The following is a 55,895-nucleotide window of genomic DNA, read 5'->3' as shown; positions in this document are numbered from 1 at the left end:
CCCGGCCGCCCAGGGCTTCATTCAGATGCTCGGGGTGTTTCTCGATACGCTGGTGATCTGCACCGCAACCGCGGCGATCATCATCATGTCCGGCCCTGAGCTGCTCTCGGGGAGCGAAACCAACGGCATTCAGCTCACCCAACTGGCGCTTTCGTCTCAGGTTGGCGAGTGGGGCGCGATGTTCGTCGCCGTGGCGATTCTGCTGTTCGCTTTCACCTCGGTGATCGCTAACTACTCCTACGGCGAGTCCAACATCGAGTACCTGGCCGGTCGGCGCGCGCCGGTGGCAATCCTGCTCTATCGCCTGGCGGTGCTCACCATGATCATGGTGGGCTCGGTGGCGAGCCTCGGCGCGATCTGGAACTTCGCCGATCTCTCCATGGGCATGATGGCGATCATCAACCTGGTGGCGATTCTGCTGCTCTCGCCGATCGCGTTCGCGCTGTTCCGCGATTACGAAAAGCAGCTCAAGTCCGGCGTCGAGCCGGTGTTCAGGCCGCGCGAGTTTCCCAAGCTTGCGCCAAAGGTCGACCCCAACGCTTGGCCGGATCGCGATTGAAACCGCATTCGACTCGAACCAGACCCCGCCACGGCGGGGTTTTTTCGTTTTTATCGATTGGTTAGCGCGAAAGGTTGCGCTTTTAAATGAACGAAATCGATTTAAAATGGCGTCCATTACTCGTTCATTCGTTCATAAGGAATTTTTCATGAGCACTCGCGTTCTTCTCGTTACCTCCTCCATTCTGGGTGAAAATGGCCAGTCAAGCGCCCTGGCCAACCGCTTCAAGACGCAAAGCGAGGCGCGCGAAGGCGTCGAGGTTACCGTGCGTGACGTCGTCGCCAACCCGCTGCCGCACCTGGCACTCGACGAGCTCGGCGCCTGGCAAACCCCGGCCGATGAGCGCAGCGACGAGCAGAAGCGCCTGGCAGCCTACTCCGACGAGCTGCTGGCCGAGCTTCGCGCAAACGATGTGATCGTGATCGCCGTGCCGATGTACAACCTGGGCGTGCCGACCCAGCTCAAGGCGTGGTTCGACCGCGTACTGCGCGCCGGCGAAACCTTCCGCTACACTGAGAACGGCCCGGTAGGCCTGGTCGAAGGCAAGCGTGCCATCATCCTGGCCGCCCGCGGCGGTCAGTACGCTGGCACCGAGCTCGACAGCCAGACGCCGCACCTGAAGACCATGCTGGGGCTGATGGGTGTCACCGATGTCGAGACGGTCTTCGCCGAAGGCCTGAACATGGGCGACGCGCTGCGCGAAAGCGCTTTGAAGGAAGCGTTCCAGGCGATCGACCAGAAGGTCGCCGCGCTTTAATCGACCGCTAACCACCCGAGGTTTGCCATGCAATCGGCGCTGCTCGAGCAGATCTATACTATCGTGGCGCAGATTCCCGAAGGGCGGGTGACTACCTATGGGCGCATCGCCAAAATGACCGAGGGCGCTACGGCGCGCTCGGTCGGCTCCGCTATGCGCCATCTGCCCGATGGCCACGAGCTCCCCTGGCACCGTGTGATCTCGGCAAGCCTCACACTTGCCGACCACGGCGGCGCCGCCCGCCAGCACGAAAAGCTGCGCGCCGAAGGCGTCGCCTTCGATGAGAAGGGCCGGGTACCCCGCCATCTGGTGTGGCCGGAAGAGTGAAAGGTGAATGGTAAGTAGTGAATAGTGATTTGTAAGATATTGACTTTGAATAAAAAATGCCGCCCAGCCGGGCGGCATTTTCCATTCACCATTCACGAATCACTATTCACCAACGCTCAATCATCCAGATTCGCGCCGGACTTCCAGGACCAGTCGCGCCAGCGTAGATCGAACAGATCCTTGCGGCGGTCCTTCATGTTGGTGACCGAGCCTTCGGCGCGTACCACGGTCAGGCGGGTCAAATCGAGATCCGAGAAGAAGATCATCTCGGTATTGGGCGTGGTTTCCGCCAGCACCGCGTCATGGGGGAAGGCGAAGTCCGAAGGCGTGAACACCGCCGACTGGGCGTACTGGATGTCCAGGTTCTCGATCGAGGGCAGGTTGCCGACGCTTCCGCACAGCACCACGTAGCACTCGTTTTCGATGGCCCGGGCCTGGCCGCAGTGGCGCACGCGCAGGTAGCCGTTCTTGGTGTCGGTCCAGAAGGGCACGAACAGGATGTCCATGTCCTGGTCGGCGAGTAGCCGGCCAAGCTCCGGGAATTCGACGTCGTAGCAGATCAGGATGCCCACGCGCCCGGCGTCGGTGTCGAATACCTGCAGGTCGTCGCCGCCTTCGATCACCCAGTCGCGGCGCTCCTGGGGGGTGATATGAAGCTTCGCCTGGCGGTCGATTTCGCCGTCGCGGTGGAACAGGTAGGCGATGTTGTAGAGCTTGCCATCCTCGCCTTCCTCGATCATCGAGCCGCCGACGATGTTGATGTTGTAGGAGACCGCCATGCGCGAAAGCTCGCTCTTGAAGCGCTCGGTGAAGCCCGCCAGAAAGCGGATCGCGGCCATCTGATCCTGCTGGGCGGCGCGGTCCTGCAGCCCCATCAGGGGCGTGGTGAAAAGCTCCGGGAAGACGGCGAAGTCGCTTTGATAGTCTGAGAGCGCGTCGACGAAGTACTCGATCTGTTTGAGCGCGGCCTCGACCGAGGCGAATTCGCGCATCTGCCACTGCACCGCGCCGACCCGTACCTGGGTGGGGCGGGTATCGAGCACGCTTTCCGCGGGTTCGAACAGGATGTTGTTCCACTCTAAAAGCGTGGCGTAGCCACGGGACTGGGCGTCCTCCGGCAGGTACTTGCGCAGAAGCCGTTTGACCTGGAAGTCGTTGGCGAGCTGGAACGACAGGATCGGGTCGTAGATCTCCTTGCGCGAGACCTTGTCGATGTACTGGGCCGGGCTCAGCTCGTCGGCGTACTGGTGGTACTCGGGGATGCGCCCACCGGCGAGAATCGCGCGCAGATTGTGCGAGCGGCAAAGCTCCTTGCGCGCCTCATAAAGGCGCCGGCCCAGCCGGTAGCCGCGGTAGTCCGGGTGGATCAGCACGTCGAGGCCGTACATGGCGTCGCCGTTTTCGTCGTTGAGGATGACTTCACGGTGGCCGATCAGGTCGTCGTAGCGGTGGGGGTTGGAGAACTCGTCGTAATCCACTTGCACGGTCAGCGCCACGCCCACCAGCACGCCGTCGTCCTCGATCGCGATCTGGCCATCCGGGAAGGCCTGGATCAGTTTGTCGATGGTGTGCTTGGGCCAGGCGCCACCAATATCGTGATAGACCGCGTCCATCAGCGTCTTGAGCTGGTCGTAGTCGTCACTTGCCAGATTGCGAAGGTTAAGGTGCAGTTCTTCCAGAGACATGGTTTGGGCTACTCACCGTATAAAAAACGTGACCTAGTGTATCACTGCTGCGCGCTGCGGGCTTTTTTCCCGCCCATTCCGACCAGCGGCCGGGTAAGCGTTTGCGCCATGATCACCCCGGCAAGGATCAGAAGCCCGCCGTACAGGTGAAAGCTCGCGATCCGCTCATCCAGCAGCGCCATGGCAATCAGCGCGCTGAAAAGCGGCATCAGGTTGATGAAGATGCTCGCCTGGTTGGCGCCGATCTGGCGCACCGCGCGCATCCATAAAAAGGTAGTGATGATCGAGGCGGGGATGCCGGCGTACGCGATCAGCCAGACGTTCTGGCCATCGATCGGTGTCATCGGCCCCATCAGATAGGGCGGCAGCAGAAACAGTACCGCGAAGCAAACTTGGGCGTAGAGCATCACCCAGGGCGGCAGGTTCATCTGCCAGCGCTTGAGCATCACGCCATAAAGGGCGTAGCAGATCGCGGCGATCACCATCAGCGCATCGCCAAAGGCGACCTCGAGCGTCAAAAGCGAGAGCGGATTGCCCTGGCCGAGCAGAAGACTCACCCCCACGAAGGCCAATAGCCCACCGACCACGCCGCCGGTGGTGGGCGGCTCGCGCAGAATCAGCGCGCTCAGGAGCACCGTCAGAAGCGGCACCATGGCCGCGAGAATCCCCATGTTGGTGGCGGTGGTGGTTTCCGCCGCCACGTACCCAAGCCCTTGCCATAGCCCCATGCCTAAAAGCCCGAGCGCGGCGAGCTTCGGCCAGTGGCGGCGAATTTCCGGCAGGTGTTTGAGCGTGGCTGGCAGTACCAGCGGGGTCATCACTAAAAGCGCGAGAAACCAGCGCAGAAAGGCGATGCTGCTCGGCGCGATGGTGCCAACAGTAAGCTGGTTGATGGTCATGTTGCCCGACCAGATCAGCACCGTGGCCAGCGGCGCGAGAAAGTAAATCAACGGCATGGCAGGATCCTTGTTCGTTAGCCGGTTAATGTGACGCGCTTTGGAGCTGCGAGCAAGGGGGCAAGTGGCTCGAAGCGAACGCAGGCGCTGTACGCCGCCGTCTCGATGTCATACGCTTGTTTGAAAGTTGCTACCAGCCGTTCAACAGCCTTCGAACAAGACCGAGAGACCGTCATGACAAAGCCCGCTGCCTACCCGCATCTTTTCACGCCCATAACGCTTGGCCCACTGACGCTACCCAACCGCGTACTGATGGGCTCGATGCACACCAACCTGGAGGAGACGAAGAACGGCTTTACGCGTTTGGCCGCCTTCTACGCCGAGCGGGCGCGTCACGGGGTGAACCTGATCGTCACCGGCGGTATCGCCCCTAACCCGGAAGGCGCGGTGTTCGAAGGCGCCAGCGCTCTGATCGATGAGTCAGCGCTTGCCGATCACCGTCAGGTGGTGGAGGCGGTGCACGCCGAAGGCGGGCATCTGTGCATGCAGATTCTGCACGCCGGGCGCTACGCCTACTCGCCGAATCTCGTTGCGCCCTCGGCGCTGCAGGCGCCAATCAACCCGCATACGCCGCGGGCGCTCGACACCCACGAGGTCGAAAGCCAAATCGACGACTACGTGCGCTGCGCAAGGCTTGCGCAAAAGGCGGGCTACGACGGCGTCGAGGTGATGGGCTCCGAAGGGTACCTGATCAACCAGTTCATCTGCCGGCGCACCAACCAGCGTACCGATGAGTGGGGCGGCGACTTCGCCGCGCGCATCCGTTTTCCAGTGGAGATCGTGACGCGCATTCGCCAGGCAGTGGGCGAGCGCTTTTTGATCATCTTTCGGCTTTCCATGATCGACCTGGTCGAGGAGGGCAGCAGCTGGGAGGAGGTGGTGGAACTTGGCCGCGCCATCGAGGCGGCCGGCGCCGATGTGATCAATACCGGCATCGGCTGGCACGAGGCGCGGGTGCCCACCATTGTCACCAGCGTGCCGCGCGCTGCCTTCACCGAGGTGACCCGGCGGATGAAAGCGGCGCTGTCGATTCCGCTGATCACCACTAACCGTATCAACATGCCCGAGGTCGCCGAGCGCGTGCTCGCCGAGGGCCACGCCGACATGGTGTCGATGGCGCGGCCGTTTCTCGCCGACCCGGCCTGGGTGGAGAAGGCCGCCGCCGGTCGATCTGATGAGATCAATACCTGCATCGCCTGCAACCAGGCGTGTCTGGATCACACCTTCGCCGGCAAGCTGACGTCGTGTCTGGTCAACCCGCGCGCTTGCCATGAAACCGAGTTCAGCCTCGAGCCGGCCGCTTCTTTCCGGCGGGTCGCGGTGGTCGGTGGCGGCCCGGCGGGACTCGCCACGGCAGTCAGTACCGCTAGCCGCGGCCACGCGGTAACGCTATTCGAGCGCCGCGGCGAGCTGGGCGGGCAGTTCAACTATGCGCGCAAGATTCCCGGCAAGGAGGAGTTCGATGAAACCCTGCGCTACTTCCATGTGATGCTCGACAAGCACGGCGTAAAGGTGCGCTTGAACGTGGACGCCACCGCCGAAACGCTTGCCGAGTTCGACGCGGTGGTGCTCGCCACCGGGGTGACGCCGCGCACGCTCGATCTGCCCGGCGCCGATCACCCGAGCGTGTTGAGCTACGCCGAGGCGATCGAAAACCCCGAGCGGGTCGGGCGCGAGGTGGCGGTGATCGGCGCCGGTGGCATAGGCTTCGATGTGTCGGAGCTTTTGTCTCATCTCGACCACCCCGCGCTCGATCTCGATGCCTGGTGCCAGGAGTGGGGAGTAGATCTGACGGTCAGCGAGCGCGGCGGGCTCACCGCGCCCAACCCGCCAGCGCCTGCCCGGCGCATTATCATGCTCCAGCGCAAGAGTTCGAAGCCTGGCAAGGGGCTTGGCAAGACCACCGGCTGGGTGCACCGCGCCGCGCTCAAGGCGCGCGGAGTGAAAACTCTCAGCGGCTGCGAGTACTTGGGGATCGACGACGCCGGGCTGCATATCCGCCAGAACGACGAAGAGCGCGTGCTGGCGGTGGACAACGTGGTGGTGTGCGCGGGCCAGGAGTCGGTGCGCGATCTCGTAGTGCCTCTTGAGCGCGCCGGGCGCGAGGTGCACGTAATCGGCGGCGCCGATGAAGCTGCCGAGCTCGACGCCAAGCGGGCGATCGACCAGGGAATGCGGCTGGCGGCCACGCTCTAGGCGTGAAGGGCGGCGGGTGACGGTCGCGTTCGATTAGCGCTAGACTAGTGCTTTTGGTTCGCGACGCCTACTTCGCCGCGAACCTTCGTTCGTCTTGCGCAGTGTCATCCTGCGTGGATTCGTCGCCCTGCAAGTGGCACTCAGCTTGCCGCGACGCCCTATCGTTATAAGGAAAACCCTCATGCCCACGGAGTGCACCCCCCGGTTTCTTGCCAGCGACAACACCTCGGGAATCTGCCCGGAAGCGATGCAGTACCTGATGAAGGCCAACCAGAGCGACGATCTGGCCTATGGCAACGACACCTGGACTGCCAGGGCGGCGGATCGCTTTCGCCAGATGTTCGACTTCGACTGCGATGTGTTCTTCGTCTTCAACGGTACCGCCGCCAACTCGCTGGCGCTTTCTGCCATGGGGCGCAGCTACCACAGCGTGATCTGCCACGAGCTTGCCCATATCGAAACCGACGAGTGCGGCGGCCCGGAGTTCTTCTCCAACGGCGCCAAGCTTTTGACCTCGCCGGGTGCCAACGGCAAGCTCACCCCGGAAGGCATAGAAGCGCTGGTTACCAAACGTTCCGATATCCACTACCCCAAGCCCAAAGTGGTCTCGCTCACCCAGGCGACCGAAGTGGGCACGCTCTATTCCCGCGAGGAGCTGCTGGCGATTCGCGCGGTGGCGGACAAGTACGATTTGCGCCTGCACATGGACGGCGCGCGCTTTGCCAACGCCTGCGCAAGCCTCGATGCCAGCCCGGCGGAGCTGACCTGGCAGGTGGGCGTGGACGCGCTCTGTTTTTCCGGCACCAAGAATGGGCTGGCCTTCGGCGAGGCGATCCTGTTCTTCAACCGCGAGCTCGCCGAGGACTTCTCCTACCGCTGCAAGCAGGCCGGCCAGCTCGCCTCCAAGATGCGCTACGTCTCCGCGCCCTGGCTTGGGCTTCTGGAAAGCGGCGCTTGGCTCACCAATGCTCGACACGCCAACGATATGGCGCGCTATCTTTCCGAGGGGCTCCAGCGCCTGCCCGGCGTATCGCTGATGTTTCCCACTCAGGCCAACAGCGTGTTCGTCGAGCTGCCGCCGTCTGTGGTCGAGGCGCTCAAGGCCCGCGGTTGGACGTTCTACACCTTCATCGGCGCTGGCGGCGCGCGCTTCGTCTGCGCCTGGAACACTACCGTCGAGCTTCTCGATCAGCTTTTGGCCGATATTGGCCAGGCGCTCGACGCGCGCTAAGGCTTGCCCAGAAACGCCCGCGCCGCACGTTCAAAGCGTGCGGCGCGGGTGTTTCAAGGGCGGGGTCAGGGCGAAATGCCGTTCAGTTAAGCACGGATAGCACTTGTGGGAGGGAGCTTCAGCTCGCGACGGGTGGTCAGGCCAAGGCACCTGACGGCGCCATTCGCCCGCTGAAGCGGCCTCCCACGGTAAATCAGCCAACCTCAATGGTTGTTGGATACCTTAACTGACTGGCATGGGGGTCAGGGCGAGATTTGCTGGCTCGCGTTGGTGAAGCCCATCAGCGACAGGTTCAAATCGAGACGCTCACCGTCCGGGGCGATAGCGCTGACCGTGGCGCGGTTGCCGCTGCGAAGCTGCTGCAGCATGCTCGGCTCCAGCGGAATGTCGGCGCGGCAGCCCTGCTCGAAGCAGAACTGGTAGGGAAAGCCCAGCGGCTCGTTATTATCCACCTGAAGCTGCATACCTGCCGCCAGGTTCACCCCCAGCGGCAGCACGAAGGCCATCACCGGTGTACCCTGGGCCTGGGGTGGGTAGCCCACCATCGCGCGCATCAGTGGGTCGTTGCTTTCCGGATTGTTGACGATCTGGTTCATGGTGCAGTTCTGCTGGCTGCCTGCGGGGCAGCGCACTTCCCAATCCTGAAAGCGCTGGGTGTCTATGTTGGCACTGCCCTGCTGCGCTTGAACCGTCGTGGCGGCGGTAGCGGCAACAAGGGGTAGCAGGGCGGTCATCAGCGCGCGACGAATCGGCATACGTTCATATCTCCGAAGTTGAAAAGGGCGGGCAGGCGCTGAGGTCAACGTCTGGCCAGTGCGCTCATTCGAACATGAGCGGTGCCTCGGGTTCCAGTATCGCCTTTACCGGCGCTGGAAAACACCCTGTTTTCAACCCGTAATTCACGCTTGCGTTGAAGTTTTTATCGCTCTTTTTTGATTAATGCTGTCTACGCTAGTAATGCGATACCTCGTTGGGTGCACCGCTTTCAAGGGGTGGTTGAGCGGTATACCTGAGGCTGGGCCACAGGAGAGTTCAATGAGCATCTTTGATCACGTTCAAGACCGGTTCGCACGTACACAGCAAGAGGAGATGACGCTCGAGGAGTACCTTTCCCTTTGTAAACGCGACCCGAAGGTTTATGCCAGCGCCGCTGAGCGTATGCTCGAAGCGATCGGTGAACCCGAGGTGATCGATACCGCCAAGGACCCGCGCCTGTCGCGCATCTTTTCCAACAAGGTGATCCGCCGCTACCCCGCGTTCGCCGAATTTCACGGTATGGAAGACGCCATCGAGCAGATCGTGGCTTACTTTCGCCACGCAGCCCAAGGGCTCGAGGAGCGCAAACAGATTCTTTACCTACTCGGGCCGGTCGGCGGCGGTAAGTCGTCGCTCGCCGAGCGCTTGAAACTCTTGATGGAGCGCATTCCCTTCTACGCCATCAAGGATTCGCCGGTGCACGAGTCGCCCCTGGGGCTTTTCTCGCCGGAGGAGGACGGTGAGCTGCTGGAGCAGGAGTACGGCATTTCGCGGCGCTATCTGAAAAGCGTGATGTCACCCTGGGCGGCCAAGCGTTTGAAAGAGAACGGCGGCGACATTTCACAGTTTCGCGTAGTGCGCCTCTATCCCTCGCGGCTCAACCAGATCGCGATCTCCAAGACCGAGCCGGGCGATGAGAACAACCAGGATATCTCCTCGCTGGTAGGCAAGGTCGATATCAGAAAGCTCGAACTCTTCTCCCAGGACGATCCGGACGCCTACAGCTTCTCCGGCGGGCTGTGTCGCGCCAACCAGGGGCTGATGGAGTTCGTCGAGATGTTCAAGGCGCCGATCAAGGTGCTCCACCCGCTTTTGACCGCGACCCAGGAGGGTAACTACAATCCCACCGAGGGCATGGGCGCGATTCCTTTTGATGGCGTGATCCTCGCCCACTCGAACGAGTCCGAGTGGCAGGCGTTTCGTAACAACCGCAACAACGAGGCGTTTCTCGACCGGGTTTATATCGTCAAGGTGCCGTACTGTCTGCGAGTCTCCGAGGAGGTCAGCATCTATCAGAAGCTGCTCGAGGAGTCCTCGCTCAACCAGGCGCCCTGCGCGCCGGACACGCTGCGCATGCTGGCGCAGTTCACCACGCTCTCGCGCCTCAAGGTGCCGGAAAACTCCAGCGTCTACTCCAAAATGCGCGTTTACGATGGCGAGAACCTGAAGGATACCGACCCGCGGGCGAAGTCGATTCAGGAGTACCGTGACAGCGCCGGAGTGGATGAGGGCATGCAGGGGCTCTCGACCCGTTTCGCCTTCAAGATCCTGTCGAAAGTGTTCAACTTCGACAGCACCGAGGTCGCCGCCAACCCGGTGCATCTGCTCTACGTGCTGGAGCAGGCCCTGGAGCGCGAGCAGCTGCCCGCCGAGGTGTTCGAGCGCTATATCGGCTACATCAAGGAGTTTCTGGCGCCGCGCTACGTCGAGTTCATCGGCAAGGAGATCCAGACTGCGTATCTTGAGTCCTACAGCGAGTACGGCCAGAACATTTTCGACCGCTACGTCATGTACGCGGATTTCTGGATTCAGGACCAGGAGTACCGCGATCCGGAAACCGGCGAGCTGTTGAACCGACAGTCGCTCAACGAGGAGCTCGAAAAGATCGAGAAGCCCGCGGGTATCTCCAACCCGAAGGATTTTCGTCACGAGGTGGTCAACTTCGTGCTCCGCGCTCGCGCTCAGAACAACGGCATGAACCCGAGCTGGCAATCCTACGAAAAGCTCAGAGGCGTGATCGAGCACAAGATGTTCGCCAACACCGAGGAGCTTTTACCGGTCATTTCCTTCAACGCCAAGGCGTCGAAGTCGGACCAGAAAAAGCACGAGGATTTCGTCGCGCGCATGGTGGAACGCGGCTATACCGAGAAACAGGTGCGCCTGCTCTCCGAGTGGTACCTGCGCGTACGTAAATCCCAGTAGCGCGCTGGTGTCGCTCGATTCACGTCGCCCTGGTTCAAGGAGGTCGCATGACCTACTTCATTGATCGCCGGCCCAACGCCAAGCACAAGAGCGCGGTCAACCGGCAGCGCTTTCTGGAGCGCTACCGGCACCACATCAAGCGCTCGGTGGAGGAGGCGGTCAACCGCCGCTCCATCACCGACATGCAGCGCGGTGAAAGCATCTCGATTCCCACCCGGGACATTTCGGAGCCCGTATTTCAGCACGGCCCGGGCGGGCGGCGCACCGTCGTTTCTCCGGGTAACAAGGAGTTCGTCGAAGGTGACCGTATTCGCCGCCCGCCGGGCGGTGGCGGCGGCGGTGGGGCGGGAGAAGGCAATGCCAGCAATCAAGGCCAGGGCGACGACGAGTTCGCCTTTACCCTGACCCGCGAGGAGTTTCTCGAGTTCGTCTTCGACGGCCTCGAGCTTCCTCACCTGCAGCGCAAGCCGCTCAAGACGATGGAGGAGATCAAGATGGTACGCGCCGGGCTCGCCCGGGACGGCGTGCCGTCGCGCATGAGCGTGACCCGCTCGATGCGCGAAGCCTACGCCCGGCGCATCGCCATGCGCGCACCGATCAAACGCGCGCTGATGGAAGCCGAGCTTTCGCTTGCCGAGGAGCTCGGCAAGGATTCGATTCTGCGAAACCCTTCGCGCATTAGCGAGCTCGAAGCCGAAATCGAGCGTCTCAAGAAGCGCATCGAGTCGGTGCCCTTCATCGATACCGTCGACTTGCGCTACCACCAGCTCGCCCCGGAGCCGCAGCCCTCGAGCCAGGCGGTGATCTTCTGCGTCATGGACGTGTCCGGTTCGATGACGCAGAACCACAAGGACATCGCCAAGCGTTTTTTCCTGCTGCTCTATCTGTTTCTGGAAAAACACTACGAGAAGGTGGAGCTCGTTTTCGTGCGCCACCACACAGCCGCCCGCGAGGTGAGCGAGGAGGAGTTCTTCTATTCGCGGGAAACAGGCGGCACGATCGTCTCGAGCGCCTTGAAACTGGTCAACGGCATCGTCGAAAAGCGCTACCCCACCAGCCAGTGGAATCTTTACGTTGCCCAGGCTTCCGACGGCGACAACTGGGACGACGACTCCTCGATCTGCCGCGATCTTTTGATCAAGGAGCTGATGCCAAGCCTTCAGTACTTTGCTTACGTCGAGATCACCCCGCACGAGCATCAGTCGCTCTGGCACGAGTACGAAACCGTGGCCAAGCGCTTTTCCGAGCGTTTCGCGATGCGCCAGATTTTCGAAGCCGGCGATATTTACCCGGTGTTTCGCGAGCTGTTCAAGCGCCGGCTGGCGAGATCGTCCTGATCCGGTCTGCACGACCGGTTTTAATCACAGGAGTACGCGATGCGAGTCTCTTCCGATGCCACCGCCAAGGGCCCGATTGCCTCGGGCTCGGACTGGAATTTCGAAATCCTCGAGCGCTTCGACGAGGTGCTGGCGGGCCTTGCCGACGAGTACCGCCTCGATACCTATCCCAACCAGATCGAGGTGATCACCACCGAGCAGATGATGGACGCTTACTCAAGCGTCGGGATGCCGGTGGGCTACCATCACTGGTCCTTTGGCAAGCAGTTTCTCGCCGTTCAGCAGGCCTACAAGCGCGGTCAGATGGGGCTCGCCTACGAGCTCGTGATCAACTCCGACCCCTGTATCGCGTATCTGATGGAGGAGAATACGCTGATGATGCAGGTACTGGTCATGGCCCACGCCTGCTATGGCCACAACTCGTTTTTCAAGGGCAACTACCTTTTTCGCACCTGGACCGAGGCGGACTCGATCGTCGACTACCTGGTCTTCGCGCGCAAATACATCGCCCGCTGCGAGGAGCGTCACGGCACCCACGCCGTCGAGCAGCTGCTCGACGCCTGCCACGCGCTGCAGAACTACGGCGTGGATCGCTACAAACGGCCCTCGAAAATCTCCGCCGCCCAGGAGGCCGCGCGCCAGCAGGAGCGCGAGGCGTACCTGCAGACCCAGGTCAACATGCTCTGGCGCACCATTCCAAGGCCAATGGAGAAAAGCGAGCCGCTGCCGGGCCATATTCTGGACGAGGACGATCCGCTGGGGCTGCACGAAGGCGGGCGCTATCCATCCGAGCCCCAGGAGAACCTGCTCTACTTCATCGAAAAGAACGCGCCGCTATTGGCGCCCTGGCAGCGCGAGATCGTGCGCATCGTGCGCAAGCTCGCCCAGTACTTCTACCCGCAGCGCCAGACCCAAGTGATGAACGAAGGCTGGGCCTGCTTCTGGCACTACACCCTGATGAACCGCCTGTTCGATGATGGCCATATCGATGAAGGCATCATGCTCGAGTTTTTGCAGTCCCACGCCGCGGTGATCAATCAGCCGGACTTCGACAGCCCCTATTACAGTGGTATCAACCCCTACGCGCTGGGCTTTGCGATCTTTCGTGACATCGAGCGGATCTGCCGGGCTCCTACCGACGAGGACCGCGCCTGGTTTCCCGATATCGCCGGTTCCCCCTGGCGGGAAACGCTGGAGTTCGCCATGCGCAACTTCAAGGATGAGTCGTTCATCCAGCAGTTTCTCTCACCGAAGGTGATTCGTGACTTGAAACTGTTCGTCATGATCGACGACGACCAGAGCGAGACGCTCAACATCGGCGCGATCCACAACGAGCAGGGGTATCGACGGGTACGCAACGCGCTATCGAGCCAGTACGCGCTGTCGCTACGCGAGCCCAACATTCAGGTGTTCGAAGCGGCGATTCGCGGTGATCGCTCGCTGACGCTTCACCACGTGCAGGACAGCCGCCGGCCGCTCGAGCGCACCGTGTACCCGGTCATGCGCCATCTGCAAAAGCTCTGGGGATTCCCGGTGCACCTGGCCTCGATGGACGAGGGGCGGGTGACCCACCGCTACCGCTGGCCGATCGAGGAGGGCGGAAGCGGCGAGGGGCACAACTGAGATGTAATGCCGTTCAGTTAGGCTTGGTTGGGATTGTGGGAGGGAGCTTCAGCTCGCGACGGGTGGCCAAGCCAAGGCACCTGACGGCGCCATTCGCCCGCTGAAGCGGCCTCCCACTTGAGCTTTATGGCCTCTCCTGGTACGTACATACCTTAACCGAACGGCATTACACTTGAGGCGCGGTTGCCTTACCAAACGAAAGACCCCGCCAGGCGGCGGGGTCGAGATTCAACCTTTCGAGGTCCAGGATTGACACCAGCCCTCCGGGGCGACGCTGTTTTCCGGGAACAGCTGGCAGCCCTGGTCGCCTTCGGTGTAGAACATGCAGTTGGAGCAGAGCTCGCCTTCGCTGAAGGCGGGGTGGTCGCTCGCCTCTTTTGCCTGCTCAACGTAGTTGAGCGCCTGGGCGGCGGGGGCGCTGGGGTCGAGCCGGGGCAGCGACTGGGCGAAAGCGGTCTTCGACAGGACTCCCATACCCAGCGGCAGGGCGGCAAGGCCCAGAACGCTTTCACGCATGAACTTACGTCGGCTTTGGTCGGCCATGGTCTCTCCCTGAATCGTGCTAACGAAGGTATCGATAAACGGGTGTCACGAGCCTAGCGTCACGGGCTGGCAGCAGGCGAGGCGCTCGAGCGCTCTTTGATCGCCGTATGATAAAACATTCATCGCTTGAGTATCTTAACCCATGCAGGCAATCGCCCCTAGTTGCTTTGGCGCTGCGCGGCAATCGGCCGCGTTAGGTGGCGGCGTTTGGTGCATCCTCTGCGGCTGGTATACTCGCGGCGTTAGACACCCGCCACTTCATTACGTTGACCAACGAGGATGCCATGCAAAACGCTGTCATTTTAATCAATACCGAAAAGGGCCAGGTCAAGGGCGTGGCCGAGCGGCTGGCGGAAGTCGAGGGCATCAGCGAGGTGTACTCCACCTGCGGGCGCTATGACCTGGTCGCGATCGCTCGCACGCGGGACTTCGAAAGCCTGGCGGAGCTGGTCACCGAGCGCCTCAACGCGGTAGAGGGCATTCGCGAAACCGAAACCCTGAACGCCATGCAGGTACACTCGCGCCACGACCTGGAAACCATGTTCTCGCTGGGCTGGTAAGTTCGGCTTGAAGGCCGGCAGGAAACGATCATAAAAGCAGGTGGGGAGAGGGGCGTTGGGGAAATCGCTGTTACGCTTTCGTCGCGGCGGACGACGCTTTGCCGTCGCACTGCTGTTCGTCGTGGTGGGCGGGGGGCTCTGGGAGTTTCAGGAGCGCCGCGAGCTGCAAAATGTCGTCTGGATGGGCGCACCCACCTGGGAGACGCTGGGGCCGACGAGTTTTTATCGCGTGCTGCGCAACGACGGCTACATCGTGGGCTGGTCGGATGTGCGTATCAACCCGCTCTGGGTGAGCTACCAGGTGCGCGCGGTGCCCGACGACACCCGCATCGGCTCGCGACCGGGCTTTCGCCCGGACTGGCGCACGCTCTGGCCGGTTGGCACCGACAGCTACTCGGGCAGCGGCTATGATCGCGGCCACATGGCGCCCAACTACGCGATCGCCGCGGTGCACGGGCGCAGCGCCCAGATCGATACCTTTCTGATGAGCAACATGAGCCCCCAGCGCCCCAACCTGAACCGACAGCTATGGCAGCGTCTGGAGGAGTCGGTCATGGACCACTTCGCCCCCCGCTTCGAGTATCTTCAGGTAATTACCGGGCCGGTCTTTCCCGAGCGCTTCATGGATAACGTCTTTAACCGGGTCGGTCTGGTCGAAGTGCCCGAAGCGTTCTACAAGATCATCGTCGCCCCGCACGCCGATGCCCCGCTGGCGCTGGCGTTCATCATGCCCCAGGACGTGCGCGGCAACGAACCGCTGGCGGATTATCTGGTGACCATCGACGAGATCGAGGCCCGCACCGGGCTCAACTTCTTCCCCCGCCTCTCGCCGGAGCTCGAAACGGTACTCGAAGGCGAGCTCAACACTCAGGGCTGGGCGCTCGAAGAGGTATCAAAGCGCCCGGGGCGGTTTCGGTAGGCGGCACGATAAAAAAACCGTGGCGTGCGCAAGGCGTGCGTGTGCCACGGCTATCGCGCGCCTTGAACACAGCCTGGATAGCGGCGATGGATAAAACGGGAATATAGGAAAAGCTGATAAAACAGAAGGGGAGTAACCGGGAAAGAATAGCCGGGAAGATGTAGCGCTTGAGACAATGATGCGGACGACACCTCGATGGTGCCCAGGAGAGGACTTGAACCTCCACGTCCATACGGACACTAGCACCTGAAGCTAGCGCGTCTACCAATTCCGCCACCTGGGCGCATCATGTGCTCGTATTCGATTGGTGCCCGGGAGAGGACTTGAACCTCCACGACCATACGGTCACTAGCACCTGAAGCTAGCGCGTCTACCAATTCCGCCACCCGGGCGAATACGAACCGCTTGTTTTACACCGCTCAACGTCGTGAAAAGGGGATAACACGATGTTGATTGGTGCCCAGAAGAGGACTTGAACCTCCACGACCATACGGTCACTAGCACCTGAAGCTAGCGCGTCTACCAATTCCGCCATCTGGGCAAGTGGCGCGTATGATACCGAGCCCTTGGCTAAATGCAAGTGTTTGGGCATGTTTTCGATATAAAAAATCGAGGATTGCCGTCGCCGACGGTTGGGCGATTGAAGCGGCGGCGCTATACTGCACCGATGACCAAACAGACCATGAATCATTTCGACGCGTTTTGCCTTCGCAACGCGTTCGACCACTTAGGCAGGGCGTGTCATCGCACGGCCCTTTTTTCCTGCCTCTCTTCATCCTGCCTTTCGCAAACGCTATCAGGGACGACGAACGCATGAAGTACTGGACGTTAAGTGATGACCCGCACGCCGAGCGCGAGGCGAATAAATACGACAATCCGGCGCCGAGTCGTGAGTATCTTCTGGCCGCGCTCGAAAGCTACGGCAAGCCGATCACCCACGAGAACATGAGCCGCATGCTCGGTATCGAGGATGAGGACCACCTCGAGGCGGTGCGCCGGCGGCTGGCGGCCATGGAGCGTGACGGCCAGGTGCTGCGCGACCGCCGCGGCGCCTATGCGCTGATCAACAAGCTCGACCTGATCAAGGGCAAGGTGCAGGGGCATCGCGACGGCTTCGGTTTCGTACTGCGCGACGACGGCAAAAAGCCGGACATCCTCTTGCCCGCGCGCCAGATGCGCCGGGTGTTTCACGGCGATCACGTGCTGGTGCGTATCAGCGGGCGCGACCGCCGGGGCCGCGACGAAGGCACCATCGCCGAAGTGATCGGCCGTAATACCGAAAGCCTGGTAGGCGTGTATCGCAGCAATACGCCGGAGTTCGGCATTCTGATCCCGGAGAATCCGCGCATCACCCAGGAAGTGTTGATTCCGCATACCGCCAGCGGCGGCGCCAAGGATGGTCAGGTGGTTTCGGCCAAAATCACCCAGCAGCCCGCCACCCGCGTGCAGCCGGTGGGCGAGGTGGTCGAGGTGCTCGGCGAGCGCATGGACCCGGGCATGGAAATCGACATCGCGATTCGCAGCTACGATATTCCCGCGGAGTTTCCACCGGAAGTGCTCGATCAGACCAGCACGATCTCCGCCGAGGTGCTCGAGGAGGACAAGAAGCACCGCGTCGACCTGCGCGATTTGCCGCTGGTGACCATCGACGACGAGTCCGCCAAGGACTTCGACGACGCGGTTTACGCCTGGAAGACCAAGTCCGGCAGCTGGAAGCTGATCGTCGCGATCGCCGATGTTTCCCACTACGTGCGTCCGGGGTCGGCGTTGGACGACGAGGCGCGCACCCGCGGTACCTCGGTCTACTTCCCCGGCCAGGTCGTACCCATGCTGCCGGAGCTTCTCTCCAACGGGCTCTGCTCGCTCAATCCGCACGTGGATCGTCTGGTCATGGTGTGCGAGATGAATATCTCGAAAACCGGCGCGATCAGCCGCTACTCGTTCTATGAGGCGGTGATGAACTCCCACGCGCGGCTGACCTACAACAAGGTCGCGGCGATGCTCGAGCCGGAAAGCGAGCAGGGCCAAGCGCTTCGCGAGGAGCACAAGGCGCTGGTCAAACCGATTGAGCATCTGTACGAGCTTTATGGCCTGCTGCGCGAAGCGCGGGAGGCGCGCGGCGCGATCGACTTCGATACCACCGAAACCGCGATCGTGTTCAACGACGAGCGCAAGATTCAGGAGATCGTGCCGCGTAGCCGCAACGATGCTCACAAGCTGATCGAGGAGTGCATGCTCGCGGCCAACGTCGCCACCGCGCGTTTTCTCGACAAGCACGACCTGCCGGCGCTCTACCGTATTCACGAGCGCCCGACGCCGGAGCGTCTTGATAAGCTGCGCCTTTTCCTGAGCGAGCTGGGGCTCTCCGTGGGCGGCGGCGATGAGCCCACGCCCCAGGATTACCAGGCGCTGAGAGAGGCCATTGCCGACCGGCCGGACGCCGATATCATCCAGACCGTGATGCTGCGTTCGATGAATCAGGCGGTGTACTCGCCGCAGAACGAGGGCCACTTCGGTCTTGCCTACCAGGCCTACGCCCACTTCACCTCGCCGATTCGCCGCTACCCGGACCTGCTGGTCCACCGCGCGATTCGCTCGGTGATTCGCGGGCCGCGTCAGACCAATACCGTGGTGCGCGTCGAAGGCGTTCCGGTCGAGCCGCCGAGCAAGTGGTGCCCGTACACCTTCGAGCAGATGGTCGAGCTTGGCGAGCACTGCTCGATGACCGAGCGCCGCGCCGACGATGCCACCCGCGATGTCGAAAGCTGGCTCAAGTGCGAGTTCATGTCCGACAAACTCGGCGAAACCTTCGAGGGTACCATCGCGTCGGTCACCCAGTTCGGCCTCTTCGTGCGCCTGGATACCTTCTTCGTCGAAGGGCTGGTGCACGTGACCTCGCTGCCGTCGGACTACTACCACTATGAAGCCGAAAAGCATCGCCTGAAGGGCGAGCGCACCGGCACGACCTACCGCCTGGGCGACGGCCTGACGGTGCAGGTGGCGCGCGTCGATATGGACGATCGCAAGATCGATTTCGAGCTGGCCGACGAGAAGCCGCGCCCGCGCCGCCAGCCGCGCAAGAAGCCGAGTCGCGAGCGCGACGAGGCGCCGCAGCCGCGCCGGCAAAGCAGCGAGCGCAGCCGTTCGCCCAACAAACCCGATACCAGCGCCGAGCAGCCGTCGACACGGCGCGGGCCGCGGCGCACGCGCAAGTCGCCGAAAAAACCGCCGCTGAATAAAGGATGAGCATGAAGCCAGGTTCCAAGCGCGGCGGTTCGCGCAGCACCGTCAAGGCGCCGGAAGGCCTCGAGCAGGTCTACGGCGTCCATGCCCTCGAAAGCCTGCTGGCGCGTGGCGATGCCCCGCGCGAGCTGTGGGTGCAGCAGGGCGCCGGTCGGCGGCTGAATCTTCTGATCGAGCGCGCCCGCGCTCAGGGCGCGCGCCTAAAAGAACAGCCCCGCGAAGTGCTCGACCAGCTGACGGGTGCCGCCGCCCATCAGGGCGTGGTGGCATTCTGCTCGCCGCTCACGCCGGAAGGGGAAGAGTCGCTGTGGCTCAGGCTCAACGCTTGGCAGGCGAGTGCGCCGCCGCTTTTGTTGATCCTCGACGGCGTGACCGACGTGCATAACTTCGGCGCCTGCCTGCGCAGCGCCGATGCCGCCGGTGCCCACGGCGTCATCGTGGCGAAGGACAACGCCGCGCCGCTCAACGCCACGGTGAGAAAGGTCGCCTGCGGCGCCGCCGAGGTGGTGCCGGTCTATCAGGTCACCAACCTTTCCCGTACGCTTGCCAAACTCAAGGAGTTCAACGTCTGGATTACCGGCACCGCCGGCGAAGCCGACGCCTCACTTTATGCGCTCGATTTTACCGGCCCGACGGCGCTGGTGATGGGCGCCGAAGGCAAGGGCATGCGAAGGCTCACCCGGGAAGGGTGCGATCATCTGGCGAAACTGCCCATGGCGGGAGAGGTGTCGAGCTTGAACGTCTCTGTGGCCGCCGGTATTTGTCTGTTCGAGGCGGTCCGCCAGCGCCAGCTTGCAAGTTGACCCCAACGCTTCTAAAATGCGCTCGCCCGTTTATTTGCTACGGGCGAGTCGAGGCCCAGCGGCGTTGAAACGCCGGCACCTCTCATACGAAGTTCTACTCGATGTCCTGCTCTTCGCCGCCTTCAGGCGTCAATCAACGCCGCGAAAACGGCGCGACAGGTCATTGCGTTAACTCCTTGCTTCCCTGCTACGCCCCAGGCGCGCTCCGGAAGCTGTCAAACCGCAAGGAGATTCCATGCGTCATTATGAAATCGTGTTCATGGTCCATCCGGATCAGAGCGAGCAAGTGCCGGCTATGGTCGAGCGCTACACCAGCATCGTGACCGAGAACTCGGGCACCGTGCATCGCCTTGAAGATTGGGGCCGCCGCCACCTGGCTTACCCGATCAACAAGATCCACAAGGCTCACTACGTGCTGATGAACGTCGAGTGCAGCGGTGAAACCCTGGAAGAGATCGAGAACATCTTCCGTTTCAACGATGCCATCATCCGTAGCCTCGTGGTCCGCTGCAAGGAAGCGGTCACCGAAGCGTCGCCGATGATGAAGCCGGCAGAAGAGAAGCGCCCGCGTCGCGAAGAGAAGCCGCGTAGCGAAGCGAACTCCGAATCAGAAACCGAAGAAACTGCCTGAGTTTTTTCACGCACGTATTAAAGGAGCTACTCCATGGCACGTTTTTTCCGTCGCCGTAAGTTTTGCCGCTTCACCGCTGAAGGCGTCAAGCAGATCGACTACAAGGATCTGGACACCCTGAAGGCGTACATCACCGAAACCGGCAAGATCGTTCCGAGCCGTATCACCGGTACTAAAGCACGCTACCAGCGCCAGCTGGCGACCGCGATCAAGCGTTCGCGCTACCTGGCACTACTGCCCTATTCCGATAGCCACCAGTAAGCGCTTGATGTGATGCTGGCACTGGCACGATGGCTGATGCAAAAGACGCCCTACGCCATTGGCGTAGCGGCACTGGCCACGCTCGTGCCCTGGCTTTTCTGGCTGGGCGCCGCCGTCAGCGCTCTAGTGACGCTTCGTCGCGGCTTCGCGCCGGCGCTGCCGGTGACTCTGGCCGCCGCCATTCCCGCCGGATTCTGGTGGGCCCAGGGCGATGTGATTCCGCTGGCAAGCGTACTGCTGGTCACGCTGATGGCCGTCGTACTGCGCGAGCGGATGCGCTGGAGCGAGGCGCTGATCGTCGGCACCCTGGCGTGCGCCTTCATGGTGCAACTTGGGGTGTTCAGCCCGCCCGGCGGCTCCGAGCTCATGCTCGAGCAGCTCAGAGAAAGCTCCGTTGAGGTGGATAACATGCTCAACGAGTTTGCCCGCCAGGGGTACGACACCGAGGCGCTGGCCGCGTCGGTGGTCGGCGGGGTCACCGGGCTCATCGTGCTATTGGCGGCGGTGGCTTGCCTGGCCCTGGGGCGCAGTTGGCAGGCCGGGCTCTATAACCCGGGCGGCTTTCGTGAGGAGTTTCACGCGCTGCGCTTGAGCCCCAAGGAATTCGCGCTGTTGGCGGTTCTTGGCGTTCTAGGGCTTGTGCTTGGCGGCGAGGCGATCCTGATCGTTGGCTGGGTGCCGATGCTGGTGGCCGGTATTGCGTTAGTGCACGGATTTATTGGATTAAAGGGGATGAACGGGCTGTGGCTGGCGGTGTTTTACGTACTGCTGATCACAACCTTGCCCACGATTCTCATTGTGCTGCTGTTGGGGCTGATTGATACGTTCGCAAACGTTCGCGCACGCCTTACCCGCAGCAATTGACTAGAGGTTTACGAGATGGAAGTCATTCTGCTCGACAAGATTGGTAAGCTGGGTGGCCTGGGTGACAAGGTCACCGTCAAGCCCGGTTACGGCCGTAACTACCTGGTACCGTACGGCCTGGCCGTACCGGCGACCAAAGAGAACGTGGAAGCGTTCGAAGCACAGCGCGCTGAGCTCGAAGCTCAGGCCGCCGAGCGCAAGGCAGAAGCCGAAGCGCGCGCAGAGCAGCTCAACGACATCGAACTGTCGCTGGTCTCCAAAGCGGGCGACGAAGGAAAGCTGTTTGGCTCGATCGGTCCGCGCGATCTGGCCGATGCGATCTCCTCTGCCGGCATCGATGTCGCCAAGAGCGAAGTGCGCATGCCCGAAGGTCCGATTCGTCAAACCGGCGAGTACGACATCGCGCTGCACCTGCACGCTGAAGTGGAAGCAACCGTTCGCGTTGTGGTCGTAGCCGAATAAGCTGCCGCCAACTGACGCTGAAAAGGGCGCGGGTCTTCCCGCGCCCTTTGTTTTTTTATACTGTTTCCCCCCGGTTCTGGTAACCGCTTTTGTACTCATGGATGACGGCGAAGTGGGGCGACGGGGTATGAAGACCCGCTCGTGAATGAACGCTTTCGCAAGGTGCTATTCTTGCGAAAGCGTTTTTTTGCCTTGCGCGCTATTGATAGGAGTTCCGATGGAAGAGTCCTCCACGGATCAGGAAACGGCGGCGCTGAAGCTGCCGCCGCACTCGCTCGAGGCCGAGCAGTCGGTGCTGGGCGGGTTGATGCTCGACAACCAGGCCTGGGACAACGTGTCCGAGCGGCTGACGGCGGACGACTTCTACCGCTACGAGCACCGGCTGGTGTTCAACGTCATGATCCATCTGGCGGAGTCCGGCCAGCCCCTGGACGTGGTGACGCTCTCGGAGGCGCTGGAAGCCCGCGACCAGCTCGACAGCGTCGGGGGGCTCGGCTTTCTGGCCGAGCTTGCGCGCAATACGCCGTCGGCGAGTAACATTCGCGCCTACGCGGATATCGTGCGCGAGCGGGCGACCCTGCGCAAACTGATTCGCGCGGCCAATCAGATCGCCGACGGCGCCTTCTCGCCTCAGGGCCGCCCGGCGGACGAGCTCTTGAACGAAGCCGAGCGGCTGGTGTTCCAGATCGCCGAGGAGCGGCCCAAGACCGGCGGGCCGATCGGCATGAGCGAGCTTCTCACCAAGGCCGTTGACCGCATCGACGAGCTTTTCAACATGAAAGGCGAGATGACCGGGCTTTCGTCCGGGTTTCGCGATCTCGACGAGATGACCTCGGGCTGGCAGCCCTCGGATCTGGTGATCATCGCCGGGCGTCCGTCGATGGGCAAGACCACCTTCGCCATGAACCTGGTCGAGCACGCGGTGATCTCGAGCGACAAGCCGGTGATGGTGTTCTCGATGGAGATGCCCGCGGAATCCTTGATGCTGCGGATGCTTTCGTCGCTTGGGCGCATCGATCAGACCCGGGTACGCTCGGGCCAGCTCGAGGACGAGGATTGGCCGCGGCTCACTTCGGCGGTCAACCTTCTCAAGGACAAGCAGCTGTTCATCGACGATACCGCCGCACTTTCGCCCAACGAGATGCGCTCGCGGATTCGCCGCGTCGTGCGCGAGCACGGCAACATGGCCCTGATCATGATCGACTACCTTCAACTGATGCAGATCCCCGGCTTCTCCGAGAACCGTACCGGCGAGATTTCCGAGATCTCGCGCTCGCTCAAGGGCCTGGCGAAGGAGTTCGGCTGCCCGGTGGTGGCGCTTTCCCAGCTCAACCGCTCGCTGGAGCAGCGCCCCAACAAGCGCCCGGTGATGTCGGATCTGCGGGAATCCGGCGCCATCGAGCAGGACGCCGACGTCATCGCCTTCGTCTACCGCGACGAGGTCTATAACCCGGATAATCCGGACAACCAGGGGCTCGCCGAGCTGATCATCGGCAAGCAGCGTAACGGCCCGATCGGCACCGTGCACATGGCGTTCATCGGCAAGTACACCCGGTTCGAGGATCTGGCGCCGGACAGCTACGGTGAAGCGTTCGGCGAATGACTTGAGCCACGGGGCGAGGCCCGTATAATGCCGCCCCTTTACTTTAATGCCGACGCGGCCAAGTGCGGCGCGGCGATCACGCGTGGTTCTGGCCACGTTCAATCAACAGGAGCAGCACATGGCGGGCGGTGGTTTCAGACGGGGCAACAAGAAGCGTCTTCCCAAACTCGAAGGGCGCGGCGAGCTCGAGTCGCTGGAGCGCGAAGGGCCGTTCAAGGAGTGGCTGGGGATGCCGGATCTCTACCGCTACCATCTGGTGGTCAACGGCGACGCCTTCAGCTATCAGACCGAGGATTCGGAGCTGCCCGTGGTGGTGGGCGACAAGGTCGTGTTTCGCTACAAGGAGACCAAAGGCGGCAACTGGATAGACCGCAATTCGCTCGGCAAGGCGATCGACCCTTCCGAGTATCAGTAAGCGCCCACGGCGGGCCGGGTGCTGGCTGGTAGAGAGTCCCTGTTATCGGCGTGTTCGAGCGCCTTAGTGAAGCGCTCGCTTTTGCGCTAATGTTGTGTTGAGGGAGTCACACAATTGTCATGGGTAAGCGTCACGCTGTGCCCATGACCACTGATAGCAGGAGTAATCCATGGAACTGAAACACCTCAAGGCCTTCGTCGAAGGCTCCAGCAATTTCGAGATACGGGTGATTACCCACTCCGGTAGCCGCTTCTACCAGGTCGAACTCGAGGACGTCGAAGGCAGCCGCCACATGCTCACCCAGCGTGGCAAGCCGATGCTGTTTCGTTCGCTGGACGATGTTTATCTCGAGCTCAAGCGCGCCGATATCCATCGGGCCTACCTGGTGCAGCACGTGCCCCACGACGAGATGATCGGCCGTGCCGCGCACTACAGCGAACCGCTGACCTCACGCATGCCGCTGGTTTTTTAACTTACCCGGCGTTCATGAAGCGCTTTCGTCATTCGCCAGGCGTCGCTCGGCGCTTTTCCACCCACCGCCCCAGCCGTACCCGGTAGCGGGCAAACACACGGTAGCCTGCATTCATTACACCCCGCAGGCCCGGCAAGCAGGATAGCCATACCCATCGCCGGTAGCCCAACACTGCATACAGGGCCCGGCTCGCGTCCATGCCGATATACCACTTCCCATTTTGATCCTTGACGTGCAGCTTGCCCATCAGGTCCTCGAAAGGGCGCTCTGAAGTGCTGGGGTCAAACGTGCTGGCCTGGATATCGATGAGTTCGATGCGCGCTCGGCGAGGGTGCTTTTCGAGCCACGCCACCTCTTTCATGCAAAACGGGCAGTGACCGTCGTAATAGAGCGTGACCGGCGCGCGGGCGTCGAGAGTTGCAAAGCGTTGGCTGTTCACGTTAATGGCTCTTGTATCCTTGGGTGTGATGTTTCTGACCGTAGCCCTGGCTTTTCGAGAGCGTGCGCAAAAAGCTTTCGGCCTGCTGGCGGATGGCGTCGCGCTTGTCGTCGCTCATCTTGTTGAGCGAGCCGTAAATCAGCTTCATACGCGGGTTCTGACTCAGGCGCTTCTCGTTTTGCTCGAGAAAGTGCCAGTAGAGGCTGTTGAACGGGCAGGCGTGGGTGCCGGTCATCTGCTTTGGCGAGTAGCGGCAATTGGCGCAGTGATCCGACATGCGATCAATGTACTTGCCCGAAGCGCAGTAGGGCTTCGACCCCATCAAGCCCCCGTCGGCGTGCAGCACCATACCCAGCGTGTTGGGAAGCTCCACCCACTCGCTGGCGTCAGCGTAAACCGCCAGGTACCAGTCGCACAGCGCCTCGGGCTTGACCCCGCACAGGAGCGCGAAGTTGCCGGTGACCATCAGCCGCTGGATGTGGTGGGCGTAGGCATTGTCGATAGTCATCTGAATGGCGCGGTTCATGCAACGCATGTCGGTCTGCGCGTCCCAGTAGAAATCCGGCAGCTCGCGGCGAAAATCGAGCCGGTTCTCGCGCTTGTAGCCGGGCATCTGCGTCCAGTAGAGCCCGCGCACGTATTCACGCCAGCCGAGTATCTGGCGGATGAAGCCCTCCACGGCGTTGATCGGCGCATTGCCTTCAAGATAATGCTGCTCGGCGGCCTCGCACACCTCCTGCGGCGAGAGCAAGCCGATGTTCATGGCTGCCGAGAGCCGCGAGTGATAGAGCAATGGGTCGCTGTCGCTGATCGCGTCCTGGTAGCGGCCGAAATCCGGCAACGCCTCGGTGATGAAGTGGCGCAGATCCGCCAGTGCCTGGCGGCGGGTGACCGGCAGGTTGAAGTTTTCGACGCTACCCATGTGCTCGCCGAAGTGGCGCTTGGCATCGATCAGCGCTGCTTTAGTGATCTCATCCTGACGGTGATGGGGCAGGGCAGGAAAGCTTTTCTGGCCCTTCAGCGGCTCGCGGTTGTCGTGGTCGAAGTTCCACTGGCCGCCGGCGGGCTCATTATTTTCCATCAAAAGCCCGGTGCGCCTTCGCTGCTCGCGGTAGAAGTACTCCATGCGCGGCTGCTTGCGCCCCCGCATCCAGTTGGCGAAGTCATCGGGCGTGGTGAAAAAGCGCGTATCCTCACCCAGGTGCCAGGGGATTTTCGCATTCTGGCGATCCTGCATCGCCTCCCACAGACGCCACTCGCCCGGGCGCAGGGCGTGAATTTCATCGCAGTCGTGTTTGCGAGCCAGCCGCTCGGCTTCCACGAGCAGCGACTGGGTATTGTCCTCGTCGTCCAGGCGGCTGTAAGCCACCTTGAATCCTTTCTCTTCGAGCGCCCTGGCGAAGTGGCGCATCGCTGCGAGAAACAGGCCGATCTTGTGGATATGATGAGGAACGTAGCGCGCCTCTTCCTTGACCTCGCAAAGCGCGACGACGGCGTTATCCGGCGCGTTTTGCAAAAGTGGAAGCGATAGCGACAGCTGATCGCCGAATATCAGCAAAAGCGGCTTGGACATGAGTTGACCCGTAGTTATACGAATAGTGCTGATAGTATAACTTCATGCCGCGAGTTTGCTGAAAAGTGGTAAGCTCGAGCGATTGAATCAGCAAGGAAACGCCATGAGTGACGCTATCTTGAAAGACGCTCCCGGAGAAGGGCGCTTGGCCCACGCGCCCGCCTCCCACCCGCCGGTTGCCCGTAAACGGGTGGGCGTGGTACTGGCCAATCTGGGCACGCCGGACGCCACCGACTACTGGTCGATGCGCCGCTACCTCAACGAGTTTCTGTCGGATCAGCGGGTGGTCGATTACGCCCGCTGGAAGTGGCAGCCGCTTTTGCAAACCATCATTCTGACCAAACGGCCCTTTTCGTCCGGCAAGGCGTACAGGAGCATCTGGAACACCGAGCGCGACGAAAGCCCGCTTTTGACCATCACCCGCGCTCAAACCGAAAAGCTCGCCGCGCGGCTGAAGGCGCTTTACGGCGACGCGGTCGAAGTCGACTTCTGCATGCGTTACGGCAACCCCTCGACCATCAGCGTGTTAGAGCAGATGCAGGCCAGAGGCTGTGAGCGCATCGTTTTCTTTCCGCTCTACCCGCAGTACGGCTCGCCGACCACGGCGACCGCCAACGACCAAGCGTTTCGCGCGTTGATGACGATGAAGTGGCAGCCGGCGATTCGCACCGTGCCGGCCTATTTCGAGCACCCGAGCTACCTGCGGGCACTGGCGAACTCGGTGGAAGAAGCGTACCGCGACCTGGCCACGCGCCCGAGCAAACTGGTGGCGAGCTATCACGGCGTCCCCGAGCGCTACCTGCTCGAAGGCGACCCCTACCACTGCCACTGCCAGAAGACCACGCGGCTTCTACGCGAGACGCTGGGCTTTGACGAAGAAGAGATCGACACCGCTTTTCAATCCAAATTCGGCCCGGAGAAGTGGGTCGGCCCTGCCACCGTCGAGCACGTGGCGGAACTCGCCCGCCAGGGGCACAAGCACATCGCCGTCATCTCGCCGGCCTTTGCGTCAGACTGTGTCGAAACCCTCGAGGAGATCGAGGAGGAGATTCGCGAAAGCTTCCTGCATGCCGGCGGCGAAACCTTCAGTTACATTCCCTGTTTGAACGACCGGGACGATCATGTTCACGCGCTTGTCGAGGTGCTCGAAAACGAGCTGGCCGGCTGGCTTTCAACGTCTCGGTGATTCAATAATACAAGCGAATTCATGGGCTAACGTTAATCGCTCGATCACGTGGGTTTTCGCTTCGACGCTCCAGCGTGTGGCAACGCCGGCGCTGCTGGTATAAGGTTGACGGCTTGAATCACAGTTATTCAACGCAGCGGTCAGGGATCCGGCGCTGCGGTGGTTGATCCGCGGATATGACTCAGGGAGACCGTGTTAGATGCAGCTCGCCATTCTATTAGGCTTCGTGCTGGCGGCTTCGGCGCCGCTTCTCAACCGCTGGTGGGGCCAACAAACGAGTTTCGTGCTGGCGCTGTTTCCCGCCACGCTGGCGGCGTGGCTCTTGAGTCAGGCAAGCGGCATCATCAATGACGGGCCGTTGCTGCTCGAGTGGGCCTGGGTGCCGTCGCTGGGGATCAGCCTCACCTTCATGATCGATGGGCTTTCGCTGCTGTTTGGCCTTCTGATTACCATCATCGGTACCTGCGTGCTGGTGTATGCCGGCGGGTATCTGCGCGGTAGCCCGGACATGGCGCGCTTTCACGTCGCCATGCTCGGCTTCATGATGTCGATGCTGGGCCTGGTCATGGCGGATGGTCTCTTGACCCTGTTCGTCTTCTGGGAGCTGACCAGCGTCACCTCGTATCTTCTGATCGGCTTCAACCACACCGACCTGAAGGCGCGTAACTCCGCCCGCCAGGGGCTGTTCGTGACCGTGGCCGGCGGGCTTGCGCTGATGGGCGGGCTGGTGCTTCTGGGGATTGCAAGCGGCTCCTGGTCGTTCTCCGAGATCCTCGCCGGTGGTGAGGATCTGCGCGCGCATCCGCTCTATACGCCGATGCTCGTTTGCCTGCTGTTGGGGGCTTTCACCAAGTCCGCTCAGTTTCCGTTTCACTTCTGGCTGCCCAACGCCATGGCAGCACCCTCGCCGGTGTCGGCGTATCTGCACTCCGCTACCATGGTCAAGGCGGGTATTTACCTGATGGCGAGGCTCCAGCCGGAGCTCGGCGGCACCGAGCTATGGGTATGGACGCTGTCGCTGGTGGGCGCCTTTACCATGTTCACCGGCGCGTTTCTGGCCATTCACCACACCAATATCAAGAAGCTTTTGGCCTACTCCACCATCATGGCGCTGGGCACGCTGACGATGCTGCTCGGTATCGGCAGCGACTACGCCATGAGGGCGTTCGTCACGTTCCTGCTGGCGCACTCGCTCTACAAGGGGGCGCTGTTCATGGTGGCGGGTATTCTCGACCATGAAACCGGCACCAAGGACGTGACCGAAATGGGCGGGCTGAGAAAAGTGATGCCGGTCACCGCGGCCATCGCCTTCGTCACTGCGCTGTCACTTTCCGGGGTGCCGCCGCTGTTTGGCTTCATCGGCAAGGAGCTGATGCTAGAAGCCGTGCTCGGCGCGGAGGGCTTCCAGGCGGTGCTGCTGGGGCTGGCCTTCGCCTCGGCGATTCTGACCATCGCGGTGGCCGCCATTGTGGCGCTGCGCCCGTTCTTCGGCCGCTATCGACCCACGCCTCAAGAGCCCCACGAGGCGCCGCCGAGCATGCTGGTAGGGCCGGCGCTGCTTGCGTTCGGGTCGCTGTTGTTTGGCCTGGCGCCGGCCTTTTTCGGCATCGATGCGCTTCTGACCGCGGCGGCGAGCGCGGTGGTGGGTCAGTCGCTTACGGTATCGCTGTCGCTCTGGTACGGCGTCAACGCCGCGCTGATTCTCTCGATCGTGAGTCTGGCGCTCGGGTTCTTGCTCTTCAAACGCTGGGACAGCGTGCGCGGGCGGCTGGGCGTGCTGGCACCGATTCAGCGCCGGGGCCCCGAGGCGGGCTTTGATGGTTTCATGAACGCGATTGCGCGCTTCTCCGAGTGGCAGACTCGGCTTTTACAAAACGGCTACATGCGTAACTACATTCTCGTGATGCTGGTAGTGCTGATCGCGCTGGTCGGCTATTCGCTGCTGGTACGCCACTCGCCGATTCTGAGCTTCGAGCTCGACGTGCGTTTCCACGAGCTGATCGTGGTGGCCACGATGGCGATGGGGGCGCTGTTCGCCACTCTTTCGCGCTCACGGCTCGGCGCGGTGGTGTCGGTCGGAATCATGGGCTTTTCGATCGCGCTGATCTTCATTCTCTTCAGCGCGCCGGATCTGGGCATTACGCAGCTGCTGGTCGAAACCCTGACCGTGATCCTGCTGGTACTGGTGCTGTTTCGCCTGCCGCGCTTTTCCAATCTTTCCACCAACCTGGAGCGCATTCGTGACGGCGCGGTCGCCGCGGCGATGGGCATTCTGATCTTTTTGCTGATCATGACGGCCTGGAGTATCGATCAGTTCGAGTCGATCTCGACCTACATGGTAGAGAACAGCGCGCCGCTGGCCTATGGCCGCAACATCGTCAACGTGATTCTGGTCGACTACCGGGCGCTGGATACGCTGGGTGAGATGTTCGTGCTGGCGCTGGCGGCGATCGGCGTGATTGCCATGCTGAAGCTGCGCCACGAAGCGCCCACCGGGTCGAACAGCGGCAAGAGCGCGCCGAAGGAGCCCTACGATGGTTAAGTCAGGCACGATCATTCTCAATACCGCGGCGCGTTTTTTGATGCCGCTGCAGCTGATGTTCTCGATCTTTTTGCTGCTGCGCGGCCACGATGAGCCCGGCGGCGGTTTCATCGCCGGGCTGGTGGCAGCGGGGGGCTTTACGCTCTACCTGTTCGCTTTCGGCGTCAGCGCCACCCGCGAGGTGCTGCGCATGCTCGACCCGCGGGATCTGATCGGCATTGGGCTCTTGCTCGGCATGATCTCCGTGGTGCCGGCCTGGTTCATGGATCAGCCGTTTCTGACCGCCCAGTGGTGGACCGTTCCGGTCATCGAGTTCAAGGCCTCGACGCCGCTGATCTTCGATGTCGGGGTGTATCTTGCCGTGCTTGGGTCGGTGGTCGGCATGGTGATGGCGCTGATGGAGGTCGACAAGGATGAACCTTAAGCAACGTAGAGGTGACGCATGGAACCCATAATGGCTCTGGGGATCGGGCTTTTATACGCCGCCGCCATTTTCATGATGCTCAGACGTTCGATCGTCAAACTGGTCATCGGGCTTTTACTGTTATCCAACGCCGCGAACCTTCTGATCTTTACCACCGCCGGCATGACCCGCGGTGCGCCGCCTCTGATTCCCGAAGGCATGTCCCAGCCGCTGGGCGCAGTGGCCGACCCGCTGCCCCAGGCGGTGGTACTGACCGCCATCGTCATCGCCTTTGGCGTGCTGGCGTTTGCCGTCGTGCTGATTCGCCGCGCCTATGAAATCGTCAAGGCGGACGACCTGGACAAGATGAAGGATACCGACACGTGAGCCCCGAAGTTGCACTGCCCGTTCTACTGCCGCTGCTCTCCGGGGCGCTGTCGCTTTTGTTCTGGCGCTCGCGGCCGATGCAGCGCTTTCTCGCCGTAGCGGGTAATTTGGCACTGCTGTTGGTCAGTTTGTGGCTTTTGGTATCGGTGTATCAGAATGGTTATGTGACGATTCAGATGGGCAGCTGGCCGGCGCCGTTCGGTATCACGCTGATCGCCGACATGCTCAGCGCGGTAATGATTCTGATGACCGGGCTGATCGGCCTGGCCATGGGCATTTACTCGCTGGCCTCGACCGGGCGCGGGCACGAGAAGTTCGGCTACTACCCGCTCATGCACCTGCTATTGGCCGGCGTTGCCGGGGCGTTTTTGACCGGCGATATCTTCAACCTGTACGTCTGGTTCGAAGTCATGCTGGTGGCCTCCTTTGCGCTCTTGATTCTGGGCGGCGAGCGCGCGCAGATGGAAGGCGCTATCAAGTACGTAACCCTCAATCTGCTCGCCTCGGTGATCTTTCTCACCGCGATCGGGCTGTTGTACGGCACCGTGGGCACGCTCAACATGGCGGATATCGCCGTGCGCATCGAGCAGATGGAGCACGCCGGCATGGTCGAGGTGCTGGCGGTGATGTTCATGATCGCCTTCGGTATCAAGGCCGCCGCGTTTCCGCTGTTCTTCTGGCTGCCTGCCTCCTACCACACGCCGCCGGTGGCGGTGTCGGCGCTGTTCGCCGGGCTCTTGACCAAGGTGGGGGTGTATTCGCTGTTTCGCGTATTCACGCTCATCTTCGATCAAACCATGGGCTATCTTCAGGACATCATGCTGTGGGGCGCGGTGTTCACCATGGTGACCGGGGTGCTGGGGGCGGCGGCGCAGTACGAGTTCCGCCGTATTTTGTCGTTTCATATCGTAAGCCAGATCGGCTACATGATTCTCGGGCTTGCGATCTATACGCCGCTGGCGATCGCCGGTGGCGTGTTTGCGATCGTGCACAACATCGTGGTCAAGACCAATCTGTTTCTGATCAGCGGGATCACCCACCGCCTTCAGGGCACCTACCAGCTCAAGAAGATGGGCGGGCTGTATCGCCGCTCGCCGGGGCTCGCCGTGGCGTTTTTCGTCTCGGCGTTTTCGCTTGCCGGCATCCCGCCGCTTTCCGGTTTTTTTGCCAAGTTCGTGCTGATTCGCGCCGGTCTCGAGGCCGAGGCCTACGTTGCCACGGGTATCGCGCTGGCGGTGGGGCTGATGACGCTCTACTCGATGGTCAAGATCTGGAATGAGGTGTTCTGGAAGGCGAGACCCGAGGAGAGCACGGCTGATGCCGCCCCGTTGCCGGTCGGTGACGATGATCGACTGCTCAAGCCGGGACTCTGGATGATGTATCTACCGGTGGCCGTACTGGCGCTGTGTTCGCTTTTGATCGGCGTTTTCGCTGAGCCGATCATGCAGACGATGACGCTGATCGGTGACCAGCTGTTCGATTCATCGGGCTATATCGAGGCGGTGCTGGGCGCACCGGTCGAAGCCGAGTCGACGATCGTCGAGCCGCTGGAGCTCGAGGCTGATCGGGTCGAAGCGCCCGGGGAGGAGTTGCCATGACCGGCGCGATCTGGAATTTGATTCTCGGCCTTGCCTGGGTGCTGTTGAGCGGCGATTTTACCGGGCTCAATCTACTGGTGGGGATGATTTTTGGCTATATCGCGCTGGTGCTGATCGAGCACCAGGTGGATGCGCTGAAGGGCTACCCGGCGCGCATCCCGCGTCTCATCCGCTTTCTTGGCTTTTTCATCAAGGAGCTCGTTCAGGCCAACCTGCGCGTCGGCTTCGATATTCTCACCCCACCCTGGCACATGAAGCCTGGCGTGATCGCCATGCCGCTCTCCGCGCGTACCGAAATGGAGATCACCATGGTGGCGAACCTTATTTCGCTGACCCCGGGAACGCTGAGTCTGGACGTTTCCGACGACCGTCGGGTGCTGTATATCCACGCCATGTTCCTGGACGATGAGGACGAGCTGAGGCGCAGTCTCAAGGAGATGGAGCACCGTGCACTGGAGCTATTTCGTTAATGAGTACCGTCATTCTGATCTGTCAGGTGATCATGGGGCTGGCCCTGATTCTCACCTTCGTTCGCGTGGTCCGAGGCCCGAGCCTGCCGGACCGAGTGGTCGCGCTGGAGCTTTTTTCCACTACGGTCGTCGGGCTGGTGGGCGTTTATGCCGTGCAGTCCGGGGTGGCGAGCTTTCTCGATGCCGCGATCGTCATCGCCCTGATGGGCTTTCTAGCGGCGATCGGCTTCGCCCGGTTTCTGGAGCGGGGAGGGCCGCGGGATGATTGAGTTCATCAAGGGGGCGCTGCTACTCGTCGGCTCACTGTTCATTCTTCTGGCGGCCATTGGCCTCTTGCGCCTGCCGGATTTGCTGACCCGGATGCACGCCACAACCAAGGCAGCCGCGCTCGGCGTCATTTTGATCATGCTCGCCTCGGCCATGCACTTTGCCGAGGTAGGCGTGGTCGCGCGCTCCTTCGCCATCATTCTTTTCATTCTAATGACCGCCCCGGTGGCCGCCCACGTAATTGGGCGGGCCGGCTACTTCGTTGGCTCCAAACTCTGGAGCGGTACGGTCAAGGATGAGCTGAAACCCAACTACGACCCGCTCACCCACGAGCTCAAGAGTGGACTGGAAACCGAGGAAAACGCCAGGCGCTCACCGCGCAGTGGTGATTCATCCTGAAGGGATTGCTGTACATGAAGCTATTCAACCTCATGAAATAGCTAATTTTATTAACCTGTGTTATTAAAAAACCGCCTTATTCAAGGCGGTTTTTTTGTGGTTGGAGATAAAAGAGGTTGGTAAAACCGGGTATGTTATATGTACAATAATTGTATTGTATAAGATGAAATGTTTACCTATTGCCGCGGGCGAGCTCCATAACCGTTCGAGTTCGGGCGCGATTTGAAAGCCTGATATGGCTTGAAGAGTCCGTGCTTGAGGCAAATTCGAACGGCTGCGTTCAATACGTAGTGCGTCAGACGCAGCGCTGAAACGGAGTGCCCGGCGGGGATCGATCCCGCCCCAGCAAACCCGGAAAGCGAGGTACGCCAGGAGGTTATTGATGCAATTGAATACCGATATTGTTTTCTTGAACAATAGCTTGCGTGTGTCTGACAACCCGCTTTTGCACTTCGAGTCGCGCCCGGATCAACTCATATGCCTCTATGTGCTCGATCAGCGCTGGCTCGAACCCGGCCTACCCGGTGAGAAGACGCCGCGATTGGGTTCCGCGCGGCTGCGTTTTCTTTGGCAAAGCCTGATGGCGCTACGCGGCGAGCTGCTACAGCGCGGTAGCGATTTATTAGTGCGGATCGGTGATCCGGCCTCAATAGTTGTACACCTGGCAGAGCAGTACCACGCCCAGAGCGTTCGCGTGATGGAGCATTCCGGGGTTGAAGAGTCGCATACGCTCGAGCGTCTGGAGACCGAACTGCCCGAGCCAACCCATCTTGACCGTGTAGAGTGCGGCTACCTTTTCAATCGTGACGAGCTGCCTTTCGATATCCAGGACATGCCGGCAACCTTTACCGCCTTTCGTCATAAGGTCGAAAAGCAGTGGGCGTTCGGCGATGCGCTCGACGCCCCCTTTACGCTCCCCGGCTGGCCGGAAAACGCGTCGCGTGGATTTCCGCCGCTTAAACAGGTGAGTCACGAGAGCGCTTTCTGGCAGCCCGACGATCGCCAGGGGTTCAATTTTGTGGGCGGTGAGACCGCCGCCTTCGACCGGTTGAACGAATACCTCTGGGCGCAAAATGGCGCGGAGTCTTACAAGAAGACACGCAATGGCCTTTTGGGGTCCGCCTTCTCGACGCGCTTCTCGCCCTGGCTTGCTCAGGGGTGCCTTTCGGCCCGTCAGGTCTATGAAGCGGTAAAGGCGTGGGAGGAGACGCACGGCCGCAACGAGTCGAGTCAGTGGATCGTGTTCGAGCTCCTGTGGCGCGACTATTTCCATCGCAATGCCCAGGTCGAAGGGGCCAGGCTCTTCGGCAGTGAAGAGATGGAAGCACCCTGCGAGAAGTTCGATTTATGGCGCAACGCCTGTACGGGAGTGCCTTTCATCGACGCCGCCATGCATGAGCTCAAACATACCGGCTGGATATCGAGCCGTTCACGCCAGAACGTGGCGAGCTTTCTGGTTCGGGATCTGGGCGTCGATTGGCGTCTCGGTGCGCAGTGGTTCGAGCACTGCCTGATCGATTACGACGCCGCCAACAACTGGGGCAACTGGAGCCATATTGCCGGCACCGGGCGCGACGGGCGCAAGGATCGCTACTTCAACGTCCTGAAACAGGCCAAACAGTACGACCCTAAGGGGCTTTATGTCGCCCACTGGCTGCCGGAACTCGAGGAGCTTGCGTTCGGGGTCGAGCGTCATCAGCCCTGGCGCAGCGCCCCTGAGGCATTCAGCGAGCCTTGCGTCTCACCCGACGAGTGGGAGCGCTGGCTGATCGAGAAGCCGGCCTCCCAGGCACTTCGCGCCAGCGATCCGATCAAGGTCGATGTCGCCATGTCTGATCATCAAAAGCCCACGCCTTCTATCCGGCGCCCGCTGGCACCGTCAAGGCCGCCTGCACCCTCCCCACAATCGTCCATGCAGCTTCAGAGCAGCGTCGAGCTACAGCGCCAGGCCAGTGCCGAAAAGACCGAGGAAGTAGAGGAGTAGCAAGGCAAGTGGGGCGTTGGGTCAAGCCTTTTTGGGCGCTGGCATCCAACGACTTTTCGAGCCATTATCAATCTCTGCCAGGGATTGCCAGGAGATTGAGACGTGTCTTTCAAGATGAAAACTCTTTCAGATTACCGAGTGCTTACGCTGGGCGTAGCGCTTGGGTCGGCGCTGTGCGTTAGCCCGGCGCAGGCCAACCTTCAGCTGATGTCCGAAGTCGACGCGCGCGCTGCCGAGCAGTTTCAGGCGGCGAGCTTCAATCAGTGGCTCGGCGAGTTTCGCCGTTACGCGGCAAGCCAGGGGATCAGCGAAGCAACGCTCTCCCAGGCCGTGGATGGGCTGCGCTATCGCGAGCGGGTGATCGAGCTCGATCGCTATCAGCCGGAGTTCGTGCGCCCGATTTGGGAGTATCTGGACTCTGCGGTGTCCGATGCGCGGGTGCGTAACGGCCGCGAGAAGCTGGCCGAGCATCGTCAAACCGCCGCGCAAATGGAGCAGCGCTTCGGCGTGCCCGCCGAGGTCATCGTGGCGATATGGGGAATCGAGAGCAACTACGGCAGCAACTTCGGCGACTTCTCGACGCTGGAAGCGCTGGCCACGCTCGCCTACGATGGCCGGCGCCGCGATTTCGCCCGGGGTGAGCTGCTGGCGGCGCTGCGAATCATCGACGAAGGCGACATTTCCGCCGATCAGATGAAGGGCTCCTGGGCGGGCGCCATGGGGCATACCCAGTTCATTCCCTCGAGTTTCGAAGCCTACGCGGTCGACGGCGACGGTAACGGGCGCCGCGACATCTGGGGCAGCATTCCCGACGTGATGGCGTCCACCGCCAACTATCTGGCGAAGGCGAATTGGCGCGCCGGCGAACCCTGGGGGCGCGAGGTCACGCTACCCGGCGGCTTCGACTACGCCCAGACCGAGCGCCGCTCGACCCGCGAGTGGGCAAGCCAGGGCGTGCGCGCGGTGAGCGGTGAGCTTCCGCAATTCGATAGCGCAGCAATCATCGTTCCCGCCGGCGCCCAGGGGCCGGCCTTTCTGGTCGGCCCCAACTTCCGCTCGATTCTGCGCTACAACAACGCCACCAGCTACGCTCTGGCGGTCGGTACGCTCAGCGATGCCATCGCCGGACGCGACGGCGTGCAAAACGCCTGGCCGCGAAGCGAGGCACCTTTGACCCGAGACGATGTCAGAACGCTTCAGCAGCGGCTCAACGCCCGCGGCTACGCGGTCGGCACGCCGGATGGCATCATGGGGCCCAACACCCAGAGCGGACTGCGCGCCTTTCAGCGCGACCAGGGGCTCACGCCGGACGGCTTCGCCACTCAGTCGCTGCTCGAGCGCCTTCGTTAGCGCTTTTTTCGAGGCGGCTCGTTTCGCCAAGACTTTTTACTCAAGGATGAATATCAATGCGCAAGACGTTTTCTAATACAGCTGGATGGCTGGCGCTTTCCGGCGCACTACTCGCCAGTACCGCCGCTTTGGCCGAAGAGGAGCGCAAGGTGTACGGTTGGGTCGAGAACGCCGTGATCGATCACTGGGACATCACGGTGAAGGCGAAGCTCGACAGCGGGGCGCTGACCTCGTCGCTCGATGCGCGCGATATTGAGCTTTTTGATAAGGATGGCGAAGAGTGGGTGCGCTTTCGCCTGCAGCTCGAGGATCAGCAGAGCGGTGATACCTTCAGCGACGAGATCGAGCGCCCGCTGCATCGCGAGCAGACCGTACGTGGCGCCGGCGGCAGCGACGAGCGCCCGGTCGTACTGCTCGATGTCTGCATGGGCGACACCATCTACGAGGAGCAGTTCAGCCTGCGCGACCGCGAGGAGATGATCTATCCGATGCTGCTGGGTCGGCGCACCATCAGCCACCTGGGGCTGCTCGACGTGGAAAACACCTTCCTGCAGAGCCCGGAGTGCGGCGAGGATGCCGAGTACGTCGCCTTCGACCCTGAAGACGATCAGGAGTAAACCCGCCGTTAAAAAAGCTTCGACAGAAGCGCCGTGACCGCGGTTTCGACCCGCAAAATGCGAGGGCCCAAATGAATGCCCTCGCAGCCCGCCTCCAGCAGTTGTTCGACCTCCCAGTCAATGAACCCGCCTTCCGGCCCGACCAGTAAAAGCGTGGGCTCGGCCACATCGCGCGGGCAGGCGTTGGGCATGCCCGGGTGGGCAACGATCCCGCGGCGGTTGGCCAGAAGCGCCGGTAGCTGTTCTTGCATAAAGGGCCTGAACCCCTTGCACAGCGTGATCTCCGGCAGGATCGTATCTCGGGTTTGCTCGAGACCGAGTATGAAGTGCTGGCGAATCTTGTCGGCATTGAGCTCCGGCGACTGCCAGTAGCTCTTTTCAACGCGTTTGGTGTGCAAAAGCGTTAGCTCTTTCACGCCCAGGGCGGTGATGTGTTCCAGCGTACGCGCCAGCATGCGCGGGCGCGGCAGCGCCAGCACCAGGTGCACCGGCAGCGGCGGCGGCGGTGGGGCGCTTAGCTCATCGGTTTCGAATACTGCGCTGTGCTCGTCGAGCGCGAGCAGCGTGGCCCGGCCGACGCCGCCGCCGAGTACGCCCAGGGTGAAGGTGTCGCCGGGCGCTGCGCGGTGAACCCGCGCCAAGTGTTCCAGGCGCCGGGCATCGGTGAGGGTAGCGCGGCGGTCGGTGCCGAGCTCGTCGGGGGCAAGAAGTATCAGGTTCATGGGGCTCGCAAGGTGATGACGAAAACGGCGCTCTAACGGGCATTGTTCAACGCGGCTTGCATGCGCGCGCGGTGCAGGCACAATATCCGCAACGGCGACCCAAGCCTTTATCGTGTTCAAGGAGATGCGCTGTGCGCGTGATTCGCAAATATGCCAACCGGCGGCTGTACGATACCCAGCAGAGCCGCTACGTGACGCTGGAAGATTTGCGGCGTCTGATTATCGACGAAGAGCCCTTTCGCGTCGAGGATGCCAAGAGCGGCGAGGATCTGACGCGCACGATCCTGCTGTCGATCATCATCGAGCAGGAGCAGGCCGACAGCGATGCCGAGGTGTTCTCCAACGACCTTCTGGCGCAGTTGATCCGCGTGTACGACATGTCGTCACCCTTGCCGCTGGCGCGCTACCTGGAGCAGGGCACCCAGCTGATGCTGCAACAGCAAAAGCGCATGCAGAATCAGTGGCAGCAGGCGCTCAAGCACTCGCCCATGGAGCTGATGCGCGAGCTGGCCGAAGAGAACATGCGATTCTGGCAACGCGCGCTCAACAAGCCCAACCCGCCCAAAGACGATGACGACACCCCGCGCTCGTGAGCCCCTCTGGCGCGTTGCTGTGGCATAATGCGCCCGGATACGCATCGGTTTGAAAAGGAACGACATGAACGTTTTGATGATAGGTGGCGGCGGGCGCGAGCACGCTCTGGCGTGGAAGCTTGCGCAGTCGAGCCGGGTGGAGAAGGTGTTCGTCGCCCCGGGTAATGCCGGTACCGCGGCCGAACCCGGGCTCGAGAACGTGGCCATCGAGGCCACCGACATCGACGCGCTGGTGGCGTTTGCCCAGCGCGAGCACGTCGGCTTGACCGTGGTCGGTCCGGAAGCGCCGCTGGTGCTGGGCGTGGTCGACCGTTTCCAGAGCGCGGGGCTTGCGATCTTCGGGCCGAGCCAGGCCGCCGCCCAGCTCGAGGGCTCTAAATCCTTCACCAAGGATTTTCTGGCCCGCCACCAGATTCCCACCGCTGCCTATCAAACCTTCACCCGGGTCGACGAAGCGCTCGCCTATCTTGACGAGGTGGGCGCGCCCATCGTCATCAAGGCCGACGGCCTGGCCGCGGGCAAGGGCGTGATCGTGGCAATGAGCGAAGAAGAAGCGCGAAACGCGATTCGCGATATGCTCGAGGCCAATACCTTTGGCGACGCCGGTGCCCGCGTGGTGATCGAAGAGTTCCTCGACGGCGAAGAGGCGAGCTTCATCGTCATGGTCGATGGCGAGAACGTGGTACCGATGGCCACCAGCCAGGATCACAAGCGCGCGTTCGATGGCGACACCGGCCCCAATACCGGCGGTATGGGCGCCTACTCACCGGCGCCGGTGGTCACGCCGCAGGTAGACGCAAAGGTCATGGAGCAGGTGATTCTGCCCACGGTACGCGGCATGCGCGATGAAGGCACGCCTTACAGCGGTTTTCTCTACGCCGGGCTGATGATCGACGCGGCCGGCAACCCGAAAGTGATCGAGTACAACTGCCGTTTCGGCGATCCGGAAACCCAGCCGATCATGCTGCGCCTGACCTCGGACTTCGCCGAGCTGTGCCTGGCCGGCGCCCGCGGTGAGCTGGCAGGAAAGGTCTGCGAGTGGGATAGCCGCGCCGCGGTGGGCGTGGTCATGGCTGCCGGCGGCTACCCGGGCAGCTACCGGAAGGGCGACGCCATCGAAGGACTCGACGCCGCCGAACAGCAGCGCTGCAAGGTATTTCATGCCGGCACCGCGCACAGTGAGGCGGGTGATACCGTGACCGCCGGCGGGCGCGTGCTGTGCGTGACCGCGCTGGGGGAGAGCGTGCAAGAGGCCCAGGCCCAGGCGTATCGCGGCGTGGATAAGATACGCTTTAGCGATGCAGAGTATCGCCGTGATATTGCCCACCGGGCCATTGCGCGCGAGCAGTCACTTTAACGAGCTGGCCGGGAGGCGAGTATGGAGCGCGTAACGCTGGAGTTTCCCGAGGCGATGATCGTCCATCGCCACCCCTTGTCGGTGCGTATCACGGACATGAACTACGGCCGCCACTTGGCCCATGACGCCGTAGTAACGCTCATGGCGGAGGCGCGGGCTCAGGCCTTCGCAGCGCTCGGCTTACCGGAGTGGGACATTGACGGCTACCCAAGCGTAGTGGCGGATCTAAGCCTGATATTCCAGCGCGAGGCGCGCTTTCCCGATACGCTTACGATCGAAACAGCAATACCCGCCCCCGAGGGCAAGGCGCTGGTAGTGTTCCACCGTATCCTGAACCAGCAGCGCGAGCCCGTGGCAACGGCGCGGGTGACGATGCTCCTGATCGACACGGCGGTGGGCAAGCCCGTGGCCGTGCCGATGGCGCTTGCGCGAGCGCTCGACGCCGCTCGGGGTGCATAGCCATGTCGCGTGAATACCCCATCATTGCGGTAACCGGCTCTTCCGGGGCGGGCACGACCACGGTCAGGCGAAGCTTCGAGCGTATGTTCCTGCGCGAGGACGTCCACGCGGCGATGGTTGATGGCGACGCTTTCCACCGCTATACCCGCGAAGATCTGCAGCGCATCCTGCGCGAAGAGCCCGAGCGTAAGAACGAGCTTTCGCACTTCGCCGTCGAGGCCAATTTGCTCGACCGGTTGGAGGGGCTGTTCGCCGAATACGGCGAGCACGGCTCGGGCACCTTTCGGCACTATATTCACGCCGAGGACAAGCAGAAGATCGAGGCGGGCTACCGGGTGGGTACCTTCACCGAGTGGCAGCCCTTGCCCTGCGGTACCGATCTGCTCTTTTACGAGGGTTTGCACGGGGCGCTCGTCACCGCGGAGTACGACATCGCCCGCCATGCGGATCTGTTGATCGGCGTGGCGCCGACCATGAACCTCGAGTGGATCCAGAAGATCGACCGCGACACCAAGCTGCGAGGCTACTCCCAGGAGGCGGTGATCGATACCATTCTCGGGCGCATGGACGACTACGTGCACTACATTCAGCCGCAGTTCTCGCGCACGCATATCAACTTTCAGCGCGTGCCCACGGTGGATACCTCGAACCCTTTCGAAGTGCAGGATATTCCGACCGATGCGGAGTCCTTCGTGGTGATTCGCTTTCGCGACCCGTCCACGGTGGATTTCCCCTGGCTTCTGGCGATGATCAAGGATGCCTTCATGACGCGCCCGCACACCCTGGTGGTGCCCGGTGCCAGGCTCGCGCTCGCCATGGAGCTGATTCTTGCCCCTTTGCTTCGCCACTTGCTCGCCCAGCGGCGCTTTCGCTAGTTTGAGCGAGGAGCGTCTCATTTACGTTGCCCGACCATGAACCCAAAGGAGCCGGCCATGGAGTGTCTTTTTTGCAAGATCATTAACCGCGAAATACCCGCCGATATCGTTTACGAGGACGAATACGTGCTGGCCTTCAACGATATCGACCCCAAGGCGCCGGTTCATCAGCTGATCATTCCCAAGCAGCATATCGCGACGCTCAACGACATCACCTCGGAGCAGCTGGCCGTGGTCGGGCGGCTTCAGTACACCGCCGCGCACCTGGCGCGCGAGCAGGGTTTCGCCGAAGAGGGCTACCGGGTGGTCATGAACTGTAACGGCATGGGCGGGCAAACGGTCTATCATATCCACATGCACTTGATGGGTGGGCGCCAATTCACCTGGCCCGCGGGTTGAGCCACCTTGCATCAAACGAGGAGTCGCCGATGCGCGAACGTCACCTGAGCCGATCAGACCGTTTCATTTCGCATATCGATAGCGCCCTGCGCACGCTGATTCCCAACACCCGGGGCGCGCAGCGGGTCAATCCTTCTGCCCGCATGGCGGAGGCCGACCTCGATGAGCTCGAACGCCGCCACGCGGCCAGCACCCTGCGCGTGCTGCATCTGGCCACCGCCGGTGTTCAGGGGCTTTGCCAGGGTCAGGTGGGGCTGGTCATGCTGCCCCGCGCCCGCCAGCAGATTGACCACTCCCAGCGCGAGGCCACCGATCACCTGGCCTGGTGCCAGCAACGCCTGGCCCAGCTCGAAAGCCGCACCAGCTATTTTACCCCGGTCTATTACGGTGCCGGAGTAGGGCTTGGCATGGTCACCGGGCTGATCAACGACCGCTTCGGGCTGGGCGTGGTGGCAGCGACCAAGGAGCTTCTCGGGCGTCAGGCCAACGAGCAGATGGCGTATCTTCCCGTTGATGATCAGCGCTCGCGTACGCTGATTCGCCAGGTCGTTTCCGACAACAGCCATCACGCCCAACTGGCGCTAGAGGCGGGCGGCATGCGCTTTCCCGCGCCGATCAAGTGGGGCATGGGCGCGCTCGGCGCGGCGTCGCTGAAAAAGGCGCGCTATACGTAGTAATGCCGTTCAGTTGGGCTTGGTTGGGATTGCGGGTGGGAGCTTCAGCTCGCGACGGGTGGCCAGGCCAAGGCACCTGAAGGCGCCATTCGCCCGCTGAAGCGGCCTCCCACTTGAGCTTTATGGCCTCTCCTGGTACGTACATACCTTAACTGAACGGCATTACGCTATACGTAGGCGCGTTATTAACCATGCGTTAGCCACCGGCCAGGGCTTGAAGGAGGCAGGCCGGCGAATGCGCCGTCCACAAAGGGTGGGCAGGATGCCTGGCAACGCACTGCCAGGTGCGGATACAAAAAAGCCCCTCGAAAGGGGCTTTTTTGCGTAAGCGATTACCGATCAGGCGTCGATACGCTTGTACTTCATGCGCTTGGGCGTGTCGCTTCCCACGCGCTTTTTGTGATCCTCTTCGTAGTCGGTGTAGTTGCCGTCGAAGAACACCACTTCCGAGTCGCCCTCGAAAGCGAGAATGTGCGTGGCGATCCGGTCGAGGAACCAGCGGTCGTGGGAGATCACGATCGCGCAGCCCGGGAAGGCGAGCAGCGCCTCTTCGAGCGCGCGCAGGGTCTCGATATCCAGGTCGTTCGAGGGTTCGTCGAGCAGCAGCACGTTGGCGCCCTGCTTGAGCGTCTGGGCCAGCTGCAGGCGACCGCGCTCACCGCCGGATAGCTCGTCGAGGCGCTTTTGCTGGTCGTTGCCCTTGAAGTTGAAGCGGCCCACGTAGGCGCGCGACGAGACTTCGTAACCGTTGATGTTGAGGATGTCCTGACCGTCGGACACCGCTTCCCACACGGTCTGCTTGTCGTCGAGGGCGTCGCGCAGCTGTTCGACGTAGGCGATATCGACGGTATCGCCGAGCACCACCTCGCCTTCGTCGGGCTGCTCCTGGCCTGCGATCAGCTTGAATAGCGTCGACTTACCGGCGCCGTTACCGCCGACGATGCCGATGATCGCACCCGGCGGCACGCTGAAGGAGAGATCCTGGTAGAGCAGCTTGTCGTCGAAACGCTTGGTGACATTGTGAAACTCGATGACCTTGTCACCCAGGCGCGGGCCGGGCGGAATGTAGATCTCGTTGGTTTCGTTGCGTTTTTGGAAGTCGCCGGACTGCATCTCCTCGAAGCGGTTGAGGCGCGCCTTGCTCTTGGCCTGGCGGCCCTTGGAGTTGCTGCGCACCCACTCGAGCTCCTGCTTGATCGCTTTCTGGCGCGAGGCTTCCTGCTTGGCTTCTTGGGTCAGGCGCTGCTCTTTCTGTTCGAGCCACTGAGAGTAGTTGCCTTCGAAGGGAATGCCGTGGCCGCGGTCGAGCTCCAGAATCCAGCCGGCCACGTTGTCGAGGAAGTAGCGGTCGTGGGTGATTGCGACCACGGTGCCGCTGTAGTCGTGCAGGAAACGCTCGAGCCAGGCCACGGATTCAGCATCCAGGTGGTTGGTCGGCTCGTCGAGCAGCAGCATGTCCGGGTTCGAGAGCAGCAGACGGCACAGCGCCACGCGGCGGCGCTCACCGCCGGAAAGGTGGCCGACTAAAGCGTCCCAGGGCGGCAGGCGCAGCGCCTCGGCGGCGACTTCGAGCTTGCGCTCGATGTTGTGAGCGTCGGCGGCCTCGATGATGTTCTCAAGGCGCGCCTGTTCGCTGGCCAGGGCGTCGAAATCCGCATCCGGCTCGGCGTAGGCGGCGTAGACCGCGTCGAGCTTCTCCTGAGCGGCTTTCAGCTCGCCCAGTGCCTCTTCAACGGTTTCGCGAACGTTTTTCTCGTCGTCGAGCTGCGGCTCCTGGGGCAGGTACCCCACGTTGATGCCGGGCATCGGGCGAGCTTCACCTTCAAACTCCGTATCGACACCGGCCATGATGCGCAGCAGCGTGGATTTACCCGCGCCGTTAAGACCCAATACGCCAATCTTGGCGCCGGGAAAGAACGACAGCGAGATATCCTTGAGAATTTGCTTTTTGGGCGGCACGACCTTGCCAACCCGGTTCATGGTGAATACGTATTGCGCCATGGAAATCCGTTAGGTTGAGTGTGAAGTCAGAACTGACGTGGGCCTAGATGATAGTGGCAAGCGCTTTCAAAGGCCAGAAAGCGGGCGCCTTGCGCCAGCGAGTAGGGGGTAAAGCGCGCTGCGCACCGTCGGCCCAAACCTGGCGCCTTACTCCTCTTCTTCCCAGTCGTCCTCGATAGCGCGCTTGAGGCTGCGCTCCTCGAGCCACGCTTCGACCTGGCGGCGAGCGCGAAGGGTATCGGCCTTGCTGGCTTTTGGTTTGGCGTAGGCGTCGTCGTTGACCGCGTCCAGGTTCTCGAACTCGTCGGCATCCAGGGCGGTGGCGGAAAAGGCATCGCGATTCAGGGGGTCACGGCTCATGGAAGGCCCTCCAACCCAAGCCGGCGCACCGGCGTGATAACGGCTTAGCGCCTCATTCGGCTAAGCGCCCAGCGCGATGTTCGCGCTTAGGCGCTATATAGCGCCGCTTGGGTCGAAGTTCAAGCTTTAAATGACGTTAACGAACGGCGAAGTGGAAAGGCGATCAGGCGCTTTCGTGCTTTTTTTGCAGATCGGAAAGCGCCATTTGCGCTTCGACACGCTCGGTCACATCCTTTTGTACGCCGACGCAGTACATGAGGTTGTCGCTTTCATCGAACACCGGGGTAATGGAAAGCTCGTTCCAGAACATGGTGCCGTCCTTATGATAGTTGCGCAGTATCTCGCGGCAGGGGCGGCCGCTTCTCAACGCTTCACGGATATTGTCGAGTGCCTGCTGGTCGCGGTCGTCGTTTTGCAGAAAACGACAGTCGCGATAAAGAATTTCGTCGGCGGTGTAGCCGGTCAAGCGCTCAAACCCTTTATTGACGTAAATGAGGATGTTCTCGTCACCTTCCTGTTCGGAAACAACAATACCGTCATCCGACGCGTCAACGATACGTTCGAGAAGTTCGGGGTTGATCAGGGGGGATCGTTTCATAAAAGGGTTCCTATTGCTTATCGCTCTTTGCTGAAAACGCTGTGAGTCAGCGCGGAAAACAGCGGTACCAAACACCAAAGCCAGCCTAAACATAGGCAGCCGCACCGGCGCTGGCAAATATCCCGAGTGATTCGGGGATGATTGGCAGCGCCGGCGCGTGGCACTTATTCGACTTCCGGAAGACGGTAGGCGCTGAGTATGGCGCAAAACGCGGTAAATGACAGTAGAAGCAGAAGCCCCGCGCTCCCCAGCCAGTGCGAGAGCGCGCCGACGATACCGCCGACCACGAGCATCAAGATGCCGGTCAGGGTATTGGAAAGCGCCACGTAAAGCGCGCGGTCATCCTGGGTGGCAATATCGACCAGGTAGGTTTTTCGACCCAGGCGAACGCCGTGGTGAATGATCACCAGCAGCGCATAAACGAGCGCGTAGGGCACCACGCTTTGCGACCAGGTGCCGGGCAGCCATACAAGGCTCGCCCCCAACAGGCAGCCAAGCGTGGTGCCGGTGGCGGCGTAGCACATGACGCGGCGGCTTGATTGGTCGGCGAGCTTTCCCCAAACAGGGCTTGCTACCATCGCCGCCAGCCCCGATACCACGACCATCAGTCCCAGGTTGCCCAGGTCCGAGCCGCTCTGCTCCTGGCCCAGCAGCGCCAGGTAGGGAAGTGCCAGGGCGCTCGAGAGCAGCAGCGCCCGCGCGACGTTGAAGTGCAGGAACGCGCGGTCATTCTTGAGCAGCGAAACACCATATTTGATGCTCTTCCAGGCGTTTTCCCCGCCTTCCACGGCGCCGGGCTCCTCGTGAATGCGCGCCACGCAAAAGGCGTTGAGCCCCCAGCCCAGCGCTGCGACCCCTAAAAGCGTGGCCAGCGCCCACTCGCCGGGGCTATCGCCCAGCAGGACCAGCACCGCGCCTGCGGCCAGGGTGGCACCGCCGGCGATACTGCCGCTGTAGCCCATCAGCGTGCCGCGGCGGCGTTTGGCGATGGTCTTGCCCATCACATCCTTGGTAGCGATCGACGATACGCCGCGCGCCAGCGAAAGACCTATTAGCGCGGCGAGTACCAGCGCGCCCCCCAGCGAGCCGCTGCCCGACACTGCCAATAGCGCAAGCGCCGCCGCGCAAAGCGCCTGCAAGAGGGCGCCAGCGATCCAGACCCATTTGCGCCGGGGCAAGGGGCGGATAAAGCCAGCAACGAATATCTGTGGCAGCAGGGCGCCGGCTTCGCGAATCGGTACCAGAAAACCCACCATCCAGATCGGTGCGCCGATGATCCCCATGAGCCAGGGCAGCACCAGCCGGGCGCTCGAGAGCTCGTCGGCGAGCTTGTTGCCGAGAGCGGCGAACAGATGCAAAAAGAAGTTACGCGGCTGTTCCTGACACGCCTTTTCCGGAATGTCCTGGCACATTCGGCTATCGTCATCGCCGGTCAATCGTTCGAACAAACGGGTCTGTGAAATGGGCGAGTCGGCCATCTCGGTTCCTTGGCAGTGGTGTATTCAAGGTGACAGAATGCCGGGTAATCCCTTCATGATAAAGCATTTGGAGTGAACCCGATGTCGCGTATCCAGATTCGCTACTGCACGCAGTGCCAGTGGCTTCTTCGCAGTGCCTGGTATGCTCAGGAGCTTCTTTCGACGTTTGGCGAGCAGCTCGACGAGGTGGCGCTTTCGCCTTCCCACGGCGGCACGTTCGAAATTTACTGCGACGACGAGCTGATCTGGGAGCGCAAGCGCGACGGCGGCTTTCCCGATAGCAAGGAGCTCAAGCGCCTCGTGCGCGACCGGATCGATCCGGCGCGGGATCTGGGGCATATCGACCGATGAACCAGGATAGACAGGCGATCGCCTTCGGCCTTGCGGCAGTCGCGCTATGGTCGACGGTGGCGACGGCATTCAAGGTGGCGCTCGCGTTCATGACCCCGCTCGAGCTCATGTGGATCGCGGCGCTGGTCTCCTGGGCGCTGATGGGCGCGCTGGTGGTCAAGCGCGGGTTGTTGACTCAAGCGCTGAGCGGATGGAAAACCGCGGCCTGGGCGGGGCTGATGAATCCGGTGGCTTACTATCTCGTACTGTTCGCCGCTTATGATCGCTTGCCAGGCCAGGAGGCAATGGCGCTCAACTACACCTGGGGGCTGACCATGGCGCTGCTTGCCGTGCCGATTCTCGGTCAGCGGCTGGCGCTCAAGGATCTGGCAGCCGGGTGCGTGGCCTATGCCGGGGTGTGGGTGATCGCGACCCGAGGGCAGGTGCTGAACGTTAACTTCGAGGACCCGCTCGGGGTAGCGCTGGCGCTCGCCTCGACGCTGATCTGGGCGCTTTACTGGCTTTTGAATACGCGCGATGCGCGTGAGCCGCTGGTCGGGCAGTGGCAGAATTTCTCCGTGGGCTTGCCAATACTGACAGTACTACTACTTTTAGGGCCGGGGTTTACATGGCACGGCCCGGCGGCGCTGGGCGCCGGAGTTTATGTCGGGCTGTTCGAAATGGGCATCGCGTTCATTTTCTGGCAGCTGGCGGTTCACCGCGTATCGCGCACGGCCAAAGTGACCAATCTGATTTTTCTGTCGCCGCCTGTCTCGCTTTTATTGCTGCACGTGGTCGTGGGTGAGCCGTTGATGATGTCCACATTTATCGGGTTGGCATTGATTTTAATCGGTTTGGGTTGCCAGCAGTTGATTCGTCACAATAAAGCATGAAAAGGGGCTAGAGGATTTTCGTAGCGCTTTATTGTAAATTTTTGTGACTTTTGTTTTCATGCCTTGTTACTTGCTCTTGTTTAATTAAATTAATTGAGAGTGACGTAACTAATCCAGGTGACGTAATTGGTTCTTGACAGTAGGGCCGCTGCTAGAGTCATTCACGAGTAGGCAGGTTCAAGGTCAAGCGACAAGGGGTGTCGCGGTTCAAACGTTCGAGTGGAACGCTCATTGGGGATTCATGGATATGAAAGACAACGCTGCAAACACCTTCAAGCAGTTCTTCAGTGCGCGGGCGATGCGTCCACTCACGCTGACGACACTTGCTTGCCTACCGCTTTCCGCTTTGGCGCAGTCGCTACCCTCAACGCTATACGCGCCGGGCTCCACGGATCTACCCAGCGCCATTCAGCAAACCATCATTACCAATCCGGAAGTCAACGCCGCCTGGGCGAGCTTCAACGCCTCCGGTAGTGACGTGCGCGCCGCGCGCGGTGGCTACCTGCCCAGCGTCGACGTTCGTGCCGGCGTCGGTATCGAGGATCGCCAGAACGATGGCCGCGGAAGCTACAACAGCGATTTCGCCGAGCTCACCCTCACGCAAATGGTGTTCGACGGTTTTGCCACCCGCAGCGAAGTTGAACGTCTCGACCGTACCCGCCTGATTGCCTACTTCCAGCTTCTGGGTGCGAGCGAAGAGGTCGCGTTGGAAGCGTTTCGTACCTACCTCGACGTGCTTCGCTACCGTGAGATGGTGCGCCTGGCCCAGGACAACTATGCCCAGCACCAGCGCGTTTTTGGTCAGATCGAGGAGCGCACGCTCTCCGGCGCCGGGCGCGGGGTGGATCTCGAGCAGATCAGCGGCCGTTTGGCGCTGGCCGAATCCAACCTGATGACCGAAGCGTCGAACCTTCACGACGTTACCGCGCGCTATCAGCGTATCGTGGGTCAACTGCCGGCGCAGAACATGAGCCCGGCGCCGTCGCTTGCGCCCAGCTTGCCTGCCGATGTGGCTCAGGCCGTGCGCATGGCCTTCGAGGGCAACCCGGATTTCCAGGCGGCGATCGAGAACATCGCCGTGGCGCGTGCCGAGCGCGAAGGCGCGCGCGCTGCCTTGATGCCGCGTTTGGACATTCAGGGCCGCACCGGTACCAACAACCAGGACAGTGCAGTCGTTGGGCGTAGTGACGAGCACAGCATTCAGCTGGTGGCGAGCATGAATCTCTACCGGGGTGGTTCGGACCTGGCGAGTTTCGAGGCCGCCGCCTCGCGCATCGAGCAGGCCCAGAGTCAGCGCGAGCTAGCCTGTACCAACGTGCGCCAGACCACCCAGATCGCCTACAACGACACCCAGCGTATCCGCGAGCAGCTCAGCTACCTTAACGAGCACCGCCAGTCCATCGACCGCGTTCGTGGTGCCTACCAGCAGCAGTTCGATATCGGCCAGCGTACGCTGCTCGACGTGCTCGACAGTGAGAACGAGTACTTCGAAGCCAGCCGCGCCTACGCCAACGCCGAGTTCGACCTGACGCTTGCTCAGGCGCGTACGCTGGCGTCCATGGGGCAGTTGATGCAAGCGCTCAACGTCACGCGTGACGATATTCCGAGCCTTTCCGAGCTCGGCTACGACGGCGCGACGCTTAGCTCGGCGGAAACCTGCGCCATCGATGGCCCGCAGGGCTTCACCCTCGAGGACTTCACCCGTGGCATTCCCGCGGCGGCGCCTGCGCCAGTGTCGACCAATCCGGCCTACGCGCCTGACTCGACCGACGCTCCCATCAATCCCGCTTACTGAGTGCGAAGAGCCGGGCAGGTACTTCATGCAAGTGCCTGCCCGTGCGCTGAGCGCTCTCGCCAGGTACCCGCGTGAACATAGCCAAAAGGGGCTGTTCGTATAGCCCTCTTTCGTTATGTTCATACGTCCAAATACGTCTTTTACACCGCTGTATTAAGCTTATTGTCGTACAGCCGATAGCATTAAATATGCTGCAAGTGGTCAGATCAGGCGAGCGCCACCCCCCGCGTTTTTTGACTGCCGGTAGGAAGGCTCGTTACCCAACGGCATTCGGGTGTGGTGGCAAATCGACGAACAGGAGATCAGGTTTTAGTGGCTCAGGACAAACAGGTCGTCTCTACCAGTACCGCGTCTCGCGAACGTTCCGACGACGAGCTGCTGGCGTGTTTGAAAGCGGTCGCATCTTATCATCAGCACGAGGTCTCCTCGGAAGCGCTCAAGGCCGGGCTTCCGCTTGAAAACGGTAACCTGACACCTTCAGTGTTCGGCCGCGCGGCGCACCGCGCTGGCTTGACCGCACGTATCGTCAAAAGCCCGCTTGCCGGGCTCAACCCCGCGCTTTTTCCCGCGCTTTTATTGCTCGAGCCGGGGCGCGCCTGCGTGCTGGTCGCGCTGGACCACAAACAGCAAAAAGCCCAGGTCATTTTCCCCGAGCTTTCCGAGGCCGCCGTCGAAGTGGCGCTCGATGAGCTCAACGCCGGTTATAGCGGCGAGGCGATCTACGTTCGCCCACGCTTTCAGGCAGACAGCAATAGCGAACCCGGGGTCAAGAAAAAGCGCGACCGCCACTGGTTCTGGGGCGTCATTCGGGAAAATCGCCGGCTTTACCGCGACATCATCAGCGGCTCGATCGCGATCAATATTTTTGCACTCGCCATGCCGCTGTTCATTCTCAACGTCTATGACCGGGTGGTGCCCAATCAGGCGACCGAAACGCTCTGGGTCATGGCCACGGGCGTGTTCATCGTTCTCTGTTTCGATCTGGCGCTGCGGTTGATGCGAAGCAGCTTCGTCGATCTGGCCGCTAGCCGGGCGGATGTGAAGCTCTCTTCGTCGATCATGGCGAAGGTGCTGGGCATGCGTCTCGAGGAGCGCCCAGCGTCCACAGGCTCGTTCACCTCGACACTGCAGTCCTTCGAGTCGGTGCGGGCGTTTATCGGCTCGGCCACCATCATCGGCATCGTCGATCTGCCGTTCGTGCTGATGTTTGCGGGCATCATCGCGCTGATCAACCCGTGGGTGGTGTTACCAGTACTGGTAGGCATCGTGTTCGTGCTGCTCTATGCGCTCGCCGCCCAGGGCAAGCTGCACGAGCTTTCCCAGACCACCTGGGAGGTCGGTGCGCAGCGCAACGCGCTGCTGGTCGAGTCGGTTTCCCAGCTCGAGAACGTCAAGGCGCTTCGCGCGGAGAGCCGCATTCAGCGCCATTGGGAGAAGGCTACCGCTTATCTGTCGCGTACCGGCGCGCAGCTCAAGATGGTCAGCTCGTCGGTGTCGAGCGTGGCGATGTGGACCCAGAGTACCGTGGCGGTCTGCGTGGTGATCATCGGGGTCTATCAGATCATCCAGGGCAACCTGACCCAGGGCGGCCTGGTCGCCTGCTACATGCTTTCGTCACGCGCGATGGCGCCGATCAGCCAGGCCGCGGCGCTTCTGGCGCAGTATCACCAATCCTCCACGGCGCTCGACTCGCTCAATAAGGTCATGGAGAAAAAGGAGGAGCGCCACGAAGGCAAGGCCTACGTCGAAAAGCCCAGCGTGACCGGGCGGCTGGAGCTCGAGAAAGTGACGCTTCGCTACCCGGGCGAGGAGCGCGACGCGCTGCGCGATATTTCGCTCACGATCAAGGAGGGTGAAAAGGTAGCGCTGCTGGGCCGGGTGGGCTGCGGCAAGTCCTCGCTCAACAAGCTACTGCTCGGGTTCTATCAGCCCGGCGCAGGGTCGGTGATGCTCGACGGCGTGGATATTCGCCAGCTCGATCCGCTCCAGCTGCGCCGCCATATCGGCTACGTGCCCCAGGACGTCAGCCTGTTCGCCGGCTCGCTGCGCGACAATATCGTGGCCGGTGGCGGTAGCGATCACGTCGACGATCACGCGCTTTTACGCGCGATCAAGATCGCCGGGCTCGAGTCACTGGTCAACCATCATCCCAAGGGTGTGGATCTCCAGGTGGGCGAGCGCGGCCAGGCGCTTTCCGGCGGCCAGAAACAGGCGGTCGCTATCGCCCGCGCGCTGGTGCAGGATCCGCCGGTGCTGCTGCTCGACGAGCCGACCAGCGCCATGGATAACGCCAGCGAAGAGGCCTTCAAGGCGAACCTGACCCGCGTTTCTCAGGGTAAAACCGTGCTGGTGGTTACTCACCGCACCTCGCTTTTGTCGCTGGTCGATCGCATCATCGTCATGGATGCGGGCAAGGTGGTGGCCGACGGCCCGCGGGATAGCGTGGTCGAAGCGCTGCGTAACGGCCAGATCGGGAGGGCCTCGTAATGGCGAAGAACTCCTCAACCACCGAGCAGAAAGGTTTCGAGGCAATCGGCCGCTTCTCCGAGAAAGGGCAGAAACCGTTTCGCCCGTTCATGGACCGGCTGTTCGCGCGCCGGGTGACCTCGGCGCATCTCAACCGCGACTGGGCAAGCGACACCGACTGGGCGCGTATGCAGCAGGAGCCCATTCGCGCCCGGCTCTTTTTATACGTGACGCTGCTGGCGTTCATCGCCGTTTTGGTGTGGGCCTATTTTGCCCCGATCGACGAGGTAACGCGCGGCGCGGGGCGGGTGATTCCAGCCAGCCATCTTCAGCGTATTCAGTCCTTCGACGGCGGGGTGGTCGAAGAGATCAACGTGCGTGAAGGGGAGATCGTGAGCAAGGGCGAGGTGTTGATGCAGATCGACCCGACGCGCTTCGTTTCCGATTTCCGCGAGAACCGCGCTCAACGCTACGCCCTGGAAGCCCGCGCCGAGCGGCTTCGGGCGCTGGCCACCGGCACCGATTTCAACCCCGACGAAGAGCTTCGCCAGGAGGTGCCGAACATCGTCATGCAGGAGCGCGAAGCCTACGAGAGCAGTATCGAAGAGCTGCGTGAACAGGAGAACGTGCTCGAAGATCGCGTGCGCCAGCGTCAGGAAGAGCTCAGGGAAGCCCAGGCCCGGCGCGACACCGCCGCTCGCGAAGCCAGCATGGCCAGTCAGGAATTGAACCTGACGCGCCCGCTGTTATCCTCCGGCGCCGTTTCGGAAGTAGAAGTCCTGCGCCTTCAACGGGAGGTTTCTCGCGCTACCGGTGAGCGCAGCCAGGCCGATGCATCGGTTTCGCGCCTGCAGGCTGCCGTCGAAGAGGCGCAGACTCAGCTACGCGAGCAAAGCGCCGAGCGGCGCAGCGAATGGCGAGGCAATCTTGCCCAGGCGGTGGGCGACCTGAATGCGCTTCAGCAATCCGGTACCGGGCTGCAGGACCGGGTGCGCCTGACGGAAATCCGCTCGCCGGTAGACGGTGTGATCCAGCGTATTCATATCAATACCATTGGCGGGGTGGCGCAGCCCGGCCAGGAAGTAGTCGAAATCATTCCAAGCGACGGGCAGCTTCTGGTCGAGGCGCGAATCGCGCCCCAGGATATCGCCTTCTTGCACCCGGGGCAGGCGTCCACCATCAAGCTGACCGCCTACGACTACGCCATTTACGGCGGCCTGCAGGCCGAACTCGAACATATCAGCGCCGACACGATCACCGATGACGATGGCAATACGTTCTATCTGGTGCGCGTGCGCAGTCTGGAAAATCAGGATGTCGGCAACCAGATGCAGGTCATCCCCGGGATGACCGCGCAGGTCGACATCGTTACGGGTAAACGTACGGTCATGCAGTTTTTGCTGAAACCCGTTTTGCGAGCCTGGCGTGACTCAATGGGAGAGCGCTAATGAGACATCACTTTTTAACCACCGATGGCCAACTCAAGGCGCGCTGGCAGGATGCCTTGCCCGAGGCGGTCGCGTTGACGCCCGAGCAACCCCTGGAAAACCTGGGCGCAGAGGACGTGGTGTGGATTCCCACGACCGTCGACACCTGGCGCACCCATGTCGGCACGATCAGCCGCCAGGGCGCTGCGGTGGTCGTGCTCAGCTATGCCCCCGATGATCGCGAGGCGCTGTTGGCGCTGGATCTGGGCGCCCGGGGCTATACCCACACGCTATCAGCTCCTGAAGTGCTCAAACAGGTGGCCGTAGTGGTTACTCATTACGGCATCTGGGTGGGGCAGTCGCTGCTCGCCAGGGTGCTGAGTGGCTCGGTCCAGGCGCTACAACAGCGTTCCGGCGGTGACGGAAAGTTAAAGCAGGAGTATCTAGCCGGGCTGACCGAACGTGAGCGCGGGGTAGCCGTGGCCGTGGCCCGAGGTGCCTCCAACAAGGAGGTTGCGCGAGAACTGTCGATCACCGAGCGCACCGTGAAAGCTCACCTGAGTGCGATTTTTAGAAAGCTCGACGTACGCGACCGGTTACAGCTCATTCTGAAGCTTTCATCCGATACACCGCGCCGCGCCTCCTGAACCGAATGGCAGTACCGCACTCGAGTGTCACACGCTCGTTACATTGCGTTACTGTCCTTCGGTACAATAGAGAGAACTCGCCAGGCTCCTTACTATTACGCTATAAGCCGCTCCTTTCCTTCGCGCAACGCGAGCTGGCGGCCACTACTGCTCATTGGGGATCGACCGCATGACCACAGCAACCGTTATTGCGATTACCGGGGACGCCTGGGTAACGGATGGAAAAGGCAACCGCCACGAAGTCAAGGTGGGTGATACGCTCATCGAAGGCGAAACGCTCATTACCTCGGACGGGGCGAGTGTCGCGCTCGATTTTGGCGATGGCGCGGGTGCCAACGTGGTCGAAGGGGGCCAGGCCATCGAGCTGACCCCCGATCTCGATAACGAGGCCGTGGTCTCTTCAAGCGAGGCAAGCGTGCTCGATGACGACATCGAAGCCCTGCTCGCCGCGCTCGAAGACCCCGATATCGATCTTCTTGACCTTCTCGATCCGACGGCCGCCGGTGGCGCCGCCGGCGGCGGTGGCGACGGCCACAGCTTCGTACGCGTTGCACGTATCTCTGAAGAAGTCGATCCCCTGAGCTTTACCACCGCCGGCGTCACCGGCGGGGCTCCCCCGGTTCTCTTCACGCTGAACCCGCCCGGCGACTCGCCCGCCGGCGCCGATGAAACACCCCCCGGTACGGACACGCCGCTGATCCCTGGCGAAGACGGGGATAGCGATGCCGATGCCGATGCGGACGCGGACGCGGATGCTGACGCGGATGCGGATGCCGACGCCGATGCAGATGCTGATGCCGACGCCGACGCCGACGCCGACGCGGATGCCGATGCAGATGCTGATGCCGACGCCGACGCCGACGCCGACGCCGACGCGGATGCCGATGCGGATGCAGATGCAGATGCAGACGCCGACGCGGATGCGGACGCTGATGCCGATGCGGACGCGGATGCCGATGCCGACGCGGATGCAGACGCCGATGCAGATGCAGATGCAGATGCCGACGCGGATTCGGACTCGGACAGTGATTCCGATTCCGATAGCGACTCTGATTCCGACAGTGACTCTGACTCGGACAGCGATTCCGACTCTGACAGCGACTCCGACTCTGATAGCGATTCGGACTCCGACAGTGACTCGGATTCCGATAGCGACTCGGACTCTGACAGCGACTCGGATTCAGACAGCGATTCGGACTCT

General features: G+C 61.8%; 54 protein-coding genes and 3 tRNA genes (1 of these 57 running past the window's edge). 43 read left to right on the top strand and 14 right to left on the bottom strand.

What is annotated here, in order from left to right:
- The 3 genes from ACGK9R_RS07520 to ACGK9R_RS07510 form a co-directional block, all read left to right on the top strand.
- On the top strand, window positions 1-559 hold the end of the coding sequence (locus ACGK9R_RS07520) for an alanine/glycine:cation symporter family protein (RefSeq protein WP_394579855.1). Its footprint begins 893 nt before the window's first position; 559 of the gene's 1,452 nt are visible here — the last part of the coding sequence; the start codon falls outside the window, past its left edge; it ends in the stop codon at window positions 557-559.
- Window positions 560-707: 148 nt separating this feature from the next.
- On the top strand, window positions 708-1,316 hold the full coding sequence (locus ACGK9R_RS07515; protein ID WP_394579853.1) for an FMN-dependent NADH-azoreductase: 609 nt from the start codon (window positions 708-710) through the stop codon (window positions 1,314-1,316).
- Between the two features lie 27 nt (window positions 1,317-1,343).
- Window positions 1,344-1,643 carry an MGMT family protein gene (locus ACGK9R_RS07510; RefSeq protein WP_394579851.1) on the top strand — a complete coding sequence of 100 codons (300 nt, stop codon included), beginning with the start codon at window positions 1,344-1,346 and terminating at the stop codon, window positions 1,641-1,643.
- A 116-nt stretch (window positions 1,644-1,759) separates the two neighbouring features.
- Here ACGK9R_RS07510 and ACGK9R_RS07505 read toward each other — a convergent pair whose 3' ends face one another.
- Window positions 1,760-3,328, bottom strand: coding sequence for a GNAT family N-acetyltransferase (locus ACGK9R_RS07505; RefSeq protein ID WP_394579849.1), 1,569 nt, complete (start codon window positions 3,326-3,328; stop codon window positions 1,760-1,762).
- A gap of 41 nt (window positions 3,329-3,369) precedes the next feature.
- Window positions 3,370-4,284: a DMT family transporter gene (locus tag ACGK9R_RS07500; RefSeq protein WP_394579848.1), complete on the bottom strand. Its 915-nt coding sequence runs from the start codon at window positions 4,282-4,284 to the stop codon at window positions 3,370-3,372.
- Window positions 4,285-4,458: 174 nt separating this feature from the next.
- Between ACGK9R_RS07500 and ACGK9R_RS07495 the strand changes: the two genes are divergently transcribed.
- Both ACGK9R_RS07495 and ACGK9R_RS07490 read left to right on the top strand, forming a co-directional pair.
- A complete protein-coding gene (locus ACGK9R_RS07495) occupies window positions 4,459-6,480 on the top strand; it encodes an FAD-dependent oxidoreductase (protein ID WP_394579846.1) in 2,022 nt (673 codons plus the stop codon).
- 181 nt (window positions 6,481-6,661) lie between these two features.
- A complete protein-coding gene (locus ACGK9R_RS07490; RefSeq protein ID WP_394579844.1) occupies window positions 6,662-7,711 on the top strand; it encodes a threonine aldolase family protein in 1,050 nt (349 codons plus the stop codon).
- A gap of 242 nt (window positions 7,712-7,953) precedes the next feature.
- Here ACGK9R_RS07490 and ACGK9R_RS07485 read toward each other — a convergent pair whose 3' ends face one another.
- The gene (locus tag ACGK9R_RS07485) at window positions 7,954-8,466 is read right to left on the bottom strand and encodes an invasion associated locus B family protein (protein ID WP_394579842.1); all 513 of its coding nucleotides are present in this window, start codon (window positions 8,464-8,466) and stop codon (window positions 7,954-7,956) included.
- A gap of 280 nt (window positions 8,467-8,746) precedes the next feature.
- Here ACGK9R_RS07485 and ACGK9R_RS07480 point away from each other — a divergent pair, with 280 nt between their 5' ends.
- From ACGK9R_RS07480 to ACGK9R_RS07470, 3 genes are read left to right on the top strand one after another with little or no spacing between them, the layout of a single operon-like run.
- Entirely contained in the window at window positions 8,747-10,669 is a 1,923-nt protein-coding gene (locus ACGK9R_RS07480; RefSeq protein WP_394579840.1) for a PrkA family serine protein kinase, read from the top strand.
- 47 nt (window positions 10,670-10,716) lie between these two features.
- A complete protein-coding gene (locus ACGK9R_RS07475; RefSeq protein ID WP_394579838.1) occupies window positions 10,717-12,006 on the top strand; it encodes a YeaH/YhbH family protein in 1,290 nt (429 codons plus the stop codon).
- 39 nt (window positions 12,007-12,045) lie between these two features.
- Complete coding sequence (locus ACGK9R_RS07470) at window positions 12,046-13,629, top strand: SpoVR family protein (protein WP_394579836.1); 1,584 nt, start codon at window positions 12,046-12,048, stop codon at window positions 13,627-13,629.
- A gap of 228 nt (window positions 13,630-13,857) precedes the next feature.
- Here ACGK9R_RS07470 and ACGK9R_RS07465 read toward each other — a convergent pair whose 3' ends face one another.
- A complete protein-coding gene (locus ACGK9R_RS07465) occupies window positions 13,858-14,172 on the bottom strand; it encodes a high-potential iron-sulfur protein (protein WP_394579834.1) in 315 nt (104 codons plus the stop codon).
- A 284-nt stretch (window positions 14,173-14,456) separates the two neighbouring features.
- Between ACGK9R_RS07465 and ACGK9R_RS07460 the strand changes: the two genes are divergently transcribed.
- Both ACGK9R_RS07460 and ACGK9R_RS07455 read left to right on the top strand, forming a co-directional pair.
- Complete coding sequence (locus ACGK9R_RS07460; protein WP_394579832.1) at window positions 14,457-14,732, top strand: Lrp/AsnC family transcriptional regulator; 276 nt, start codon at window positions 14,457-14,459, stop codon at window positions 14,730-14,732.
- 55 nt (window positions 14,733-14,787) lie between these two features.
- Window positions 14,788-15,651 carry a DNA/RNA non-specific endonuclease gene (locus tag ACGK9R_RS07455; protein WP_394579830.1) on the top strand — a complete coding sequence of 288 codons (864 nt, stop codon included), beginning with the start codon at window positions 14,788-14,790 and terminating at the stop codon, window positions 15,649-15,651.
- A gap of 196 nt (window positions 15,652-15,847) precedes the next feature.
- On the opposite strand, the gene ACGK9R_RS07450 is transcribed toward ACGK9R_RS07455, so the two are convergent.
- The 3 genes from ACGK9R_RS07450 to ACGK9R_RS07440 form a co-directional block, all read right to left on the bottom strand.
- Window positions 15,848-15,934, bottom strand: a tRNA-Leu gene (locus ACGK9R_RS07450).
- A gap of 22 nt (window positions 15,935-15,956) precedes the next feature.
- Window positions 15,957-16,043 (bottom strand) — tRNA-Leu (locus ACGK9R_RS07445).
- Window positions 16,044-16,105: 62 nt separating this feature from the next.
- Window positions 16,106-16,192, bottom strand: a tRNA-Leu gene (locus ACGK9R_RS07440).
- 272 nt (window positions 16,193-16,464) lie between these two features.
- Between ACGK9R_RS07440 and rnr the strand changes: the two genes are divergently transcribed.
- The 9 genes from rnr to ACGK9R_RS07395 all read left to right on the top strand — a co-directional run bounded on the left by rnr (window position 16,465) and on the right by ACGK9R_RS07395 (window position 24,405).
- Window positions 16,465-18,897: a ribonuclease R gene (gene rnr / locus ACGK9R_RS07435; RefSeq protein WP_394579828.1), complete on the top strand. Its 2,433-nt coding sequence runs from the start codon at window positions 16,465-16,467 to the stop codon at window positions 18,895-18,897.
- A gap of 2 nt (window positions 18,898-18,899) precedes the next feature.
- Entirely contained in the window at window positions 18,900-19,697 is a 798-nt protein-coding gene (gene rlmB / locus ACGK9R_RS07430) for a 23S rRNA (guanosine(2251)-2'-O)-methyltransferase RlmB (RefSeq protein ID WP_394579826.1), read from the top strand.
- Between the two features lie 235 nt (window positions 19,698-19,932).
- Complete coding sequence (gene rpsF / locus ACGK9R_RS07425; RefSeq protein ID WP_394579825.1) at window positions 19,933-20,328, top strand: 30S ribosomal protein S6; 396 nt, start codon at window positions 19,933-19,935, stop codon at window positions 20,326-20,328.
- A gap of 33 nt (window positions 20,329-20,361) precedes the next feature.
- A complete protein-coding gene (gene rpsR / locus ACGK9R_RS07420) occupies window positions 20,362-20,589 on the top strand; it encodes a 30S ribosomal protein S18 (protein ID WP_009097135.1) in 228 nt (75 codons plus the stop codon).
- A gap of 12 nt (window positions 20,590-20,601) precedes the next feature.
- Entirely contained in the window at window positions 20,602-21,453 is an 852-nt protein-coding gene (locus ACGK9R_RS07415) for a hypothetical protein (RefSeq protein WP_394579822.1), read from the top strand.
- Window positions 21,454-21,468: 15 nt separating this feature from the next.
- Window positions 21,469-21,915, top strand: a complete 447-nt coding sequence (rplI, locus tag ACGK9R_RS07410; protein WP_394579821.1) for a 50S ribosomal protein L9 — start codon at window positions 21,469-21,471, stop codon at window positions 21,913-21,915.
- Between the two features lie 217 nt (window positions 21,916-22,132).
- Complete coding sequence (gene dnaB / locus ACGK9R_RS07405; RefSeq protein ID WP_394579820.1) at window positions 22,133-23,518, top strand: replicative DNA helicase; 1,386 nt, start codon at window positions 22,133-22,135, stop codon at window positions 23,516-23,518.
- Between the two features lie 118 nt (window positions 23,519-23,636).
- Window positions 23,637-23,933: a hypothetical protein gene (locus tag ACGK9R_RS07400; RefSeq protein ID WP_394580551.1), complete on the top strand. Its 297-nt coding sequence runs from the start codon at window positions 23,637-23,639 to the stop codon at window positions 23,931-23,933.
- A 169-nt stretch (window positions 23,934-24,102) separates the two neighbouring features.
- Window positions 24,103-24,405 carry a DUF6482 family protein gene (locus ACGK9R_RS07395; RefSeq protein WP_394579819.1) on the top strand — a complete coding sequence of 101 codons (303 nt, stop codon included), beginning with the start codon at window positions 24,103-24,105 and terminating at the stop codon, window positions 24,403-24,405.
- Window positions 24,406-24,433: 28 nt separating this feature from the next.
- Here the strand turns inward: ACGK9R_RS07395 and ACGK9R_RS07390 are convergent, their stop codons facing one another.
- Both ACGK9R_RS07390 and ACGK9R_RS07385 read right to left on the bottom strand, forming a co-directional pair.
- Entirely contained in the window at window positions 24,434-24,844 is a 411-nt protein-coding gene (locus ACGK9R_RS07390) for a thiol-disulfide oxidoreductase DCC family protein (protein ID WP_394579818.1), read from the bottom strand.
- Between the two features lies 1 nt (window position 24,845).
- Window positions 24,846-26,417, bottom strand: a complete 1,572-nt coding sequence (locus ACGK9R_RS07385; protein ID WP_394579817.1) for a cryptochrome/photolyase family protein — start codon at window positions 26,415-26,417, stop codon at window positions 24,846-24,848.
- Between the two features lie 103 nt (window positions 26,418-26,520).
- On the opposite strand from ACGK9R_RS07385, the gene hemH reads away from it, so the two are divergent.
- The 11 genes from hemH (at window position 26,521) to ACGK9R_RS07330 (ending at window position 37,620) form a co-directional block, all read left to right on the top strand.
- A complete protein-coding gene (gene hemH, locus ACGK9R_RS07380) occupies window positions 26,521-27,603 on the top strand; it encodes a ferrochelatase (RefSeq protein WP_394579815.1) in 1,083 nt (360 codons plus the stop codon).
- A gap of 199 nt (window positions 27,604-27,802) precedes the next feature.
- Window positions 27,803-30,145, top strand: a complete 2,343-nt coding sequence (locus ACGK9R_RS07375) for a putative monovalent cation/H+ antiporter subunit A (protein ID WP_394579813.1) — start codon at window positions 27,803-27,805, stop codon at window positions 30,143-30,145.
- Window positions 30,138-30,569 (top strand): Na+/H+ antiporter subunit B, encoded by a 432-nt coding sequence (locus tag ACGK9R_RS07370; RefSeq protein WP_394579811.1) that lies wholly within the window; start codon window positions 30,138-30,140, stop codon window positions 30,567-30,569. Before ACGK9R_RS07375 ends, ACGK9R_RS07370 begins: the two co-directional genes overlap by 8 nt.
- A gap of 18 nt (window positions 30,570-30,587) precedes the next feature.
- Window positions 30,588-30,935 carry a Na+/H+ antiporter subunit C gene (locus ACGK9R_RS07365; protein WP_394579810.1) on the top strand — a complete coding sequence of 116 codons (348 nt, stop codon included), beginning with the start codon at window positions 30,588-30,590 and terminating at the stop codon, window positions 30,933-30,935.
- A complete protein-coding gene (locus ACGK9R_RS07360) occupies window positions 30,932-32,533 on the top strand; it encodes a Na+/H+ antiporter subunit D (RefSeq protein WP_394579808.1) in 1,602 nt (533 codons plus the stop codon). Before ACGK9R_RS07365 ends, ACGK9R_RS07360 begins: the two co-directional genes overlap by 4 nt.
- Window positions 32,530-33,003: a Na+/H+ antiporter subunit E gene (locus ACGK9R_RS07355; RefSeq protein WP_394579806.1), complete on the top strand. Its 474-nt coding sequence runs from the start codon at window positions 32,530-32,532 to the stop codon at window positions 33,001-33,003. Before ACGK9R_RS07360 ends, ACGK9R_RS07355 begins: the two co-directional genes overlap by 4 nt.
- Window positions 33,003-33,272: a monovalent cation/H+ antiporter complex subunit F gene (locus ACGK9R_RS07350; protein ID WP_394579804.1), complete on the top strand. Its 270-nt coding sequence runs from the start codon at window positions 33,003-33,005 to the stop codon at window positions 33,270-33,272. Before ACGK9R_RS07355 ends, ACGK9R_RS07350 begins: the two co-directional genes overlap by 1 nt.
- Entirely contained in the window at window positions 33,265-33,669 is a 405-nt protein-coding gene (mnhG, locus tag ACGK9R_RS07345; protein WP_394579802.1) for a monovalent cation/H(+) antiporter subunit G, read from the top strand. The genes ACGK9R_RS07350 and mnhG overlap by 8 nt, the downstream gene beginning before the upstream one ends.
- A gap of 382 nt (window positions 33,670-34,051) precedes the next feature.
- Window positions 34,052-35,653: a DASH family cryptochrome gene (locus ACGK9R_RS07340; RefSeq protein WP_394579800.1), complete on the top strand. Its 1,602-nt coding sequence runs from the start codon at window positions 34,052-34,054 to the stop codon at window positions 35,651-35,653.
- Between the two features lie 114 nt (window positions 35,654-35,767).
- On the top strand, window positions 35,768-37,003 hold the full coding sequence (locus tag ACGK9R_RS07335) for a lytic murein transglycosylase (RefSeq protein ID WP_394580549.1): 1,236 nt from the start codon (window positions 35,768-35,770) through the stop codon (window positions 37,001-37,003).
- Window positions 37,004-37,059: 56 nt separating this feature from the next.
- Window positions 37,060-37,620 (top strand): ATP-dependent zinc protease, encoded by a 561-nt coding sequence (locus ACGK9R_RS07330; protein ID WP_394579798.1) that lies wholly within the window; start codon window positions 37,060-37,062, stop codon window positions 37,618-37,620.
- 8 nt (window positions 37,621-37,628) lie between these two features.
- On the opposite strand, the gene ACGK9R_RS07325 is transcribed toward ACGK9R_RS07330, so the two are convergent.
- Entirely contained in the window at window positions 37,629-38,342 is a 714-nt protein-coding gene (locus ACGK9R_RS07325; protein WP_394579796.1) for a 16S rRNA (uracil(1498)-N(3))-methyltransferase, read from the bottom strand.
- 131 nt (window positions 38,343-38,473) lie between these two features.
- On the opposite strand from ACGK9R_RS07325, the gene phaR reads away from it, so the two are divergent.
- From phaR to ACGK9R_RS07295, 6 genes are all read left to right on the top strand, one after another.
- Window positions 38,474-38,935, top strand: coding sequence for a polyhydroxyalkanoate synthesis repressor PhaR (gene phaR, locus ACGK9R_RS07320; protein WP_394579794.1), 462 nt, complete (start codon window positions 38,474-38,476; stop codon window positions 38,933-38,935).
- Between the two features lie 64 nt (window positions 38,936-38,999).
- A complete protein-coding gene (gene purD / locus ACGK9R_RS07315; RefSeq protein ID WP_394579792.1) occupies window positions 39,000-40,292 on the top strand; it encodes a phosphoribosylamine--glycine ligase in 1,293 nt (430 codons plus the stop codon).
- A 21-nt stretch (window positions 40,293-40,313) separates the two neighbouring features.
- Window positions 40,314-40,751, top strand: a complete 438-nt coding sequence (locus ACGK9R_RS07310) for an acyl-CoA thioesterase (protein WP_394579791.1) — start codon at window positions 40,314-40,316, stop codon at window positions 40,749-40,751.
- Window positions 40,752-40,753: 2 nt separating this feature from the next.
- Window positions 40,754-41,626, top strand: coding sequence for a phosphoribulokinase (locus ACGK9R_RS07305; protein ID WP_394579789.1), 873 nt, complete (start codon window positions 40,754-40,756; stop codon window positions 41,624-41,626).
- Window positions 41,627-41,683: 57 nt separating this feature from the next.
- On the top strand, window positions 41,684-42,025 hold the full coding sequence (locus tag ACGK9R_RS07300) for a histidine triad nucleotide-binding protein (RefSeq protein ID WP_394579787.1): 342 nt from the start codon (window positions 41,684-41,686) through the stop codon (window positions 42,023-42,025).
- 29 nt (window positions 42,026-42,054) lie between these two features.
- Entirely contained in the window at window positions 42,055-42,699 is a 645-nt protein-coding gene (locus ACGK9R_RS07295; RefSeq protein WP_394579785.1) for a demethoxyubiquinone hydroxylase family protein, read from the top strand.
- A 339-nt stretch (window positions 42,700-43,038) separates the two neighbouring features.
- Here ACGK9R_RS07295 and ettA read toward each other — a convergent pair whose 3' ends face one another.
- The 4 genes from ettA to ACGK9R_RS07275 form a co-directional block, all read right to left on the bottom strand.
- Window positions 43,039-44,700 carry an energy-dependent translational throttle protein EttA gene (ettA, locus tag ACGK9R_RS07290; RefSeq protein WP_394579783.1) on the bottom strand — a complete coding sequence of 554 codons (1,662 nt, stop codon included), beginning with the start codon at window positions 44,698-44,700 and terminating at the stop codon, window positions 43,039-43,041.
- 147 nt (window positions 44,701-44,847) lie between these two features.
- Window positions 44,848-45,060, bottom strand: coding sequence for a PA3496 family putative envelope integrity protein (locus tag ACGK9R_RS07285; RefSeq protein WP_394579781.1), 213 nt, complete (start codon window positions 45,058-45,060; stop codon window positions 44,848-44,850).
- Between the two features lie 163 nt (window positions 45,061-45,223).
- A complete protein-coding gene (locus ACGK9R_RS07280; protein WP_394579779.1) occupies window positions 45,224-45,658 on the bottom strand; it encodes a PAS domain-containing protein in 435 nt (144 codons plus the stop codon).
- A gap of 164 nt (window positions 45,659-45,822) precedes the next feature.
- Entirely contained in the window at window positions 45,823-47,136 is a 1,314-nt protein-coding gene (locus tag ACGK9R_RS07275; protein WP_394579777.1) for an MFS transporter, read from the bottom strand.
- A gap of 81 nt (window positions 47,137-47,217) precedes the next feature.
- Between ACGK9R_RS07275 and ACGK9R_RS07270 the strand changes: the two genes are divergently transcribed.
- The 7 genes from ACGK9R_RS07270 to ACGK9R_RS07240 form a co-directional block, all read left to right on the top strand.
- Complete coding sequence (locus ACGK9R_RS07270) at window positions 47,218-47,487, top strand: SelT/SelW/SelH family protein (RefSeq protein WP_394579775.1); 270 nt, start codon at window positions 47,218-47,220, stop codon at window positions 47,485-47,487.
- Window positions 47,484-48,359 carry a DMT family transporter gene (locus ACGK9R_RS07265; RefSeq protein ID WP_394579774.1) on the top strand — a complete coding sequence of 292 codons (876 nt, stop codon included), beginning with the start codon at window positions 47,484-47,486 and terminating at the stop codon, window positions 48,357-48,359. The genes ACGK9R_RS07270 and ACGK9R_RS07265 overlap by 4 nt, the downstream gene beginning before the upstream one ends.
- A gap of 247 nt (window positions 48,360-48,606) precedes the next feature.
- The gene (locus tag ACGK9R_RS07260; RefSeq protein WP_394579772.1) at window positions 48,607-50,154 is read left to right on the top strand and encodes a TolC family outer membrane protein; all 1,548 of its coding nucleotides are present in this window, start codon (window positions 48,607-48,609) and stop codon (window positions 50,152-50,154) included.
- Window positions 50,155-50,466: 312 nt separating this feature from the next.
- Window positions 50,467-52,641 carry a type I secretion system permease/ATPase gene (locus ACGK9R_RS07255; RefSeq protein WP_394579770.1) on the top strand — a complete coding sequence of 725 codons (2,175 nt, stop codon included), beginning with the start codon at window positions 50,467-50,469 and terminating at the stop codon, window positions 52,639-52,641.
- Entirely contained in the window at window positions 52,641-54,068 is a 1,428-nt protein-coding gene (locus ACGK9R_RS07250) for an HlyD family type I secretion periplasmic adaptor subunit (RefSeq protein ID WP_394579768.1), read from the top strand. Before ACGK9R_RS07255 ends, ACGK9R_RS07250 begins: the two co-directional genes overlap by 1 nt.
- The gene (locus tag ACGK9R_RS07245; RefSeq protein ID WP_394579766.1) at window positions 54,068-54,694 is read left to right on the top strand and encodes a LuxR C-terminal-related transcriptional regulator; all 627 of its coding nucleotides are present in this window, start codon (window positions 54,068-54,070) and stop codon (window positions 54,692-54,694) included. The genes ACGK9R_RS07250 and ACGK9R_RS07245 overlap by 1 nt, the downstream gene beginning before the upstream one ends.
- Before the next feature lie 169 nt (window positions 54,695-54,863).
- The coding region (locus ACGK9R_RS07240; protein ID WP_394579764.1) for a retention module-containing protein at window positions 54,864-55,895 on the top strand (1,032 nt) is incomplete at its 3' end.

It is taken from the genome of Halomonas sp. HNIBRBA4712, from assembly GCF_043558675.1.
Lineage (GTDB): Bacteria > Pseudomonadota > Gammaproteobacteria > Pseudomonadales > Halomonadaceae > Vreelandella.
This window is presented reverse-complemented; position numbering and strand designations above follow the sequence as displayed.

What these genes read in the sequence shown, in the direction of transcription:
- ACGK9R_RS07325 (WP_394579796.1), bottom strand. Translation starts at nt 38,342, where the DNA reads ATGAACCTGATACTTCTTGCCCCCGACGAGCTCGGCACCGACCGCCGC.
- ACGK9R_RS07250 (WP_394579768.1), top strand. Translation starts at nt 52,641, where the DNA reads ATGGCGAAGAACTCCTCAACCACCGAGCAGAAAGGTTTCGAGGCAATC.
- ACGK9R_RS07280 (WP_394579779.1), bottom strand. Translation starts at nt 45,658, where the DNA reads ATGAAACGATCCCCCCTGATCAACCCCGAACTTCTCGAACGTATCGTT.
- ACGK9R_RS07395 (WP_394579819.1), top strand. Translation starts at nt 24,103, where the DNA reads ATGGAACTGAAACACCTCAAGGCCTTCGTCGAAGGCTCCAGCAATTTC.
- ACGK9R_RS07400 (WP_394580551.1), top strand. Translation starts at nt 23,637, where the DNA reads ATGGCGGGCGGTGGTTTCAGACGGGGCAACAAGAAGCGTCTTCCCAAA.
- ACGK9R_RS07470 (WP_394579836.1), top strand. Translation starts at nt 12,046, where the DNA reads ATGCGAGTCTCTTCCGATGCCACCGCCAAGGGCCCGATTGCCTCGGGC.
- rlmB (WP_394579826.1), top strand. Translation starts at nt 18,900, where the DNA reads ATGAAGCCAGGTTCCAAGCGCGGCGGTTCGCGCAGCACCGTCAAGGCG.
- ACGK9R_RS07485 (WP_394579842.1), bottom strand. Translation starts at nt 8,466, where the DNA reads ATGCCGATTCGTCGCGCGCTGATGACCGCCCTGCTACCCCTTGTTGCC.
- rplI (WP_394579821.1), top strand. Translation starts at nt 21,469, where the DNA reads ATGGAAGTCATTCTGCTCGACAAGATTGGTAAGCTGGGTGGCCTGGGT.
- ACGK9R_RS07515 (WP_394579853.1), top strand. Translation starts at nt 708, where the DNA reads ATGAGCACTCGCGTTCTTCTCGTTACCTCCTCCATTCTGGGTGAAAAT.
- ACGK9R_RS07355 (WP_394579806.1), top strand. Translation starts at nt 32,530, where the DNA reads ATGACCGGCGCGATCTGGAATTTGATTCTCGGCCTTGCCTGGGTGCTG.
- dnaB (WP_394579820.1), top strand. Translation starts at nt 22,133, where the DNA reads ATGGAAGAGTCCTCCACGGATCAGGAAACGGCGGCGCTGAAGCTGCCG.
- ACGK9R_RS07285 (WP_394579781.1), bottom strand. Translation starts at nt 45,060, where the DNA reads ATGAGCCGTGACCCCCTGAATCGCGATGCCTTTTCCGCCACCGCCCTG.
- ACGK9R_RS07245 (WP_394579766.1), top strand. Translation starts at nt 54,068, where the DNA reads ATGAGACATCACTTTTTAACCACCGATGGCCAACTCAAGGCGCGCTGG.
- purD (WP_394579792.1), top strand. Translation starts at nt 39,000, where the DNA reads ATGAACGTTTTGATGATAGGTGGCGGCGGGCGCGAGCACGCTCTGGCG.
- hemH (WP_394579815.1), top strand. Translation starts at nt 26,521, where the DNA reads ATGAGTGACGCTATCTTGAAAGACGCTCCCGGAGAAGGGCGCTTGGCC.
- ACGK9R_RS07275 (WP_394579777.1), bottom strand. Translation starts at nt 47,136, where the DNA reads ATGGCCGACTCGCCCATTTCACAGACCCGTTTGTTCGAACGATTGACC.
- ACGK9R_RS07500 (WP_394579848.1), bottom strand. Translation starts at nt 4,284, where the DNA reads ATGCCGTTGATTTACTTTCTCGCGCCGCTGGCCACGGTGCTGATCTGG.
- ACGK9R_RS07510 (WP_394579851.1), top strand. Translation starts at nt 1,344, where the DNA reads ATGCAATCGGCGCTGCTCGAGCAGATCTATACTATCGTGGCGCAGATT.
- ACGK9R_RS07260 (WP_394579772.1), top strand. Translation starts at nt 48,607, where the DNA reads ATGAAAGACAACGCTGCAAACACCTTCAAGCAGTTCTTCAGTGCGCGG.
- ACGK9R_RS07350 (WP_394579804.1), top strand. Translation starts at nt 33,003, where the DNA reads ATGAGTACCGTCATTCTGATCTGTCAGGTGATCATGGGGCTGGCCCTG.
- ACGK9R_RS07480 (WP_394579840.1), top strand. Translation starts at nt 8,747, where the DNA reads ATGAGCATCTTTGATCACGTTCAAGACCGGTTCGCACGTACACAGCAA.
- ACGK9R_RS07475 (WP_394579838.1), top strand. Translation starts at nt 10,717, where the DNA reads ATGACCTACTTCATTGATCGCCGGCCCAACGCCAAGCACAAGAGCGCG.
- ACGK9R_RS07495 (WP_394579846.1), top strand. Translation starts at nt 4,459, where the DNA reads ATGACAAAGCCCGCTGCCTACCCGCATCTTTTCACGCCCATAACGCTT.
- ACGK9R_RS07365 (WP_394579810.1), top strand. Translation starts at nt 30,588, where the DNA reads ATGGAACCCATAATGGCTCTGGGGATCGGGCTTTTATACGCCGCCGCC.
- ACGK9R_RS07340 (WP_394579800.1), top strand. Translation starts at nt 34,052, where the DNA reads ATGCAATTGAATACCGATATTGTTTTCTTGAACAATAGCTTGCGTGTG.
- ACGK9R_RS07295 (WP_394579785.1), top strand. Translation starts at nt 42,055, where the DNA reads ATGCGCGAACGTCACCTGAGCCGATCAGACCGTTTCATTTCGCATATC.
- ACGK9R_RS07460 (WP_394579832.1), top strand. Translation starts at nt 14,457, where the DNA reads ATGCAAAACGCTGTCATTTTAATCAATACCGAAAAGGGCCAGGTCAAG.
- ACGK9R_RS07335 (WP_394580549.1), top strand. Translation starts at nt 35,768, where the DNA reads ATGAAAACTCTTTCAGATTACCGAGTGCTTACGCTGGGCGTAGCGCTT.
- rnr (WP_394579828.1), top strand. Translation starts at nt 16,465, where the DNA reads ATGAAGTACTGGACGTTAAGTGATGACCCGCACGCCGAGCGCGAGGCG.
- ACGK9R_RS07305 (WP_394579789.1), top strand. Translation starts at nt 40,754, where the DNA reads ATGTCGCGTGAATACCCCATCATTGCGGTAACCGGCTCTTCCGGGGCG.
- ACGK9R_RS07300 (WP_394579787.1), top strand. Translation starts at nt 41,684, where the DNA reads ATGGAGTGTCTTTTTTGCAAGATCATTAACCGCGAAATACCCGCCGAT.
- rpsR (WP_009097135.1), top strand. Translation starts at nt 20,362, where the DNA reads ATGGCACGTTTTTTCCGTCGCCGTAAGTTTTGCCGCTTCACCGCTGAA.
- ACGK9R_RS07465 (WP_394579834.1), bottom strand. Translation starts at nt 14,172, where the DNA reads ATGGCCGACCAAAGCCGACGTAAGTTCATGCGTGAAAGCGTTCTGGGC.
- rpsF (WP_394579825.1), top strand. Translation starts at nt 19,933, where the DNA reads ATGCGTCATTATGAAATCGTGTTCATGGTCCATCCGGATCAGAGCGAG.
- ACGK9R_RS07310 (WP_394579791.1), top strand. Translation starts at nt 40,314, where the DNA reads ATGGAGCGCGTAACGCTGGAGTTTCCCGAGGCGATGATCGTCCATCGC.
- ACGK9R_RS07385 (WP_394579817.1), bottom strand. Translation starts at nt 26,417, where the DNA reads ATGTCCAAGCCGCTTTTGCTGATATTCGGCGATCAGCTGTCGCTATCG.
- ACGK9R_RS07265 (WP_394579774.1), top strand. Translation starts at nt 47,484, where the DNA reads ATGAACCAGGATAGACAGGCGATCGCCTTCGGCCTTGCGGCAGTCGCG.
- mnhG (WP_394579802.1), top strand. Translation starts at nt 33,265, where the DNA reads ATGATTGAGTTCATCAAGGGGGCGCTGCTACTCGTCGGCTCACTGTTC.
- ACGK9R_RS07370 (WP_394579811.1), top strand. Translation starts at nt 30,138, where the DNA reads ATGGTTAAGTCAGGCACGATCATTCTCAATACCGCGGCGCGTTTTTTG.
- ettA (WP_394579783.1), bottom strand. Translation starts at nt 44,700, where the DNA reads ATGGCGCAATACGTATTCACCATGAACCGGGTTGGCAAGGTCGTGCCG.
- ACGK9R_RS07490 (WP_394579844.1), top strand. Translation starts at nt 6,662, where the DNA reads ATGCCCACGGAGTGCACCCCCCGGTTTCTTGCCAGCGACAACACCTCG.
- ACGK9R_RS07375 (WP_394579813.1), top strand. Translation starts at nt 27,803, where the DNA reads ATGCAGCTCGCCATTCTATTAGGCTTCGTGCTGGCGGCTTCGGCGCCG.
- ACGK9R_RS07505 (WP_394579849.1), bottom strand. Translation starts at nt 3,328, where the DNA reads ATGTCTCTGGAAGAACTGCACCTTAACCTTCGCAATCTGGCAAGTGAC.
- ACGK9R_RS07330 (WP_394579798.1), top strand. Translation starts at nt 37,060, where the DNA reads ATGCGCAAGACGTTTTCTAATACAGCTGGATGGCTGGCGCTTTCCGGC.
- ACGK9R_RS07270 (WP_394579775.1), top strand. Translation starts at nt 47,218, where the DNA reads ATGTCGCGTATCCAGATTCGCTACTGCACGCAGTGCCAGTGGCTTCTT.
- ACGK9R_RS07415 (WP_394579822.1), top strand. Translation starts at nt 20,602, where the DNA reads ATGCTGGCACTGGCACGATGGCTGATGCAAAAGACGCCCTACGCCATT.